Genomic DNA, 57,671 nt, shown 5'->3' on the forward strand with positions numbered 1-57,671 from the left:
CCACACCGAGAACTACGGCGAGTCCTACCAGTCTTTCGTCAACGGCCAGTACACCAGCGACGGCGGCACCCATCAGTCGGCCTTCCGCGAAGGCATCCTCAAGGCCGTCAAGGAGTTCTTCAACAAAGACCTGGAGGCCGCCGACGTACGGGGAGGCGTGGCCGGAGCGGTCCTGGTGCGCATCCACGAGCCGGTCTTCGAGTCCCAGACCAAGACCAAGCTGGGCAGCACCACGGTCACTCCCGAGGGCCCCACAGTGCGGGCGTGGCTGGTGGAATTCGTGCGCAGCACCCTGGTCAATCAACTCCACAAGCAGCCCGAGACGGCCAAAAAGCTATGGGCCAAGATTCAGCGCAACGAGAAAGAGCGCCGCGACCTGGCGGGCATCAAGAAGCTGGCCAAGGAGCGCCAGAAGAAAGCCAACGTCCACAACAAGAAACTGCGCGACTGCAAGCAGCACTTCAATGATCCCAAGAGCAAGCTGGGAGAACTCTCCCAGTTGTTCATCACCGAAGGCGACAGCGCCTCGGGCAGCATCAACAAGGCCCGCAACCCGGAATTCCAAGCCGTCTTCTCCCTTAAGGGCAAGCCCCTCAATTGCTTCGGGATGTCGAAGAAGGTGGTTTACCAAAACGAAGAACTGAACCTGCTGCAGCACGCCCTGGGCATCGAGGACGACCTGGAGGATCTGCGCTACAACTACGTCATCATCGCCACTGACGCCGACGTGGACGGCATGCATATCCGCCTCCTGCTGCTCACCTTCTTCCTGCAGTTCTTCCCCGAGTTGGTGCGCAAGGGGCATGTTTACGTGCTGCAGACGCCCCTTTTCAGGGTGCGCAACAAGAAAGAGACCATCTACTGTTACAGCGAGGAAGAGAAGTCGCAGGCCCTCGACAAGCTGCGGGGCAAGCCCGAGATCACCCGCTTCAAGGGATTGGGCGAGATTTCGCCCCAGGAATTCACTCTCTTCCTCCGTCAGGAACTGCGCCTCGACCGAGTCAAGCTGCCCCAGGACATGCCCTCCATCAAGGAGCATCTGCGCTATTACATGGGTAAGAACACGCCTCAGCGCAAGGAATTCATCATGGAAAACCTGGTGACCGAGCCGGTTGACCTGGTGGGAGCCGAGGGCTCCTGAGGCTGGCCCCGAGATCCCGTCCATGGCCAAGAAAAAACAGACCCAGCCCGTTCCCGAGTTGCCCCAGCCGCGGGAGGACTTGCGCGTCCCCGAGACCTACGAGGGCTACTTTCTGCAGTACGCCTCCTACGTCATCACCGACCGCGCCATTCCCGATCTGGCCGACGGACTCAAGCCGGTTCAGCGGCGCATTCTCCATTCCCTCTTCGAGAACGAAGACGGACGCTACAACAAGGTGGCCAATATCGTGGGTCACTGCATGAAGTATCACCCCCATGGCGACGCTTCCATCTACGCGGCCCTGGTGGGAATGGGGCAGCGCGGATTGCTCATCGACACTCAAGGCAACTGGGGCGATCCGGTGACCAACGATCCCGCCGCCGCCGCCCGCTACATCGAAGCCCGCCTGACCCCCTTCGCCAAGGAAGTGGTCTTCGCGCCCCATCTCACCGACTACCAGCGCTCTTATGACGGACGCAACAAGGAGCCCGTGTGCCTTCCCGTGCGCTTTCCGCTGCTTCTGGCCAGCGGGACCGAAGGCATCGCCGTAGGACTCTCGACCCGCATCCTGCCCCACAACTTCATCGAACTGCTGGAAGCCCAGAAGGCCTGCCTGCGCGGCCAGGATTTCCAGGTCTTTCCCGACTTCCCCACCGGCGGCCTGGCCGACGTGTCGGCCTACCAGGACGGAGCTCCCGGTTCCCGCGTACGGGTCAGAGCCCGCATGGAGGAAGGCCCCGGAAAAGCCATCGTCATCCGCGAGATCCCCTACGGAACCACCACCGAAGCTTTGATCGACTCCATCCTGGCGGCCAACGACAAGGGCAAGATCAAAGTCTCCAAGGTGGATGACAATACCGCCGCTGATGTCGAGATCGTGGTTACTTTCCAGCGCGGATATGACATGGACAAGGCCATCGACGCGCTCTACGCCTTCACCGAATGCGAAACCGCGCTGACCTCCTACTGCAACGTCATTTTCGAAGGCAAGCCGCGCACCATGACGGTTTCGGAGATGCTGACCGAGAACGCCGAGCGGACGCGGGCCTTGCTGCGCCGCGACCTGGACGTACAGCGGGAACGGCTGGAGGTGCGATGGCACCACAAGAGCCTGGTGCAGATCTTCGTCGAAAACCGCATCTACCTGCGCATCGAAAAGTGCAAGACCTGGGAGTCGGTGCTGGAAGAGATCGACAAGGGACTGGAACCCCACAGGGACAAGCTTCGGCGCCAAGTCACCCGCGATGACCTGGAGATGCTTACCGAGGTCAAGATCCGGCGTATCAGCGCCTGGGACGCCGAAAAGGCCCGCGAAGAGTTGCTGGCCATCGACGAGGAACTCGAGCAGGTCAAGAAGCACCTGCGCAACGTGACCCAATACACGATCGACTACTTCGATCACCTGCTGGAGAAATACGGTCAGGGACGGGAGCGCAAGACCGCGCTGGAGAGTTTCGAGACCGTTCAGGCGGTGGAAGTCGTAGAGCGGTTGGAAAAACTCTATGTCGACCGCAAGGGCGGATTCATCGGAACCGACATGAAAGGCCAGGAGGAGGTGGGGCCCTGCGCCAACCTCGACGACGTGATGGCGGTGCTCGAAGACGGCTCGCTGATCATCTCCAAGGTTGCGGCCAGGAAATACGTGGGCGAAAGCATCCTTCACGTACAGGTTTTCACGCCTGAAGACAAGGACAAGGTGTTCAACATGGTCTACTTCGACCCCAAGTCGGGCAACACCTACCTGAAGCGCTTCACCACTGGAGGCGTCACCCGCGACCGGGTCTACCCTCTGGGCAAGAGCAAGAAATCCCAGGTGCTCTTCTTCGCGCCTGCCGAAGAGAGCCGCTACCTCTTCATCAAGCTGAAGAAGAAGCCCCGCATCAAGACCGAACTCTACGAAGATTTCGAAGAATACCTGGTCAAGGGCCGAGGAGCCGCCGGCAACATCGTCACCAAGCACGCTCCCCTGCGCGCCGAGGCCATCACCGAGCGCATCTACTGCAACCGCACGGGCGCCGATCCCGAGGAGTTGGCCGAACTCACCGAAGAAGAGGACGCTTCTCAGGACGGCGACGAGGAATCCCCCGCCAAACCGCCCTCAAAGGACCAAAAGAAGCTCTTCGACGATGATGGTGACTAGGCCTGCTGGGGCTGATCGGCGATCACTTCACGCAGGGGCTTGAGTCCGTCCGAAGTGCGGATATGCAGGTCCCTCTGCGGAAAGGGAATCTCGATGTCGGCTTGGCGGAAAGCCTCGTCGATGGCGAAGTTGAGGTCGCTGGTAATGCGGAAATGACCGCTGGGCTGATCGGTCCAGGCGTGCAATTGAAAGTTGAGCGAGGAATCGCCGAATTCGGCGAATCGCACTTGCGGTTGAGGTTGCGCCAGCACCTCCTCGTTCTGCTCGGCCACCTCCAGCAGGATGTCCTTGACCTGGGACGTATCGCTGCCGTAAGCCACGCCGACCGGGACGCGCAGGCGCACCCGTTCGTCGCGGTGCGACCAGTTGATGACGGCGTCGTCGGTCAAGTCGGAATTGGGGACGATGACCGCGATGTTGTCGTTGGTGAGCACGCGGGTCACGCGGAAGTTGATGGAATCGACGCGGCCGCGCACGTCGTCCTCAGTGGTGATGTAGTCGTTGACTCTGACAGGGCGCTCCAGCAGCAGCACCAGGCCGGATACAAAGTCGGCCACCACGTCCTGCAGGCCGAATCCGATGCCGATGCCGAGAGTACCGGCGACCACCATCAGGGCGGTCAGTTCGATTCCCAGGGCCTGAAGTCCGACCATCAACCCCACCACCCAGACCACGTACTGGGACAAACGGGCCAGGGTATAGCGGGGTCCTTCGTCGATCTTGGAGAAGCGTCTTCGGATCAGTCCCTTGACGAAGCTGCCCAGGAAGACGGTCAAGACCAGAGTCAACAGGAAGACGGCCAGTCCGCCCACGGTGATCTGGTTGCCGCTGACTGTGAAGAGTTGGAAGTTGCCCACCGATTGAATCGACTGAATCCATTCTTGCATGAAGGAAGTTCCTTTCTATTTTCAACCCGGAAGCGGCCGCACAGAGCCATTCTACGCAACACCGGTGCCAGGTCTGGCAGGCTATTAGGCGCCATTTTTCCGCCGTCCCGGCGCCAGGGTGGGGTGGATTTCTCTAGGGAAGGTTTCCCTAGTTCCTCTCTGATCTGAAGGCGGCCTGGGGCAGGCCTGCCTTGCAAGAGTGGAACGTGCCTTGCTTTCTTGAAGAAAGCGACGGTTGCTCTCTGCCTCGGGGAATCCTGTTGCGGAGGCGCCCACGGAGGGACCATGGACCGAGTCAGCGAATACATCAGAGCGAAAAATGCCCGCCTGGATGAATGGGAGGAAGACATCGCCCGCATGAAGAAGGAGGCAGGCGAGGAGGGAGTCGAGCGGCGCGTTCGAGCTCAGATCGACTCCTTGGAACGGCGAGAACGAGCCGTTCGCGACATGGTCGAGTCCTTGAGAGAAGTCAGTGACGAAGAGGTCAAGGCTGTGAGATCCGGAGTCGAACAAGCCTGGAGCCAGCTTCGTGAATCCTTGCAGGAGGCCTCTCGCACCCTTTCCGATTAGCCTCTCCGCCATCTCGGGAGGCTGTTTATTCAAGACGCGCTCAGTCCGGTATAGTACGCTCGATGGCCAAACTTCGAGTCTTGATCGCCGAGCCTGAAAACTCGTTGGCGCACGAGTTGGAGAAAAAGATCGGAATGTGGGGCTACTCCGTGCGCGCAGTCGATTCGTCACAAGCCTTGGAGAAGGCCCTGCAAGCTTTTTCACCCGACATCGTGATGATTCGCCGCCAGTTTTCGGGCTGGCCACCTGGAAGATTGATCGAGGAGGCAGGCTCGGGGCTGCAGAAGCGCCGGTCGGTGGTGGTCCTGACCGAGGAGGACCATATCGATGACGCCGTGGAAACCGTCAAAGCCGGGGCCGCCGACTACGTCGTGCTTCCGGTCGATTGGGACCCCTTGCGCGATCAGTTGGAGCGGGTGGGCAAGGAAATCGAGTTGCGCCAATCGGTGGCTCGTCTCGCTTCCAAACTGGGACCGCAGACCCTCTTCGGACCTTTCGTGGGCGCCAGCAAGGCCATGCGCGAGGTCTACGACTTGGTCAAGGTCCTGGCCGCCAACGACACCTCGGTGCTCATCACGGGAGAGAGCGGGACGGGAAAAGAACTGGTGGCTCAGACCATTCACAAGATGAGCGCCCGCAGCGAAGGGCCATTGATCACCATCAATTGCGCAGCCTTCCCGCGGGATCTGATCGAGAGTCAGATTTTCGGTCACGTGAAAGGAGCCTTCACGGGAGCCAACGAATCCCGGGCCGGCTGTTTCGAGATGGCTGACGGAGGCATTCTCTTCCTCGACGAGATTGCTGAGATGCCGACATCCCTTCAGCCCAAGCTCCTGCGGGTGCTGGAGACAGGGCGCGTCCGCAGGCTGGGGGGCAAGAAGGAGAAGAGCTTCGACGTGCGGCTCCTGGCCGCCACCAACCGTCCCGTCAAGAAAGTGCTCAAAGAGGGTCGTCTGCGCGAAGACCTCTTTTTCCGCATCAATGTCTTCAACGTCCATCTCCCTCCGCTTCGCAGGCGCAAAGGCGATATCGCGCTGCTGGCTCAGTTCTTCGTCCAGGGCTTCAACCGCAAACACGGCTTCCAGGTCGAAGGACTCGACGGCGACACCTTGCGCCGCTTGAAGCATCATGACTGGCCCGGCAACGTCAGGGAGCTGAAAAACGTCGTCGAAAGAGCCGTGGTCATGACCCGCCGCGGATTCATCCAGCCGTCACAACTCCCGCCCGCCTTGCGCGGAGCGCTCTCCTCCGGTCGGGACGAGAGCGAAGATGCGGCGGTCATTCCGGTGGGAACTACGCTGGCCGACGCAGAAAAGGAGGTCCTGCGCAAGACCTTGGCCAAGACGGGCGGCAACAAGAGCGAGACCGCCCGCATCTTGCAGGTCGACGTCAAGACCGTCCGCAGCAAGATCAAGAAATACGGCCTCTAGCGGCTCGTCATGGTGGAATTCCTGGCTAGGGAATCTCGCCCCCGTTCGGGGTCCCGCTCGAAGCTCCGCCGCCATCTCCCCTCCCTGAGCCGCACCTCACGGGCCCCCCGCGGCTAATCGCCCTAACGGGAGCTGTTTGGCATCGTCTTTGCATTTCTCTTGGTTGAAGGAAAATAAACATCTTAAAGGGAGATCAACAGCTATGACGACTATGACCAAGACCCCAGAGAGAACCCAAACCGCCACCCAGGCCAACCTGCGACCCCTGATCGACGGCCTCAATGAAGCCCTCAACCGCGAGGTGACGACTTTCTTGCGCTACATGCTGCAGGCATCCGTTTTGAAGGGAGTGGAATGGGCGCCTTTGCGCAGCCTCTATGAAGAGGAGGTCAGCGACGAAAGGGGCCACGCCCAGTACTTGGCCAACAAAATCGTCATGCTGGGCAGCAAGCCTCGACTTGACGTCGACGTCGCCGAAGTCAAGACTGATCCTCGTGCCATGATCGAATTCGACATCGAGCAGGAGCAGGAGGACGTCAAGGGCTACAAAAGGCTGGCCAAGTTGGCCGAGGAGTTAGGCTTTATCGAACTTCAACTCAAAATGGAAGACCTGGCCGCCGACGAGTCGCGCCACGCCGAAGAACTGCAGCGGCTGCTGGGATGACCGCTTCCACCCCCATCTGACCTGGGAGGGCGTTTGGCAACATTCATACGAGCACAACAACCTGGCCGGCGGCGGCCGCCTCCCGTGCGGCCCCCGCGGCCTGAGCCTCCCGAGGAGCCGCCGGAACCTCCCGGCTCTCCTCCGCGTAAGCCCCCGATAAAGAATCCCCCGGGGCCGCCCTCGCCCGGACATCCTCCGGGCGGGGACCGCCCCCCCATCAAGGAGCCTCCCGTTCAAGGGTGAATGAGGGGCATAGGCAGATCCTAACCTTGGTCTGCGGGCGAAACGATTATGGACTTTTCCAAGTTCCTGGTAGCGCCCGATTTGGAGCATGTGATTCAGATCGGGCTTGCTTACATTCTGGCTCTTCCGATCGGCTGGGACCGCGAAGAATCGGCTCGCGGAGTCGGCCTGCGCACCTTTCCCCTGGTGGCAGTGGCCAGTTGCGCCTTTGTCATTATCGGACAGGTGGCCTTGCAGGGCGGCGACGCCCAAGACAAGATCTTGGCCGGTTTGATGACCGGCATCGGCTTCATCGGAGGCGGTGCCATTCTGCGCAACGACAACAGCGTCGCCGGCACTTCCACCGCCGCCAGCATTTGGATCACGGGTGCCATCGGGGCTGCGGTGGCCTGGCATCTCTATCCCATCGCCGTCTTGCTGACGGCTCTCGATTTCCTGACGCTGCGCTATTTCGGCGGATTGAAGCAGAATATCGGGGAAAATGCCGAAGAAGAGCATGAGAGCAAATAGGAACGGTTCTCTCGTCAGGAGCGTTCAAGGCGAATAGAAGCCGCCCCGCTTCGTAGTAGAATAGCGCTTTGGAAATAATGTCCCTCGTCGCTTAGGAGAATGACATGAAGGACTTCTTGAAGAGTTTCTTCGCTACTTTGGCCGCGCTGGCGATCGTTGCCGGCGGAGCATTTTTTCTCTTGATGATCCTCATTGCCGCCGCTTCGTCGGGCGATGCGCCCAGCGTGCCCTCCAAGGCGGTCCTGGTGCTGGACTTGACCAAACCCATCTCGGACAAGCCTTACGTGGAAGATCCGGAACAGGTTTTCCGCCAAGCGCTGACGGGCGGGTCGCCACTTGAGTCGGTATCTCTGAAGACCATTCTGGACGCCTTGGATTCGGCGGCCGACGACGACCGCATCAAGGCCGTACTGGTTCGGGGACCGGCAGCCAGTCCGGGCTGGCTCTCGGGATGGGCCGCCCTCAAGGAGGTGCGCGAGGGATTGGAGCGCTTCAAGGAATCCGGCAAGGAAGTCCTGGCCTACGGGCGCATCTACAGCGAAGCCGACTACTATGTAGCCTCGGTTGCCAATTCCATCCAGATTCACCCGCTGGGGGGGCTGGAAATGAACGGGCTGGCCTCCGAACGCATGTTCTATGCCCGCGCCATGCAGAAGTACGGCGTGGAAATGCAGATTCTGCGGGTGGGCAAGTACAAGGCGGCCGTCGAGCCCTACATGCTGGAAAAGATGAGCCCCGAGAACCGGCGTCAGACCGAATTGCTGCTGGCGGACCTCTTCAATCCCTTTCTGGAGGGCGTAGCCGTCTCGCGCGGAATCGAGGTAGAGCGCCTCAACTCGCTGGCCGACGGAAAAGCCCTCTTCAAGGCTCAGGAAGCCGTGGAGTGCGGCCTGGCCGATGAAGTGACCCATTTCGATGCCGTCCGAAAGCACCTGCAGGACCTGACCGACACGGCGGACGAAGACAGCTTCGCCCACATCAGCATCTCCGATTATGCCGAGGCCGCGGTGACCCGGAGGGGAAGCGGCAATGACTACATCGCCGTGGTCTATGCTGAAGGCGAGATCGTGGACGGCGCCAGCAAGACTCAAGTGGGCGGCGACTCCCTGGCCAAGCTGCTGCGGCAGGCACGCGAGGATGAAGACGTCAAAGCCGTCGTCCTGCGCGTCAACAGTCCGGGAGGCAGCGCCATGGCATCCGAGGTCATTCAGCGCGAGACCCTTCTCATCAAGGAGGCCGGCAAACCCTTCGTGGTCTCCATGGGTACGGTGGCGGCTTCAGGCGGCTACTGGATTTCTGCTTACGCCGACGAGATCGTGGCCCAGCCCAATACCATCACCGGTTCCATCGGCGTCTTCGGCATGATTCCCAACGTGCAGAGGCTTTTCAACGATTTCGGCATTACTTTCGACACCGCCAAGACCAACCAGCATGCCGACTTGGGCAGCATTTTCCGACCGCTCAGCGAAGCCGAACGCGAAATACTGCAAGGATTCACCGATCAGGTTTACGACAAGTTCCTCAACAAGGTCGCCGAAGGCCGTAACATGACGGTGGAACAGGTTCACGAGATCGCTCAGGGCCGGGTCTGGTCAGGCCGGGAGGCCCAAAAGCTGGGCCTGGTCGACAGTCTGGGATCGTTGCAGGACGCGCTCGCCTCGGCCGCCCAGCGGGCGGAGCTGGGAGACCAGTACCGCCTGCGCTTCTACCAGAGGAAGAAAGACTTCGCCGAAACCTTGATGGAACTGCTTAGCGACCGGGAAGAAGACATCGCCACCCGGGGGCCCCTGGAATCTCAACTGGGCCGCGTCTACTCGGCGATTGAGAGGCTGCGCCATTTCAACGACCCCAACAACGTTTACGCCCGCCTCGAATTCGATCTTTCCATCCGCTGAGGAAAGCCTCTCTCAAAAGCCTCCGGGACCCCAGGCGGGTCCTTGAAGAGGCCGCCCGGATTTGCCCTCAGTCTTCGGCCTCGGGGTGAAGGACGGCTTGGCTGCGGGCCTCCTGCCGGTGCTGCACCACCACCGAAAGGCTGGCGCCGATCAAAATCACCAGCCAGGCGATGAAGATCCAGATAACCAGCAGCGCGACCGCCGCCAGTCCTCCGTAGATCTTGTTGTAATAATCGGTGGCCGCAGCCACCCAGGAGGTGTAAACGGAAAAACACCATCGGGCTACTTGAAGAGTGGTTGCCGTAAAGACCGCGGCGGCCAGGGCGGGAACAGCTTTCACGGAGCGGTCGGGCACCATCTTGTAGAGCAGATAAAGGATGCCCACGGTCAGGGCGTAAAGAATCAAACTCAGGACCGTTCCCCACCATCCCAGCGGAACCAAGCCCTTGAGGAAGAGGCCGCGCGAGGCGGCCACTCCCGCCGCCGCCAGCAGTGCCGGTCCCAGCACCAGGAACATCACGTAGACGGTGATTCGCCGCAGGATCGGGCGTCGCACCTTGATTCGCCAGACCTTGTTGAGAGCCGATTCCACGCTGGAAAACAGCGCCATGCTGGCCAATATGAGGCCCACGATGCTGCCGACGCCAAGCGCTCTGACCTCGATTTCACGGATCGACTCGGTCACGCGCGGCACCGTGTCGGCGGCCAAGTACTGAGTCAAGAAAGGTCGCAGCGTGTCGAAGAGGCTCTCCAAGCCGCCTACATACTCGAAGACCACGAATCCGAAGGCGATCAGCGGCAGAATGGAGAGGATGGTGATGTAGGAAAGGGAAGAGGCCATCATGGAAAGCTGCATTTTGGTGCAATGCCGATAGGTGGAAACGGCAATCCGGCGCAACTGATGCAGTTGCTCTCCGACTTCCTCCCTTAAGGTAAGCGGGCTTTCCTCCTCCTCTGCTTGCTCGTCGGCTCCTCCGCCTGGTCCCTCCTGCCGACGCTCTTCGACGTCTTCAGCGGCGACTTCCTTTTCGGCGGCACGTTCCTCGGCCGGTTGCTCCGGTCCTTCGGCTGGCGATTGTTGAGGGCTCTCAGCCGAGAGGTTTGATGCCTTGGGTACTCCGTTCATGGCGACACCTGGCTTTTCAGGCTGATCCTAACACACTCGACCTGAGATCGAATCGCCAAGGTGGCTGTCAATGCCATGAAATTTTCCCCTTTCTCGTTTTCACTTGGTAGGATCGACTTAGTGAAGAGCAAGGGTATCGGAGCGCCCAAAGGAGGACTTTGGGTCGCTCTCTTAGGAATCTTATTTTTGGGGGTCGCGCAGAGACCTCTCGAGGGGGGCGAGGGGGAGCTGTCTCAAACCTGGCGGTGGACTCGCTTTGGAGTCGAAAGCGGACTGCCTTCCGAGTCGATGGCTTCCCTGGTCGAGGGCGACGACGGCGTGCTCTGGGCCTTGGCTGACAGAGGCTTGGTCTACTACGACGACTTTGTTTGGAAGGCGGTCGAGGGCCTCGGACCCAAGTCCGGCAATTTGCCCCGAAGCATCGCTCCCGCCGCCGGCAGCGGGGTGCTGCTGGTCCAGGACGGTCAGCTTTTCCGCGTCGACCGCAGCGGTGCCGAGTATCTGGAGATCCTTTACGGCGACGCCGCTCTTGACGTCCTCTCAGCCGCCGCCTTGCCGTCTAACCGCATCCTGATCGCCGGGAGGGAAGGCTTTTTTCTGCTCGAAGAAGGCAGCCTCTCGCCGGTCGGGGCCTTGCCCGGCGGCGAACCCGGCAGGCGCTTGGCGGTGCGCAGCCACAGCGGTCGGGTTTGGGCCCTCGCCCAAGAGGGGCTGTTCCAACTGCAGGGACACGAGTGGCGCAAGGTGATTTCACGTCCTGTTTGCGCCGTCACCGACGACTTGAGCGGCGACCGCACCTTGGCTATGGGTTGCAGCCAGGGGCAGATTTGGACGTGGACGCGGATGGACCGTTCGCCGCGCCGCCTGGAGACGGAAGACAGAATCCCGCTGGCGGTCGATGTCTCGCCCCGGGGCGAGATTTTCGTCTCCTACAACGACGGGGGGTTGGGGATTTTCGACGGCCAAGCGTGGAGCCGGATCGACCCCGCCCCGGATGACCTTGTCAATCCGCGCTTCATGACCTTCCAGCGCAGCGGCAACCTCTGGATCGGTTCGCCCCAGGGATTGTCTTTGTGCCGCCTCTCCTCTGATCGCTGGACCAACTGGATGGATGAGGCGCCCGAGTATGACGGCAACATCAATGCCCTGTTGGTCGATGGCCAGGGCAATACCTGGATCGGAGGTTCACGCGGCTTGGCGGTGCAGCGCTCGACGGGCCGGGCGGAGGCTTTTCAGGAAGCCTTGGGACGCAGGCTGGGGAGCGTTACGGCCTTGGCGGAAGATTCCCGGGGCGGGATCTGGGTCGGTTCAGGAAGCGCTTTCTCCGGCGCCTTCCGCTACAGCCAGGCTGGCTGGGACCACTTCGGGCCCCAGCAGGGACTGGCCGCACCTCGGGTGCATCGGATCGTCCCCGACCAGCGAGGCGCCCTGTGGTTTCTAGGCCTGGGCTCCACCATCGGCGATGACGACCCGGGCGCCTTTCGCTGGGACGGTTCCCGATTCACCCGCTGGGACAAAGAGGCCGGCTTGGTCGACAACCGGGTCTACGCCTTCGCCGAAGGACCCGACGGCGCCTTCTGGTTCGCCACCGGAGGGGGCATCAGCCGCTTCCTCGGCGGCGCCTGGAGGCATTGGACGGCTCGGGACGGCTTGCGCTCGTCCTCGGTGTTCACACTCACCGTGACGGCCCGCGGACGCGTCTGGTTCGGTCACCGGCAAGCGTTGGGGTTGGGCTATCTGGATCAACAGGGGCGCCCTCGCTATCTGGGCAGCGGGCAAGGCTTGGTCGACGATCGCGTGTGGGAGGTGGCCGAGGACGGTGACGGCGCCCTCTGGATCGCCACGGAAGGCGGACTCAGCCGCCTCAAGGAGGGCCAGTTTTCGAACTTTGCCAAGTCCCATGGCCTGCTCAACCCGCATATCTGGCCTCTGCTGCCTCTTCAGGATCGCCTCTTGATGGGAACCCGCAACGGAGTCGTGACGCTGAGCTTGACCGAGGCCTCCAGTCCGGCGCCGCGCGTCTTTCTGGCAGAGCCAGTCCTCAGTTCGGAGAAGTTTTTCTTCCGCTGGATGGCCTTTTCCTATCGGGGCGAGATGCCTGCCGCCTCGATCCAGACCCGCTATCGCCTGGATGGAGGGCAATGGTCGCAGTGGTCGCTGCTCCGCGAGGTGGAGTTCAGCGCCCTCAGCGCGGGCTCTCACAGTCTCGAAGTGCAGTCCAAGAGCCTCTTCGGCAACCTCAGCGACGCCGACATGGCCTCCCTCAGCTTCAACGTGGCTCCGCCTTTCTATCGCCATCCTCTGGTGTTGATGCTGGCCGCGGTGTGGATCTTCAGTCTGGCTGGACTGGCTCTCCATCATCACCGCATGGTGATGCGCCGGGAAGAGCATTTTCGCTCCCTGATCGAGAACGCTCAAGAATCGATCACCATCCTCGACCAGGAAGGACGCATCCAATACCAAAGCCCCGCCGTCAAACCGCTGTTGGGACTCTCGGCCGAGGGATTGACGGGGACCTCCTACTTCGACCTCCTCCATCCCGAGGACGTGAAGGAGGTGCGCAGTCGCCTGGCGCCCGTTTGGCAAACCCTTGCCCCACTTCACACCCTCAAAGCCCGTTTCCGCCACCATGACGGTTCCTGGCGCTGGCTGGAAGCCTCGGTCCACTCCATCGAAGTGGACGAAAAGCAGCCCCATCTGGTCATCAACGCCGTCGATGTAACGGCCCGAGATCAAGCGGAGAAGGCCCTCCGCAACGAAAAAGAGCGCTTCCGCCGCCTCTTCGACGGCGCCCTGACGGGGAACTTCGTGATCGATAGGCAGGGAAGGATCCTGGCCTGCAACCCTGCTTTTGCCCGCCTTTTCGGCTTCTCATCCGTCGAGGACTCCCAACGCCGCAACTTCTTCGACCTGATGGAGGACCGGCGGGGCAAGAGCCGGTTCATACGTCCTTTGAAGGAGGAGGGAGAGGTGCGCGAACGCATCCTGCGCATGGTGCACCAGGACGGACACATTCTGGATGTGCTCACCAGCGCCTTTGCCGTCCGCGACGCCGAGGGCGGCATCGTGGAAATCCAGGGCCACATGTTGGACGACAGCGAGCGCCGCGAAATCGAGCTGCAATTGCTGCAAGCCCAAAAGATGGAGAGCATCGGGGCACTGGCCGGAGGCATCGCCCACGACTTCAACAACCTCATCTCGGTCATCAACGGCTACAGCGACATGGTGCTGACCAAGCTCGATGCCGACACGCCCTTTCGCGAGTTCGTCGAGCAGATCAAGAAAGCCGGCGACCGGGCCTCGCTTCTCACCAATCAGATTCTGGCCTTCAGCCGCCGCCAGGTGCTGCAGAGCCAATTGATCGATCTCAACGTCACGCTGGAAGACATCGGCAGCCTGATCCGCCGCCTCATCGGGGAAAACATCGAGCTGTCGACCCGCTTCTCGGACCAAGCCGGCTGCATCAAGATCGATGCCGGGCAGTTGGAGCAAATCGTCATGAACCTGGTGGTCAACGCCCGCGACGCCATGCCCGGCGGCGGACGCCTGACCCTGCAAAGCTCGCGGACCCCACTCGAGCGGGCTCGGGCCGAAGCCCTGGGAATCGAGCCGGGAGAGTATGCCCAACTGACCGTCTCAGACACCGGAATCGGAATGGACGAGGCGACCCAGCAACGGATTTTCGAGCCCTTCTTCACCACCAAGGAATTGGAAAAGGGAACCGGGCTGGGCCTTTCCACCGTTTACGCCATCGTGCGCCAGAACGGAGGCGCCATCTACCTGGAGAGCGTCCTGGGCAAGGGCACGACCTTTACGGTCCTCTTGCCCCGCGTCCGTTCTTCAGAGCATCCCTCGCCTCAGAAAGAGCGCGCCCAAGAGCCTCCTGGAACCGACCATATCCGCAAGGTCACCGATCTGCATCCGGCTCAGAACGGCACCGTCAGCCGCAACGGGCGATCGCCCACGGTCTTGCTGGTCGAAGACGACACCGCGGTGCGCGACCTGTCGGGACAGATCCTGCTGGCGGGCGGCTACCGCGTCCTCACCGCCAAGGACGGCCATCACGCCATCAAGGTCTCCCAGGACTTTCAGGAGCCCATCGACCTTCTGGTCACCGACGTCATCATGCCCGGCATGAACGGGTACGAGTTGGGAAGGCGGCTGTCCCGCCACCGGGTGGGCGTCAAGGTCCTTTATCTGAGCGGCTACACCGATGACGTGCTGGACCAACTTGATCCGCACAAGCCGGGAATCAACTTCATGCAGAAGCCCTTTACTCCGGACGCGCTGCTGCAGAAGGTCTCCAAGCTGCTGAGCGCCTGAGCAGTGATAGACTTGAGGCGTGTTTTTCCGCCTCTGGCCGCTTTGGATGCTCATGAATGGCGCGCCCCAAGACCAGTCCGCTTCAGCCGTGTTCCAGGGGGAACGGGCCCTGCAGTACGTGGCCGTCCAGATGGAATTCGGCCCCCGTCCCACCGGCAGCGAGGCGCTGCGGCAGAGCGGCGACTACATCTTGCAGGAATTGGAGCGGCTGGGCTGGAGGACCTCCCAACACGCCTTCCAACTGGAAAACGCTGACCCCCCTGTTCCCGTCCGCAATCTGGTGGCTGAACTGGGGGAGGGCCCAGACCCCGCCATTCTGCTGGCGGCCCACTATGATACGCGCCTGCTGGCCGACGAAGACCCCGACCCCCATCTGCGAAACCAACCGGTTCCGGGAGCCAATGACGGGGGCAGCGGCGTCGGGGTGCTGCTGGAACTGGCCCGCGTCCTGGGACAGCATCACCGCCTCTACCGGCCCCTCCGCCTGGTCTTCTTCGACGCCGAAGACAACGGACGGCTGCAACCCTTCTCGGGACACGGCGACCCCAGATACAACGGGTGGATCCTGGGATCTCAACGATATGCCGCCGACGCCGATTTGAGCCAGATCGAACTGATGATCCTGGTCGACCTGGTGGGCGATCTGAACCAGAGCCTTCCGCGGGAACGCTTTTCTCAGGACGGCGCCCCCCAGCTTGCCCGGGAAGTGTGGGACCTGGCCCTGGAGATGGGCTACGGCCGCCAGTTCGTCCGCTTCATCCGCACGGGCATCATCGACGACCATCTTCCCTTTCTTGATCGCGGCATCCCCGCCGTCGACATCATCGATCTCGACTATCCCCACTGGCACACCACGGGCGACACGCTTGACAAGGTCAGCGCCGAGAGCCTGCAACGGGTGGGCCGCCTGCTGCAGGAGTTCCTCATCCGCCGCGGAGCCGTCGACCGCGCCCCCCTGATCAGGGACCGTCCGCTGCGCGCCAGCCCCCCACGCCGCAAGCCGCGAAACTAGGCCACTAGGTGGCCAACAAATTCACACACGGGTCAAGTTTCAGCGACCGCGGTGAAGGCCCAATTGCTCTCGGCGGTATGGGTCGCTCGCTACCACTAGCAAGGGCACTTCGCTGCCCTCGCTCTACCCTGATTGCACCCCTTCGGCTTCTTTCGAACTTCGATCTCGCTCCTCGAACCCGGCAAGGCCCTGGCTCAGAATCTTTGACCTAAGGGCTCACAGCGCTTTGCTGATGAGGTCCCAAAGGGCCTCGGCATGTTGAGGCCGCTGGTGGATTTGGCCGAAGGAGACGCGGATGATGTAGCGGCCGTCCAAGCGGGTGTGGGTGAGAAGCGCCTGGCCGGTGGCGTTGACCGCTTCCAGCAGACCCTGGGTGGACTCGTCGTCTTCGAGATGGAAGCAGACGGTCTGCAGACGCGGCTCACGCAGCAGTTGAGTGCGCGGATGGGTCCGGACCTGCCGGGCGAACCACTGCGTCATTTCCAGGTGTCGACGGAGAAGGGCGCGCAATCCCTCCACCCCGTAGCAGCGAATGACCATCCACAGCTTGAGGGAGCGGAAGCGGCGTCCCAACTGCAAGCTCCAGTCGCGGAAGTTCTCGGCGGCCCGGTCGTAGCCGGTCTTGAGGTACTCGGGCTGAATGGCCAGGGCTTGTTTCAGGCTGTGGGGATCCCTGCAGAAGAAGGCCGTGCAGTCGAAGTTGGTGAAGAGCCACTTGTGGGGATTGAAGACGTAGGAATCGGACTCTTCCACGCCCTCCATCAGCCATCTCATTTCGGGCAGGATGGCGGCTGAGCCGGCCAGGGCGGCGTCCACATGCAGCCACACCTGGTGGCGGCGGCAGATCTCGGCGATGGCGGGGACGGGGTCGACGGCCGTAGAGGAGGTGGTACCCACGGTGGCGATGACGCAGACGGGAATGCGCCCGGTTTGGCGGTCTCGCCGCAAGGCCTCCTCCAGGGCCTGGGGCTGCATTGCATATTCCTCGTCCACCGGCAGAGCCCGCAGGTTCCGGTCGCCGATGCCGGCGATGCGCACCGCCTTGATGGCCGAGGAATGAGTCTGCTCAGTGGCGTAGACGGTCATGGACGGTTGTCCCGAGCCTCCGCTTTGGTTGAGAGGAGCCAGCTTTTCGCGGGCCGCCAGCAAAGCGCACAGGGTGGCCGTGGAGGCCGTATCCTGAATGCATCCCGGCCAGTCCAGGCCGATCATCTGGCCCAGCCACTCCATCATGCGGATTTCCAATTCGGTGGAGGCCGGGCAAGTGGCCCAACTCATGCCGTTGACGCCCAATCCGGCCGAGAGCAAATCGCCCAGAATTCCGGGTCCGCTGTGGCTGCAAGGGAAGTATCCGAAAAATCGGGGATCGTTCCAGTGAGTGGAATGGGGCAGGACCAGACGTTTAAAGTCTTTTACCACCTGTTCCGCCTCCTGGCCCTGCCGGGGAGGGTGCTGGGGCAGCAAGCCCAGAAGTTCTCCCGGCGCGGTCTCAGGAGAAACGGGGCCCGGGTAACCATTTTCCATGTAGTCGGCGATCCAGTCGATGATCTGGTAGCCGGCTTGGCGAAACTCGTCAGATTTCATAATTGGCGTCCCTTGGTGTTTTGATCAACCGGGATGAGAGAGGTATGATAACTCGACCACACGACGAGAGGCATCGAATCCCCCGCCGCCGCTGGAGGGCGAACCGCTACTCCCCCAAACCGCCCCGATGGCGGCTTCGAATATCCAATGGAGGAAAATGATGAGCTTGAGAATTAACGACATAGCGCCGGATTTCACGGCCGAGACGACCGAAGGAACCGTCCACTTTCACCAATGGATCGGAGACGGCTGGGCCATTCTCTTTTCCCACCCCAAAGATTTTACCCCCGTCTGTACCACGGAACTCGGTGCCGTGGCCGCTCTCAAAGGGGAGTTCGAAAAGCGCAACTGCAAAGTGATGGGTATCAGCGTCGATGGCGTCGGCGACCATGTCGCCTGGTCTAAGGACATCGAAGCCTCCCAAGGCCACGCCCTCAACTATCCGCTGGTGGGAGATCCCACTCTGGAGATCGTCAAGCTCTACGATATGCTGCCGGCTGACAGCGGAGACAGGGCCAAGGGCCGCACCGCCGTGGACAACGCCACCGCCCGCTCGGTCTTCGTGATCGGGCCCGACAAGAGGATCAAGGCCACCCTGACTTATCCGATGAGCACGGGACGCAATTTCGCCGAGATCTTGCGGCTGCTGGACTCCTGCCAGTTGACGGCCAAGGAGCAGGTGGCCACGCCGGCCAATTGGCAGCAGGGGCAGGATGTGATCATCGCCCCGGCCGTTTCCGACGAGCAGGCCAAAGCCAAGTACCCCGATGGCTGGAAGCAGCCCTTGCCCTACATCCGCATCGTTCCCCAGCCGTAGCTGCCGTCGCAACTTCCCACCAACCAATGGCCAACTCCCAAGGCTGCGAAAGCACGGCGCCAGTGCGGCCGTCTGGGAGTTGGGCCGCTCACATCGTCAAGTTCTCGAAAATGCCCGCCGCTCCCATTCCACCGCCTATGCACATGGTACAGAGGCCGTAACGGACCTTGCGTCGCTTCATCTCGTGGAGCAGAGTGGCGGTCAGCTTGGCGCCGGTGCAACCCAGCGGGTGGCCCAGCGCGATGGCGCCGCCGTTGACGTTAACGATGTCGGGATCGAGTCCGGCCTCGCGGATGACGGCCAGAGCCTGGGAGGCGAAGGCTTCGTTGAGTTCCACCAGGCCGATGTCGGAGAGCTTGAGTCCAGCCCGCTTGAGGGCCTTGGGGATGGCTTCCACAGGACCGATGCCCATGATCTCGGGCGCCACTCCGGCCACCGCAAAGCTGACCAGACGGGCCAAGGGCTTCAAGTCGAGTTCTTTCACCACCTCGCCTGAAAGCAGCGCCGAGGCCGCCGCTCCGTCCGACATCTGGGAGGCGTTGCCGGCCGTGACCGTTCCGCCTTGCTGAAAAGCAGGACGCAGGCGGGCCAGGGCCTCGGGACTGCTGTCGGCACGCGGGCCCTCGTCCACCTTGAACTCGATTTCCTGCTTGTGGCTGGCGCCGTTGCAATAGGCCACTTCCTCGATCTGCAGGGGAACGATCTCTTCCTGGAAACGGCCCTTTTCGATGGCGTCGATGGCCTTTTGATGGGAGGCCAGCGAAAAGGCGTCCTGGTCTTCGCGCCTCACCTTGTACTTGCGGGCCACGTTCTCGGCCGTGATCCCCATGCTGATGTAGACATCGGGGTCGGCCTCGGCCAGTCCGGGATCGGGCGAAAAGAAGTAGCCTGTCATGGGCACCATGCTCATCGATTCCGCGCCCCCGGCAATCACGACGTCGTTGCCGCCGGCCACGATCGACTGGTGGGCCATGGCGATGGTCTGCAGTCCCGAAGAACAGAAGCGGTTGACGGTGGCGGCAGGGACGGCGTCGGGCAGCCCGGCCTTTTGGGCGATGATGCGTCCCATGTTCATGCCCTGCTCTCCTTCAGGCATGGCGCAGCCCACCAGCACGTCGTCGACGCGGCCGGGCTCCAGTCCGGTGACCCGATCCAGCGCTGCCCGCAGGGCGGCGGCTCCCATCAGTTCGGGACGCGTGTTGCGCAGCTTTCCCCGCTTGGCCTTGCCTACTGCCGTGCGGACGCTGCTGACCAAGAATGCTTCTCTCATATTGTTCAACTCCGGTTCAATATCGGGCTAGTTCCTCAACGGTTTGCCGGTCTTGAGCAGGTGTTCGATACGCTGCTGGGTTTTCTTCTGGCCCAGAAGCGAGAGGAAGATTTCGCGCTCCAGTTCGAGCAGGTAGTCCTCATGCACGTGGGAAGGCCCGCTCAGCTCGCCTCCGCAGAGAATGTGAGACAGGCGCTCGGCCAGGTAAACGTCGTACTCGCTGGCGTATCCGGCCTGCTGCATGCTGCGGGCGGCGATTTCCAGAAAGGCTTTGCCTTGACGTCCCAGCACGTAGATGGCGGTGCGCACGGGCGGCGGAGCGTAGCCTTGGCGGGAAAGCCTCAGCACTTCCTGCTTGGCCACGTAGATGCGCCGCGCCGCGTTCATGACGACCCTGCTGGAAGGGAGCAGGTAGCCCAACTCGACAGCCTCCTGCGCGCTGGTGGCCACCTTGGCCGTGCCGATGGCCTCGAAGGCTTTTTGCAGAAAAGGCTGTACCTGGTTGGGAAACTCGTTGGCCGCGGACTCGGCCGCGCGGGCCGCCATGTGAGTGGATCCGCTGCCGGCCGGGATCAGCCCCACGCCCAATTCCACCAGGCCGATGTAGGATTCGGTGGGCGCCACCACCTGGGCGCTACCCATGGCGATCTCGCAAGCGCCCCCCAGCACCCGCTGGTGCAGGGCCGTGACAACCGGCTTGGAGGCGTAGCGGATGCGCTGGACAGTGGCTTGAAACCCGTTGACAGCTTGCACGATGAGGTCGAATCGGCCGTCCTGGGCGGCCAGCGCCGCTTCGCCCAGATTGGCCCCCACGGAGAAGTTGTTGCCCTCGTTTCCGATGACCATGCCGTGGTAGTCGCCGTTCTCGACGATCTCGATGGCCTGCTGGATCCCCTGCATGACCTGGGTGCCCAGGGTGTTGGCCTTGGAACGGAATTCGTAAAGCAGCACTCCCTGGCCCAGATCGAGCAGGGCGGCTTCATCGTTCTTCCAGACCTCGCGCTCTTCTTCGGCCTTGATAAAGTTGAGCTGGATCTCGTCCTCGGGGGGAGTGTCGGGCTGATAGCCGCGGCCCGGAAGGTAAACGGTGCGCCGCCGGCCGCGGCCCTGGTAGAAGGACTCGGCTCCAGCCTTTTCCATCTCGCCGATCCAAGCGGGCAGTTGCAGCCCCCGTTGCCGCATGTCTTGCAGGACTTGCTCGAAGCCCAGCGCGTCCCAAAACTGGAAGGGTCCTTTCTCCCAGGCGAAGCCCCACCGCACGGCCCGGTCCACGTCGGCCGGGTTGTCGGAAATCTCCGGCACCCGGCGGGCCGCGTAGGCCATCACGTCGAGGATGGAATCGCGGAAGAATTCCCCCGCCCGTCCCTGATCCCGATAAAGTGCGCGCAAGCGTTCATCGAGGTTGGAGATCTTCTTCAGCCCATCCAGATCGCCCAGGTCCATCTCGGCGGGTGGCGTATATTCCAGGGTCTGGAAATCGACGGAGAGGATATCTTCGCCGACCTTCTGGTAAAAACCCTTCTTGGTCTTGGCTCCCAGGGCTCCGGAGTCGACCAGCTTGCGCACTTTGTCGGGAATCTTGAAGGCCTCGCGGCTCTCATCTTCGGGAACCGCCTCATAGAGGTTCTCGCTGACATAGACCATGGTGTCCAGGCCCACCACGTCGGCGGTGCGGAAAGTAGCGCTCTTGGGCCGTCCCGTCAGCGGACCCGTGAGGGTGTCGATCTCCTCGATGGTGTAGCCTTCGTCAGTGGTTCCGCGGATCGAGCGGTTCATGGCGTAAACGCCGATGCGGTTGCCGATGAAATTGGGCCTGTCTTTGGCGATCACCACGCCTTTGCCCAGGTGGACGCGGGCGAACCATTTCATGCGTTCGACCAAGCCGGGATCGGTTTTGGGCGTGGGGATCAGTTCGAAAAGCCGCAGGTAGCGGGGTGGATTGAAGAAATGCGTCCCCATGAAGCGCTTCTTGAAATCGTCCGAGCGGTCCTGGGCGATCTGGTGGATGGGCAGTCCCGAGGTATTGGTGGTGATGACGGCATCGGGCGCCGCATGCCGCTCGACGCGCTGCATGACCTGGCGCTTGATGTCCATCTTCTCGATGACCGCCTCCAGCACCCAGTCGGCTTGGCCGATTCGTTCGAAGTCGTCCTCGAAATTGCCCACTTCGATCCGCCGCGCCGTCTTGTCGGTGACGAAAGGAGCCGGCCTCATCTTCTGGGCCTTCTTGAAGGCGGCCTCCACGACTGAATTGTTGGGGCCGTCCTGGGGGGCTACGTCCAGCAGCAAGACCTGCAGTCCGGCGTTGGCCAGATGGGCTGCGATCTGGGAACCCATCACGCCGGCGCCCAGCACGGCCGCGCGGCGGAAGGGCCTATGACTTTCAACTCGAATCAGTTCTTTGCGTTCGTCTAGTTTCTGACTTTCCATCAAGTCACACTGTACCATTAACCGGAAATCGAACCCACTGGCCTCTCTCCGCTCAGGAAACGACACCGGAAGACCGCGGCAAACCCAGTTCGATGCCCGACAGAAAAGGCAGATCCTTGGGCGAGCAGAGCAGCCGGGCCTTGAGCCGGATGGTGCGGTAGGCGGCAAAGCCTCCAACAAGGACATTCCGTATTTCCGGAGTCTGAGCGGGGCAGCTTCTGTCTATAATGTCGGCGCGCAGAGTCTTCGGGCATCTAGAGTTCAATCTATGGATTTCACCTACGACTGGTCGCTGCCGACGCTGCTGGCCCTGGCTTACGTGGCGGTTCACGCCTGCTTCCTCCTGGCGGCCCGTCACCCTCCCCCTCAGCGCGGCCGGTGGTTGGCTGCCGACCTGTTGCTGGCGGCGGGTCTGAGCGGGCTGCTCTGGTACGGTTACGGAACATCACCCGGCGGACGCCCCCTGCATCCCTTCCTGCGCCTATGGGGCCCGGTGATCTTCTACTGGTGGGCCTACACCTGGGCGGGACGGGTCCTCTTCGTCTTCCATGCTTCTCACAGGAGTTGGGACGGCGCCCTGATCAGGTGGGAAGGGCGCCTTTTAGGGCAGCCCAGCCTGTGGATGGCCCGCTATGGCGGACGTCCGGGCGTGGAGATCATGCAGATCTCCTACGCCTCTTACTACCTCTACACTCCGGTCATTGGCGCGGCCCTCCACCTGCGCGGACGCTTCGAGGCCTTCGAGGCGATGAGTTTCGCGGTGCTTTTGGGGTACCTGGTTTCTTATTCCTGCTACTCCCTCATGCCTGTCTGGGGGCCGCGCTGGGGACTGGTCAAAGAGGGACTGCTGGAGGAGCGGAACCAGCTCATGCGCGGCTATGCGGTGACGGCGGCCCTCAACCGCCTGATGTACGGGGGCTTGGCCCACAAGGGCGGCGCCATGCCCAGCGGACACGCTTCAACGGCCGTCATCTTCGCCGTCTGGTGCGGACGTCTCTGGGGCTGGGAAGGGCTGGCGGCGGGATGGCTCATCGCTCTCGCCATGATGCTGGCCTCGATCTACGGCCGCTATCACTATGTTGCCGACGTGGCCGCCGGCGCCCTGCTGGGTTGGCTCTCCCTGCTCTGCGCCGACGCCCTCTTTCCTCATGCCGCGCTGGTTGCTGCATCCTAACTGAATTCGGATTAACCTCGGTATCCAGGGTTGCGCCCTTGCGTCGCTGCGCCTGCAGCGGGCTGCACCCGGGGCTGGCCAACGGCTTCCCTTCGCGGGATTCTCTGGAACCTCGCGTCCCGCCCCTCGCACTTGGCAAGACTCTGGCTCAAAACTCCTGATGTCCTGCACTAAGGGGACGGCAGGCCGCCGTAGACTTGCTCCATCAGATCCTTGAAAGGCTTTTCCCGGCGATAGGCGGCGAAGGCCGGCTCATGAGCCATGAAGAGGGAGCCGAAGTTTCCATGAGCGGAGTGTCGAAGCCCTGCGAATCAATGGGCCAGTCAGGAAGCGCTGTCTCGCCCTGGCGGATGACCCGCCCCACCCGGGGCAGCCGCTCCTCCTTCTCCTTCTATCCGCCTCTTGGTCTTCCAACGGCGTTCGCTGAGGCGGTCGCGAAGGAATGCGTTTCACTTGCCCGGATGCTAGCTCGCAGTACTCGGTCAGGTCGCCTGTCGAGACTTAACAAAGATAGGCGTGGTACGCTATTATTGGAGAATATAACTCAAATGAAATCAATAAGATAGAAAGACAGCCCCATGGCGTTGAACGTTTCGCGAAAGCTCATAGAGTCCCACCTCGTCGAGGGGGAGATGCGGCCCGGCGAGGAAATCGCCATCGAGATCGACCAGACTCTGACCCAGGACGCCACCGGCACCCTGGTGATGCTCGAGCTGGAGGCCATGGGGCTGGACCGGGTCAAGACAGAATTGTCGGCCCAGTACGTCGACCACAACCTCATTCAGGAAGATTTCAAGAACCCCGACGACCACCTCTTCCTGAGAAGCGCCTGCCAGCGGTTCGGGGTTTGGTACGGGCGTCCGGGCACGGGGGTCAGCCACCCCGTCCACATGGAGCGCTTCGGCAAGCCCGGCAAGAGCCTGATCGGCTCCGACTCCCATACTCCGGCGGCCGGTTCGCTGGGCATGCTGGCCATCGGCGCCGGCGGACTGGAAGTGGCCATGGCCATGGCGGGTCGCCCCTGCCACCTCAACATGCCCCAGATCTGGGGCGTCCGCCTGACGGGGCGACTGCCCGATTGGGTGAGCGCCAAGGACGTGATCCTGGAGATGCTGCGCCGCCACGACGTCGATGGCGCAGCAGGCTGCATCATCGAATACTACGGGCCGGGACTGGAGGCCCTCAGCGCCATGGACCGTCACGTGATCGCCAACATGGGCACCGAGTTGGGAGCCACCACCACTGTCTTCCCGGCCGACGGGCAGGTTCGGAGCTTCCTGCGCTCGCAGGGAAGAGAGGACGACTATCGCGAACTCGTCGCCGACCCGGAGGCCTCCTACGACCGCCACGAGGAGATCGACCTGTCCCAACTGGAGCCGCTGACCGCCAAGCCCTCCAGCCCCGGCAACGTGGTTCCCGTCAGCCAAGTGGCAGGACGCCCGGTTTACCAATGCTATATTGGTTCCTCGGCCAATCCTGGCTACCGCGACTTCGCCGTGGCCGCCGAAATCGTCAAGGGGCGACGCACCTCCGAGGAGGTCTCCTTCGACATCAACCCCACCTCTCGGCAGATTCTGGAGAACCTGGTACGTGACAGCCACATCCTCAGCCTGATCCAGGCCGGCGCACGCCTCCATCAAGCTGGCTGCAACGGATGCATCGGCATGGGACAGGCGCCCGCCACGGGCCAGATCAGCCTGCGCACCGTCCCCCGCAACTTCCCGGCCCGCTCGGGGACGGTGGAAGACGCCGTCTACCTGGTCAGCCCGGAAACCGCTGCCGCATCAGCGCTGACCGGCAAGATCACCGACCCCCGCACCCTCGACATGGACTATCCCCGGATAATCGAACCCGACCACCCCATCCTCCACACGGACGCTCTGGAAGCGCCCCTTCCCGAGTCCGAGGCGGCGGCGGTGGAGCTGCGCAAGGGACCCAATATCGCCTCCATTCCCGATCTCCAACCCGTCCCCGAAGAAATCCGCCTGCCGGTACTGCTCAAGGTTGCAGACGATGTCTCGACCGACGAGATCATGCCCGCGGGAAGCGAGGTGCTGCCTTTCCGCAGCAACATTCCCAAGATCAGCGAGTTCGTTTACCGTGATTTGGCCCCGGACTACGCTCGGAAGGCTCGGCAGAGGCGTGACGACTCCGGACATGCTGTGGTCGGAGGCGACAACTACGGTCAAGGCTCAAGCCGCGAGCACGCCGCTTTGGCTCCGCGCTACCTGGGATTGCGGCTGGTGCTGGCCAAGTCGTTCGCCCGCATTCACTGGCAGAACCTGGTCAACTTCGGCATCCTGCCCTTGAGTCTTGCATCGGAGGAGGCCTATGACTCCATCGGGCAGGGTGACCAACTGCGCCTCAGCCGCCTCCACTCCCAACTGCGAGAATCGCGCCGGGTGGAAGTCGAGAACCTTACCCAAGGCGACCGCATGCAAACCCGTCACGCTCTTTCACCCCGCCAGGTCGAGGTCCTGCTCGCAGGCGGATTGATTCCCTGGATGCGAGCCCACAAGTGAATCAGCCCGCTGTGCCCTGGGGCCACCAGGTGGCCAACAAGTTCACGCACGAATCAAGTTTGGCGCCCTCCTTACAGTGTTCCAAGTCGAGGACTGTGCCTCGGCTGGCCCGGTGAGCAGTCAGGATTGCCGCCATCAGCGAACCTTGTCCGCCGCCCAAGTCGATGACGTTCTCTTTGCCCGAGAAGTCGTAGGCCTGAGCGATGGCCGAGGCCACGTGGCGGGTCATTTCGCTTCAGCCGGTTCATGGTGGCGCCTTTCATGCACCACATCAACTCGACAAGGCCGTGCGAGCGGTCGGGTATCCACTCGCTGTAGGACCAGTCTGTCCCGCTGAAGTGCGTCAAGCGCATGAGGTCCTCGGTGGGACCGATTCTACTTCAACCGGAAGATCCCGTCGAACGGCCCAGGTCGGAGCCGCCTGACGGCGTCGGCAAGACCTTCTCTATGTGGACAACTCGCTGCGCCGCAGGCCTGGAAGGCGTAAACTAATAGGCCCTGTGAACCCCTATCTGAACCGGGCCATGATCCGCCAGTCCGAGGACTTCTTCGGACGCAAGGCCGAGATTTCGCGAATCCTCTCCCGTCTGGGAGCCGATCCGCCCCAGAGCGTCTCGGTGGTGGGGGAACGGCGCATCGGCAAATCGTCTCTGCTCTTTCATCTCACCGACTCCAAGGTGCTGGCAGAATCGCTGTCCCCTTCCGGCATCCTCCCCATCGTGGTCTTCCTGGACTGCCAGCAATTGCAGGGCGTCTCGGTGGATGAGTTCTTCCAGTTGGTGGTCCGCCGCATTCAGCGCAGCCATCCCCGGCTGGGCCGGGAGGAAGGCGAAAGCTACGCCGGTTTTCGCGACCTCTTGGAGGAAATCTCCGAAAGCGGCCTGCGCCTGGCGCTGCTGCTGGACGAGTTCGACGCCGTTACCTCCAACCCGACCTTCGGACCCGACTTCTATGCCTTTCTGCGATCGATGGCCAACAACTATCCGGTGGCCTATGTGACCACTTCAAAGACCGAATTGCAGCGACTCTGCTTTTCCGAAGAGATCTCCGACTCGCCCTTCTTCAATATTTTCTCCAACCTCTATCTTCGTCCCTTCCGCACCTCTGAGGCGCAGGAACTGATCGAACGTCCCTCTCGGCGTCAGGGAAGGCCCTTGCGCGAGCACGGGCAACGCATCATCGGCATGGCGGGACTCTTTCCCCTCTACCTACAGATCGCCTGTTCGGCCTGTTGGGAGAGCCTGGCTGAGGACCAGCACCTGGATTGGCCTCAGGTCGAGATGCGCTTTCTAGAAGAAGCCGCGCCCCATTTCGATTACTTCTGGGAGCAGTGCGGGGAGGACGCGCAGCGGGTGCTGGCAGCGCTCCTTCAAGGACGGCAGCCTCAGCCCGAGGACCGCTATCTGTGCCAGGGATTGCAGCGCCAGGGCTACTTGCTGGCCGACGACGATGCGTCATACCGGCTCTTCTCGCCCTTCTTCGAAGCTCACCTCAAGCAAAAGGCCTCCAGCGCCACCCGAGAAACGCGCCGCAAACAGGAACCGCATCAGCAGACCACGCTGCTGCGTCCCGGCAGCCGCGTCAACCAGTACCGGATACTCTCCAAGGCGGGGGAAGGGGGAATGGGCGTGATCTATTGCGCCGAGGACTCCGCCCTTGATCGCCGGGTAGCTCTCAAGTTCATCCTGCCCCAGGCCAACTCGCAGGAGTCCTCGCGCCGCCGCTTTCTGCAAGAGGCCCGCGCCGCGGCGGCCCTCAGCCATCCCCGCATCACCTCGGTCTATGAACTCTTCGAATATGAGGACCAGATCGTGCTGGTGATGGAATGGATTGAAGGGCGCTCCCTCAAGGAATGGGTGAAAGAGCAGGGTCCGGTGGACTGGAAGCGGATGACCGGCTGGATGATCGAGGTTTGCGAAGGGTTGGAAGAAGCCCACGCCCGGGGTATCGTCCACCGCGACATCAAGTCGTCCAACATCATGATCGGCCAGGAGGAGCGAGCCAAGATCACCGACTTCGGCTTGGCCAAGCACCGGCGCCCCAGCGCCGACAGCACCGACCTCACCCAGCAAGGCGCCCTGCTGGGAACCATCGATTACATTTCGCCGGAACAAGCCCACGGCGACGAGGTGGACGGCCGAAGCGACCTCTTCTCGCTGGGAGTCGTTTATTTCGAGGGCCTGACGGGATGCCTGCCCTTCCACCGCCGCAGCCCGGGCGCCACCTTGCGGGCCATCTTCGAAGAAGCGCCGCCCTATCTCGGACTCTATCAAGTGGCTCAGGCCGAACGCATCGACCGGGTGTTGCGCCGCATGCTGGAAAAGGAACCCGAGCGGCGTTATCCGTCGGCTGCAGAGGTTAAGAAAGACCTGCGCAAACTGCTGCGCAAGCGCGGCATACTCGACTGGCTCTCCTGAACGGATCTTCCGCGCCCAAGCCGCGGGCCCCATCAATCTCACAGATGAAACAGACGGATTTGCAGTTGATGAAACGACAATGCCGCGCTATAATTACGAGACTAATTCCGCAAGACTTTAGGCCTATCCCATTCGATGAGGAGTCTTTAGATGAGCAAGCAGAAGAGAGACTGGTATTTCATCACCCTGCACGTGTTCCTGGTGCTTCTGGCCGCTTTGGTGGGTTGGCTGAGCTTTCAGAACTGGCAGATGCAGGCCCGCCTCACTCCCACGCCTCGGCCTCAACTTGAGCCGGGCGAAGAAGTGCCGGCAGTAGTGGCCAAGGCCACCGACGGAAGTGAAACCACGGTCGATTTCCAAGGCCAGCAGGACACCCTGCTCTTCATCTTCAACACCACTTGCCCCGTGTGCAAGAACAACCAGGGCAATTGGAAAGACGTCTATCAGCGGGCCTCTGACCGCTACAACATCGTGGGCATCAGCCTCGACACCGAGGAGGCCACGGCAGCCTACATCGAGGAATTCCAACTGCCCTATCAGGTGGTCTTCCCCGACCCTCAGGAGTTTGCCAAGAACTTCAAGGTCAGCGCCATCCCCACCACCATCCACGTCGGAAAGGACGGCAAGGTCAAGAGCACCACCCTGGGCATGCTGCCCGACGGCTACCTGAAAGAGCTCTCCCTCAAGTAGAGGGCGTCGCTTCCTACGTTTCCTGACTGGCTGGAGGCTCCTCTTCGTCCGCCTCGTTCCGCTGGCTCTTGAGCTCCTCCAGCGATATCTGGATGGAATGGTTGGAGTGCAGCAACTCGTCGAGGACCTCTTCGCGCGTGCGGGATTCCTCTGTGTGGTGCTCTTCCGACTGCTCGATAAAGGGCCAGAGTTTGCGGCGGACCTCCTGCGGCAGCACGCTTTCAAGGTATTCCAGCGCCGTGCCCCGCAGCTTGCTGTCGCGGGTGTGGAGCCCGCGGAACGCCAGTTTGAGCGGTTCCCGCGGCAAGGTCAGGGAGAGCAGGGTGAAGACGTGCTCCATGCTTCGGGTGGTGCGGTCGCGCAAGACTTCGTCCACGATCAGGCACTCGTCCTGCTCGCCGGTCCCGTCCAGCAGGCGCTGACTTTCCCAGATGCGCCTGTCCACGTCCACTTCTTTGAGGACGGCTTTGAAGACGCTTTGCTCCTCCAGCGTAATGTGGTCATTGCGCGATTTGACGAAGGCCAGGGCCCGTCCCGTCTGAAAGCGGACCTCGAAGCGGGGGTCGTCAAGAGCCTTCATCAGTCCCTGGGCCACCCTGCGGGAGGGGGCAAAGGCCAAAACGCGGGGCAAGCGGCGGCGAATGGCGAAGTCCTTCTCCCGGTCCAGCAGGGCGTCCAGAAGCTGCCCCTGCACCTTGGGTGCAATGTTGCGCAGCGCCCGGATGGCCTTGGGAGCCACTTGATCCCAAGCCAGCAGCGGAACCACGTGGGAAGTCAGGTGGGGATCGAGCATGTCCTCCTCTTCCAGGACCTGGCCGATCTGGCGGGCGTCCTTGGACCGAAGGCGGCTGATCTTGGCCAGCAGAGGATCGGTGCAGTCCGCCTCATCGCCGTCCGCTGCGCTCTTCTCGACCGGACTCTCCTCCTCGCCTGGCTGCTCTTGGACTTCCCGGCCGTCCTCCTCAGAGGCAAGCGTCTGGGTATCGTCGAGATGCTCCTTCAGATCGAAGGACGTCATGGTCTGCATCATGATGGTGCGGGTGGTGCGGTCCTGGGCCACGGAGAGGTCGAGTTCCATGGCGCGGTTGGCCATGCTGCGCTCCAGGGCGCTGACGTAGCCTTGCCCCAGCCGATGAGAAATGAACAGCGCCGCCAGGGAGAAGGCGACCGCCATGATCATCATGACCGGCTCGGCGCGGCTGCCCAGGTAGAGGAGCAAGAAGACCAGTCCGCCGCCCACGGCGTCCCCCAGGCGCTCGAATCCGACGTCGATCAAGCCTTTGGTGGCCCGCTTGTCACGCTCGGCGATGGGCGTGAAGAAGAGCTCGTAGCTGGAGCGGAAGAGAGAACTGCGGACAACCGATTCGCCGGCCCGTGCCAGGGCCGAGGCCATCAATCCCGGGACCGCCAGCACTGTTCCCGCGCCCAGCAGAGTCATTCCCGGCAGCATGGCCGCGGTTCGGGAGATGCCCAGGCCGTGCAGCGAGCGCTTGCTGAGCAGGGTCTGGACCAGGAAGGTCAGCAGTGCGACGCCGGTGTAGAAAAGGGCGAAGAAGCGCAGCAGGGGCTCGCCGCGCTGGAAGCTCTGCTCGGCCCAGGACTTGAAGACGTAGTCGAGCAGGGCCGCCGTGACCGTTCCCACCAGGATGAGCAAGGCCAGGTTGCGCAGGTAGGGAGCGCGCCGCAGCAACCTGAGGCCGGTGGCCGGACTCTGGGCGGCGCCGTCGGCTTGCCCCTCGGGAAGTTGCAGCCGTTGCACCGAGGCCGCGCAGAAAAAGTGCAGCCCGGCCAGGATGGGCAGCATGGAAGCCACGCTGAGATAGACGGCGGCCCGTTCCGCCATCAGTCCGCCGATGAGTCCGCCCAGAGTGGCGCCGCCCGCCACCCGCGCGATGTGCTTGCGGGCCGCGCGCGGATCGAGGCGCTCGTTGAACATCGACCAGAATCCCGACACCAGCACCGATCCGAAGGCGGCGATGTGCAGGTAGAAGAGCACGGCGGCCAGCCGCGGAGAGACCTGAAGAACGCCCCACAGTCCGATCTGCAGCACGGCGCTGGCGGCAAAGGCCGCGGGAATAAGGCGGCCCGGCGTGAGGCGGGTCATGAAGGTGGTGGCGGCCAGCACCACGGCGATGGAGAAGAGCGCCGAGCCCACCAGCATGAGGGGAAGGGAAGTGACGTCATAATGGCTGAGAAAAAGGGCGTCCCGGGCCGCCTTGCCGGCCAATTGATGGGCGATCATGGCTCCTGCCGTCACAGCGGCGGCCAAGACCACCTTTTGGGTTTCCGTAGGCCCGCTCATCTTCCCTCCATGAGTGCCACATCATAAAGGTCCAGGCGACCTTTGGTCGAACTCCCAACGCCCAATCCGACCTTCGGTCGAGCTCCCAAGGGCCAATTCCCGACTCGCAAGCCCGTTACTTGGGAGTTGGGAGTAGTTGGGAGTTGGTCGTTGTTCGTTGAAAATTGCCAAGCCTTCAGCGGCGCAGGCGGCGGATGTTTGAGGGAGAGGCCTTGATGACCAGCCAGTTTCCATGGCGCTCGACTTCGCCGTTGACCCGCACGGGGACGCCGATGCGGTCGAGGATGGCCTGGTTGACCGGCTGGCCCTGAGAATCGAGCAACAGCAAAAGCAGTTGGCGGTCGCCGCTTCCGATGCGCAGCAAAGGCGGGATGCCTCCCCGGATGCAGTTGATGGCGCAGGACTTGTGGACTTTGCCCCGGCCGGGATTCATCACCCCCAGGTAACACTTGCTGTCGACGATCTCGCCCACCAGCGCCCACTCCCCCAAGGGCTGGGGATGGGGAAGGGGCAAGGCGGCATCCAAAGCGGCGGGGCGGACCGATCCCGGCACCGCCTCCAGCATCCAGGTCAACCCCCGCTGAATGAGGGTGGCCCGCAACTCCACGGCCTGGCCGTCGCGTCCGCTGACGGTTTCTTCGGCTCCGAACTTGCCGGGATGGACCAGGGGCACGTTGGTTTCTTTGCCGTCCTCGCCGGCCACCACTATCGAGGGGACGGGAGCCTCGGCCAAGCGGCCCTTCCAGGTCTGCAGGTTGCCGAAATCAAAAAAGGAGGCGGCGAAAGGGGACTGCATCATGGCCAGTCCCGCACCCAGCAGCACCGCGATCAGCAGCAGAAGCGCCACCCGAGTGCGCAGGAAAGAGGCGATTCCGGGCGGAGCCTTTTCCTGGAATCCGATGTAGAACTCCTTGTCAGCCATTGCCGGCCTCCTCAGCGGCTTGCTCCAGGCGGATGGGCTCGACCGGGGTTCCCGGCGGGTTGGGGGTGTGGTGGACGAGGATGCGTCCATTGACCAGGCGAAGGTCGAAGGTGGGGATCTTTTCCTTGAAGGGAGGCGGCGAGTCTCCGCTCGCGGGACGATACTGGTAGCCGTGCCAGGGACAGGTGATGCAGCCGTCCACGATCTTGCCCTCGCCCAGCGGTCCGGCCTGGTGGCGGCACACGTTGGAGACGGCCGAGATCTTGCCGTCGTAGCGGAAAATGGCCACCCGTTCGCCCTGCACGGTGATGATCTTGGCCCGCTTCTCTTGGATGTCGTCGGGAGATCCGGCGTCCACCCAGCCCTGGGGGTTGGCGGACATCTCACGGTCCAGCGGACGCTGACGCTGGGCCGCCATCAGGTGCAGCCCCACGATCCAGACCACGCCCGCCGTCAGCAGCAGCCCCAGCCAGGGACTGGTTTCGTCCTGCAGCACGCCCAGCGCCACGTGCAGCACCAGCAGACCGTAAGCCAGGTAGACCAGCATGTGCAGAGCCTTCCAGACAGGCGGCGTCAGGGCGTTGAGCCAGAAGTCGTGGCTGGTGGCCGCCATCAGGAAGAGGACGACCAGGGCCGCGAAACCCAGGGTCTGAAAGGGAAAGTCGTGCAGCGATCCGTAGGCGGTGTTGGAAGCGAAGAGCGAAACCAGCGGGTTCATTTCGCCGAAGGCGTGGAACTGGATCATCGACAACGATGCGTGCCCCAGCGCCAAGACGAACGTCATCACGCCCAAATGGCGGCGGTTGTAGAGCAGCGGCAAGAAACGCGGGTCGAGCCGGCTCAGCGGGCCGATGGAGAGGATGACGTGAAGCATCAGGAAGGCGGCCGTCCCCAGCGCCCGGATGAGCGCGGTCTCGGGCGTGATGTTGGGAAAGTAGGCCAAGCTGGTACCCAGGAAGGCTGCCAGGTAGAGGGCGATTCCCAGCGCCATCCACAGGTCGTAGCGCTTTTTCTGGCCCGTCCACTGGACGGCTTGGTAGGCCACGGCCATGCCTATTGCTCCTCCCCGCCCATGGGTGCCGCAGGGGACTTCGGTACCGCCTCCTCCAGCTCCGAGGGGACGCCCGAAGGCGGCACCTGAGGACGCGTCAGCAAAGCCAGCGCCAGCATGATCAAGAGCAGCGGACCCAGCAGAAGGAAAATGACCCGATGGCGGCGGCGCTGTTCCCGTATCATGGCGCGCCTCCTCCGGCGGCCCGCCGATGGGCGTCCTCCGGCTCGGGGGGACGGTCGCTCCCCCGGCGCAGGCGGCTGAGCAGCAGAGGCCACAGGGCTGCCGACCCCGGAATGATCAAGAGACGGAATCCCCAACTGCCTTCTCGAGCCGCCGGATCGATGCGTCCCACCCAGCGAAAAGCGAAGAGCAGCGCAAACACCACTCCGGCCAACGAGTAGAGTCCGAGGACTGCCAACAGAATCGTAATCGCCGTTTCCAGCATTTCGCGAAAGTTTACCTCAGAATAGATCTCAAGGCCATTAACCCGTTTAGCCGCATTTCTAGCGGGTTATCTACTGCGAAGCCGAATCTTCCGCGCTGACTGCGACTGCTCGAAGTACCAGTAGGGCAGGCCTGCGCGGGCCCCGTTCGCGACGCCCACATAGAAGCACGACGCCTGCGGCTTCTCGCGACGACAACCCGCCAGAAATGCGGGCTGGGCGCCATGGGGCGTAGTCTACCCGCCCCGCCCTAGGTGCGAGCGCCGTACCATGTTTTGTGACGGCGCGAGTTGCGGATCAAGCGTCCCTTTCGGCCAGTACGCGCTCTTTGAGCCGCAGGATCTCGCCCAGCGACCAAGCCTGGAACGGGCACCCTCTGGGGGCGAAAGGTGCATCGCCGTCGGCTATTTCCGAAACGTGTCCCAGGCCAGCCTGATCCAGGTGATCAAGCAGAGGCTGAAGGAATCGCTCCCTGGCTTCCAGCCGCGATTTGCTGGAATCGCCATGGACGCGCAGCCAGGCTTCGACAAAGGGGCCCATCAGCCAAGGCCAGACGGTGCCTTGATGGTAGGCGCTGTCGCGAGACCAGACACTGCCGCCGTAGTGGGCCCGGTAATCCTGGTGGCCTGGGTCGAGGGAACGCAGTCCCATTGGCGTTAGCAGGCTGCGTTCCACCGCTTCCACGACTTCGGCGGCCCGCGGGCCCTGAAAGAGCGGGAAAGGCAAGCCGCCCACAGCCAGGATCTGATTGGGTCGCAAGGTGTTGTCGTTGTCTCCGGAGCGGTGATTGACGTCCACCACGTCGTAGAGGTAGCCGTCCCGCGACGACCAGAAGCGTTCCCTGAAGCTCTCAATCGCCTGTCTGGCACGCGCTTCGCAGCGGGGGTTCCAAGGGGCCGCGATCTGCAGGGCGTTGATCCAGAGCGCCTGTACTTCCACGGGTTTGCCTATCCGCGGGGTCACCACCCAATCGCCCACCTTAGCGTCCATCCAGGTCAGTTGAACGCCCGGCTCTCCACAGGCCAAGAGGCCGTCGTCATCGCGCCCAATGCCATGGCGGGTGCCCCGGGCCATGCCCTCGATGATGGAACTGACGGCCTCCTGCAACCGTGTTTCCTCTTCAGACGTCAGGCGGCAATGGCGCAGGCACTCGTGGACCGCCACGGCATACCAGAGAGGCGCATCGACTGAGTTGTATTCCGGCTCCTGATCGGCATCTGGGAAGAAGTTGGGCAGCAGTCCGTCTTTGACCTGCCCCGACCACTCTAAAAGAATGTCTTTGGCAACCTCGTAACGGCCTGTGCTGAGTGCGAGTCCGCGCAGGGCGATAAAGCTGTCACGCCCCCAATCGGTGAACCAGGGATAGCCGGCTATGACGGTGCGTCCCTCGCCACGACGCACGATGTAGTTGTCAGCCGATTGATGGAGTTTGCTTGGGAAGACGGCTCGCCTGCGCCGCTCGCTCCTCTGCAAGTCGGCCACCAGCCTCTCGCAGGGCTCGGTGGAATCGGCCAATCCACCCGGGACGTCCGCCGTGAGCAGGAGCTGTGCTTGTTTCCCCTGTTTTAACGGCCAACTCAAAACTCCAGGCGCTGCCAGGTCTTCAATGTCGTCCAACCCGCGCTCCGTTTCCTCGGCGTAGCGGAACCGACGGTACCAAACCGGGTCGTGATGATAGCGACCATTGTGAAGGAGAGCAATGGAGGGGACCCCAGGGTAAGGCTTCCAGGTGAGGCGCCCCTCGCTTTCCTCCGGCTGCATTCGGAAGTGGGGGTTTTCATGATGAGTGGAATGGTAGTCGCGTCCGCTCAGGAACGGTCTCAGGCAGAGCCGCGCCTCGTAAGGGTAAAGCATGCGCCAAATCAGCGCCAAGGCAGCCTTTCCGTGAGGTGCAAAGAGCTCGAACTGAAGGCGACCGTCGCCGTCGAGGCGGTAGATCCAGCAGGGCCAGGGACGAAAGTGAAAGTCGGCGATTCGTCCACGCACGTCGGGGGCCACAACGTCGGGCGCATAGCGCTGGCTGGTCAATTCGCTCCTTCCGTCGGGCGTTTCCAGCCAAGCCTCGAAGCCGTTGACCAGAACCATTCGTTCAGTGGGCGGACGGCGCGCCACCTGCAGCAAGGCGTGGTAGCGGCGTCTGCGCTCGGTTCCCACGGTGCCGGAGGCAAAGCCGCCCAGACCATCAGCTTCCAGCCATTCGTTGTTCCATCGGTTCATCATATCTCCCTCTACAGTCCATTCCGCACCGCGGCCGGACCATTCAATTGCTGTCGCTTACCACCAGTCGAAGCCCATGGCCGTCCGGATCCTTGAGCAGGACCGCCGATCGCCGGTCCCGCCAGCAGGACCGTCAAAATGAAGAAGCTGAAGCGCGCGAGCAGATGCATGCCGATCCTCCAGTCAACCCAGCCGCTCCAACAGGTGTTCGCCTACCCGCAGTGCGTTGGCCATAATGGTCAGGGATGGATTGACGGCCCCCGAGGAGGGGAAAAAACTGCCGTCGACCACGTAGAGATTGTCCACTTCGTGTGTCCTGCAGTCGGTGTTGAGGACCGAAGTCTTGGGGTCGTTGCCGAAGCGGATCGTTCCGCACTGATGAGCCACCGCCTGAAGGGGGATCTTCTTGCGCATATACAGCGAGCAGGGCAGGATGCGGTCGCCGCAGTCGACCGCCTTGACGGTTTCGGTCCAACGGTTCAGCAGACGGTCAAAGGACTCGTCGTTATTGCTCCGGTAGTGGAGGACGATCTTGCCGTGGTTCAGCCTTACGCGATTGTCGGGGTCCGGGAGGTCCTCGCCAGTCAGCCACCAGTCGACGCTGTGGTGGGCGATCTCGTCCAGGGCGATTCCCGGGGCCAGCGAGGGCGCGTCCAGCGCCATCATGTCTTTGTTTACCTTGCCCAGCAATTGGACATGCCCCATGGGAAAGGCATAGTTCTTCTCGCCCCAGTAGAAATCGTTGATGGCCAGGGTCTTCTGAAACACCGTGTCGTTGCGCCGCCGGCTTAATCCCACCATGGCGGCGTTGTTGTGCTTCATGAATCCGCGTCCCACCCAGTCCGACCCGTTCGCCAGTCCCGCCGGATGGCGGTCGTTGGCCGAGGCCAACAGCAGCGCCGCCGAATTGATGGCTCCGCAGGAAACCACCACCAGTCCGGCCTTGAAGCGCTCAAGTCTGCCTTCAATCGTTGCTTCCACCTGGCTGACCGACCGTCCCTTGGGGTCGGTCAAGAGGCGTTTTACCTTGGCGCCGGTGAGCAAAGTGACGTTGGAATGAGAAAGCGCGGGGCGGACGCAGGTCAGGTCGGAGTCGGCTTTTGCGTCCACCAGGCAAGGGAATCCGTCGCAAGTGTCGCAGCGGATGCAGGCGCTCTTGCGCGGATTCTCTTCGTTCAGGCGGATCCCCAGCGGCACGTGAAAGGGGCTGAATCCATTGGAGCGCAGCTTGTCGTGCAGCTCTTGGATGCGCGGTTCGTGGCTGACCGGCGGCAAGGGGAAGTCGGAACTCATGTCGGGCTCGGTTGGATCATCGCCGCGCCGTCCGTGGACGTGGTAGAGCTTCTCGGCCTGGCAGTAATAAGGCTCGAAGTCCAGATAGCTGAGCGGCCAAGCCGGAGACAGGCCGTCCCGGTGAGTGACCTCCCCGAAGTCTTCCCGGCGCAGGCGCAGCAGAGCCGCGCCATAAACTTTTGTGTTGCCGCCTACCCAGTAGCCGGTCCCGGGACGCAGTCCGCGTCCTTCGGCGTCGAACCAGATTTCGCCGGTGTGATAGCGCTCTTTGTGGAAGACCTCGCGGGTGTCCCAGTTGGCCTTTTCGCGGGGCAGGAACTGGCCCCGCTCCAGCACCAGGATACTCTTGCCGCTGGGCGCCAGCTTGTGCAACAAGGTTCCGCCTCCGGCCCCCGTACCGATGATGATGATGTCGTAGTGCTTGCTGGACATGGCCAATGGGTCTCCTTCACATGGATGATGGCGTGGAAGCGGATTTGCCGGTTTTGGGAAAATCGCACTTGAAAATGCAGCGGAAACGGTTGATGTGGTGGAGCCTGGCGCACAGAACCGGATGGCTGTCGGCCATGGTCCACTGGTAGAAGACGGCGGCGCCCAGCATTCCCAGCGGAGGAGCCAGCAGGTAGATCCAGAAGTGCGTCCAGATTCCGGAAGGAAGGGCTGAGGCCAGGCTGCGGGCGGGGTTGATGCTCATTCCCGATAGAGGGGCTTCCAGAAAGATGAAGCTGCCTACGAGCAGGCCGGCAACCAGGCCGGTGTAGCGATTGAGCCGAGGGCGGTTGCTGACCATCAGAATGAAAAAGAAAAGCGTGGCCGACATGAGGACCTCGGCAAGGAAGGCCTCCATGGCCCTCGCGCCGGCGGGTACCGTGGCCACGAAATTGACATGCGGATCCGCGATCCACCCTCCCAGAAGAACCTGAGCCAAAAGTACACCCGCCACTCCTCCCAGCGACTGGAAGAGTACGTAGGCTACGGCATCGGCGGTCCCGACCTTTCCCAGCCTCCAAAAGGCGATGGTCACGGCGGGATTGATGTGGGCGCCTGACCGCTTGCCCAAAGGCGAATAGATAATGGCTATCGCGGTCAGGCCCATGGCCGCTCCCATCAGCGCCCGGCGCACTTCGCCGTTCTCCAGCGACTGGCGCAGGACCGACTCGGGAAACTCCAACCAAGCCGCAAAAACCGAGGCGGAAAGCATGAACAGCCCCAGCCCGGCCGCTTCCATCAGGTAGAGCGGCCAGTGAGATTTCCACTGTTTCAGCATGAAGCGGGTCGTCCTTAGCCGCCGGTGGCGAATCCGGGATAGAGGGTCATGCCTCCGTCGATAATTAAACTGGAACCGGTTACATAGTCCGATTGGTCGGAGGCCAGCCACACTGCCGCCCGGCCGATGTCGTCGACTTCGCCCGTGCGTCGGTATGGAATCAGCGTCAGCAGGGCCGCTTCAGCCTCGGGGGTTTCCCAGGCGCTGCGGTTGATGGCCGTCCGAATGGCGCCGGGCGAAATGGAATTGACGCGGATGCGATGTCCGGCCACCTCCTGGGCGATGCTCTTCATCATCAGCATTACGCCGCCTTTGGAGGCCGCGTAATTGACGTGTCCCGCCCAGGGGATGATCTCGTGCACTGAACTAATGCAGATGATCTTGCCGGCCGCGCAGGAGATTTCAGGACGCACTCCGCGCCTCTTGAACTCCCGCACGGCTTCGCGGGCGCACAGAAACTGCCCGGTCAGGTTGACTCCGATGACCCGGTTCCATTGCTCCAGCGTCATCTCGTGGAAGGCTGCGTCCCGCTGCAGTCCCGCATTGTTAACCAGGATGTCGATGGTGCCGAAGCGCTCCATCATCTCGGCGAACATCTCCTCTACCTGGTCTTCCCGCGAGACGTCGGCATGGTGGCTATAGGCTTCGCTGCCGCAGCGTCGGATTTCCTCGACCACCTCCTGCGCGGCCTCCTCGCCCTCGTGATAGTTGACCGCTACGTCGGCACCGGCGTGGCCGAGGGAAATGGCTATGCCGCGTCCAATGCCTGAATTGGCCCCCGTGACGAGCGCCTTCTGTCCCTTGAGGTGCTTGATGATGGGACAGTGGGGCATCACGACTTCGGGCAGACTGTCATCTTGATGTTTTGCCATGACTTCGATCAGCTTCCTTCCGCTGTCTTTCAATCTGAGGTTTCTGGATCCAGGGTTTCCCGATGACCTGATTCTTATTCGGGCGTTCTACCTTTTTTCCGATTCCCGCTTTCGAGGTTGCAGCAGCTTGGCCACCAGACCCGTCCAGCCGGTTTGATGGGAGGCGCCCACGCCCCGTCCGTTGTCTCCATGAAAGTATTCGTGAAAGAGGGGGAGGTCACGGAAATGGGGGTCCCGATGCAGTTTCTCGTGATAGGCCAAGACGGGACGGCGTCCCTCCTCGTCGCGGAGAAAGAGCCGGCCCAGCCGTTTCGAGAGTTCGATGGACACCTGTTCGAGGGAAACGAGGTTTCCCGAACCCGTCGGACACTCCACCTGGAAGCGATCGCCGTAATAATGGTGGAATTTCTGCAGCGACTCGATGATCAGGTAGTTGATGGGAAACCAGATTGGCCCCCGCCAGTTGGAATTGCCCCCGAAGAGCCCCGTGGTGGATTCGGCGGGTTGGTAACCGACTGACAGCGGATGCCCGCAGCAATCGAAGACGTAGGGGCGCTCGGCGTGGGCGCGCGAGAGCGAGCGAATGCCATAGGGCGAGAGGAATTCTTGGGGATCCAGCATGCGTTTGAGCAGGGCTTTCATCCGATGCCCTCTCAAGAGGGAAAGCAAACGTCTCCGGCCAAGTCCCGGCTCATCCCATCGGGAAACCAACTGGGCCATATCGGGACGGTTCTCCAAAAACCACTCCAGGCGCCTCCTGAAATCGGGCAGTTTGTCGAGCATGTCGGGTTCCAGCGTCTCCACCGCCAAGAGCGGGATCAACCCCACCAGCGAGCGCACGCGCAGGGTGACGCGCGAGTTGTCGGGCAGATTGAGAATGTCGTAGTAGAACTCGTCCTGCTCGTCCCACAGACCGCCCTGGCTTCCCGCGAAGTTGGTCATAGCCTTGGCGATGTAGAGGAAGTGCTCGAAGAATTTGGTGGCGATGTCTTCGTAGACCGGGTTGTGCAGCGCCAGTTCCAGGGCGATCCGCATCAGGTTGAGGCAGTACATTGCCATCCAACTGGTGCCGTCGGACTGGGAAAGATGACCGCCCGTGGGCAGTTCGGCGCTGCGGTCGAAGACCCCGATGTTGTCCAGCCCCAGGAAACCGCCTTGAAAGATATTGTTGCCGTCGGCGTCTTTGCGGTTGACCCACCAGGTGAAGTTGAGCAGCAGCTTGTGGAAGACCCTTTCCAGGAAGGCCAGATCCCCCTCGTTTCCCCGTCTCTTGCGGTCGATCTGGAAGACCCTCCAGGCAGCCCAGGCGTGCACGGGCGGATTGACGTCGGAGAAGGCCCATTCATAAGCGGGCATCTGGCCGTTGGGATGCAGATACCACTCCCGGGTCAGCAGGACCAACTGGTCCTTGGCGAACTCGGCGTCGACCAGTGCCAGAGGGATGCAGTGGAAGGCTAGGTCCCAGGCCGCGTACCAGGGATACTCCCAGGTATCGGGCATGGAAAGGATTTCTTGATTGTTGAGATGCCTCCATTCGTAGTTGCGTCCCCATTTGCGCTGCTGGGGTGGGGGGGGCTGCTCAGGGTCGCCTTGCAGCCAGAGATCGACGTCGTAATGGAAGAACTGCTTGCTCCACAGCATTCCGGCAAAGGCCCGGCGCTGAACCGACCGCTCGTCCTCGTCATCGAGGCCTATTTGGAGTTGGGAGTAAAAGTCGTCGGCTTCCTTCTTGCGACGCTTCAGAATAGCGTCAAAGTTTTTCCAGGTATCCCCTTGGGCCTTTTCGGCGCGCCTCAAGCGCACCTTGACCTGGCACGACCCGCCTGAGTCGAGGGAGAAGTGAAAGAGGGCGGCAGCCTTGCTTCCCTCAGCCTCAGCCAAGACATCCAGACGTCCATCCACCACAAAACTGTGGAAGGCATCCTTAGGATGGGCAGGCGAAGCGATGGACCCGTAAAGGCGGCGGGTATTCGTCTCGTTCTCACACAGCAAGAGCCTCTCCGCGTCGGCGGCCGCCCAGATCCACTGGCCCAGTTGTGGATGATCGAGGCGGAGCCTTTCCGTGCTCTCCAGCCGTAGGCGGGGCTTCTGCCCGCCATCCCATGACCAAGTGTTGCGAAACCACACCTGAGGCAGGACCCACAGTTCGGCCGCCTCAGGTCCCCGGTTGAGCACCGTAACCTTCATCAGGATGTCGTCTTCGGAGGCTTTGGCGTATTCGACGACGACGTCGAAGTAGCGGTCGTCGTCAAAGACGCCCGTATCGAGAATCTCGAACTCGGGTTCGTCCTTGCCGCGTTGGCGATTGACTTCGACCAGTTGGGCGTATGGGAAAGCCGCCTGAGGGTACTTATAGAGCATCTTCTGGTAGGCGTGGGAGGGACTGGCATCAAGGTAGTAGTAGAGTTCCTTGACGTCTTCGCCGTGGTTCCCCTCGCTGTTTGTAAGGCCGAAGAGTCGCTCTTTGAGGATGGGGTCGCGGCCGTTCCAGAGGGCCGGCGAAAGGCAGATGCGCTGCTCGGCGTCGCTAAATCCGGCTAGGCCGTCCTCACCCCATCGGTAGGCTCGGCTTCGGGCGTGGTCGTGGGGAAAGTAATCCCAGGCCGTGCCGTTTGGACTGTAGTCTTCGCGTACCGTGCCCCATTGCCGTTCGCTTAGGTAGGGCCCCCAAAACAACCATTTTTCTCGTTGCTCGGTGCTCAGCCGCCGTATCTCGGTCTGACCTGCCGTCTTCTTTTTCTTGGCCACTTTCTTTCCTTTTGCAACTTTCGGCCGTCCCGGCGCGGGCGCCCTCGTCGACAGGCCTCGACCCGCGCCGGACGGGGCTCTCAGGACAGTTATTTGCCGCCGCGGGAGGATGGTTACAGAGGAATTGGAATTTATTTTCGAAGGGCTCTACGGCTTGACCAAGCCATCAGAAGAGGAGCTGCCAGCAGGGCCGCGAGGATGGCGCTGGTGTGCCCCGCCAGGGTGTGGAACGGAGACGATATGGGGCAGTGCAGGCGCCAAACCATCTCGGCGGTCAGAGCCGCTGCCGCGCCCGCCAGCAGTCCCGCAATGTAAGGGCGGGTGGGGAAACCGTCACGCTGCATCTTGAAGAGCAACAGCAACATGGGGACGCTCAGGAGGCAAAGCCGGGTAAAGCAATGCATGGCCGCCCCGACCTCGTTTCCTGCGGGGGCGAAGGTAGGGCTGGCGGCGTGGCTGACCGAAGCCAGGCAAATCTGGGTCAGGGGAGCGGCCACAGCCAAGGCCAGCGCCAGATGTGATTGCAACCCTGCTGCTGGAACAGCCTCTCTCAGGGACCAGTAGGCTACGGTTCCGGCAACCGCCAGTCCGAAAAGGGAAAGGCCCCAGGTACCCAGTTCACCCAGCTTCGGCATGTCGGGGCGGATACCGCTCAGCACCGCGATCATGGTCGAGGCCAGTACCATCCACGCCACCGAAGGCAGCAGGCGGACGCCGGTCGCGGGCAGCGGTCGGACCTCTTCGAGATCATCCTTCACATGCCGGTAGACTCTGCGAAAGGTTTCCTCGTGAAACTGGGCGTTGTCGCTCATGAGCTGTAAGCGCTCCCCCGCACGATGCGCCTTAGATCCTGAAGAGCGCGGTAGGATCGGAGCTTGGCAGCTCCAGCCGAGATGTCGAGCAAAGCCCCGATCTCGGTAAAGGTAAATCCCAAGTAATAGTGTAGCAGCAGGCACTCCTTGCGTTGAGGCGAAACCGACCGCAATGCTTTCTCCAACGTCAAAGAACTCTCAAGGTCCCGGTTTCCCACTTCTTCTTCAAGCCTGGCCCAATCGCCCTGATCCAGGTTGGTCACGGGCTTTCGGCGCTGCGCTCTGAGATGCATGAGAAAAAGATGTCGCGAGATGGCGAAAGCCCAAGGAGCTACCGGACGGGGAGGCTGATAGGTGTGGCGGCTGCGGTGAATCTGCAGGAACGACTCCTGAAGCAGATCCTCGGCCAATGGTTCCCGCAAACCCTTGTATATGAGGAAACGGAACAATCTCGGAGACAATTCGCGGTACAGGTCCTCGAAGGCTCGCAGTTCGCCTTGCTGGTAGCGAATCATGAGGGAGACGAGCTTATCCTCTTCAGCATCCGTTTTTCTTTCGGACTTGTGACCCATCGCTCCGAAACCTCTCATTCGGCCGTCATGCAATATGGCCAAACGTGTTGGCATTGTGATTGCCCGCCGCTGTGATGTCAAGAAGGCCTGGTGGCGTGGTATGGGGGTCTTTTGCGGACTGGCCAAGTCAGGAAAGTACGCGTCCCCACCTTTCCCGACCGCAGTTGAGCACCTCCTGAAGATTTGGCTGTAACCACTTGTCCTTAGTCGGCAAATGGGAATCCGGAGTGCCGCCAAGGAGGAGAAACGAATGACCCTGGGCGTGACCATTATTCATCGCTCCCAACTGCCGGTGATCGGCAGCAAGCCATAAATCGCTTTCCTTTGCGAGACTCCTCCGGATGGAGGGTCGGTCTGATGGCCTTCCCTTCACAGCGCAATTTTTTGGACAGACGCCGCACTGCGCCCTAATATTGAATCTGATAATCGCACCCTCGGTAACACGAAAAGGAAGCAATGAATCGACTGTCAATCGCAAGATGGGACGACTTGGGGGACCGCAAGCCGGCCTATGCGCTGGTGTCCAATGTCGACCTGGTGGTGATCCGCTACGACGAAGAGGTGTCGGTGCTCTACGGGCGCTGCCTGCACCGGGGAGCCCTGCTGGCCGACGGGCACATCCAGGGCGAGGATCTGATTTGCGGCGTCCACCAGTGGGACTACCGCTACACGACCGGCGTCAGCGCCTACAACAACGAAGAGGTGCTGCACAAGTTCTCCTCCTGGATCGAGGACGGCCAGGTTTGGGTGGACGCCGAGGAGATCGCGGCCTGGGAAAAAGACAATCCCCAGGCCTACAACCGGGATGAATACCTGGGCGCCTACGCCGACATTCACGGCACCGAGGACGAGCCTCACAACAAGTTCATCCAGGACTTGGCCAAGCACGGACTCTCCAAGACCGGCCATCACGGGCCGGCCCATGCCATGGGCGTTCCCCGCAGCCAGCTTCCCGGATGGGACGACATCCAGTTCGTCACGGCCCAGTTGGCGCGCCTGCCGCTGCTCGACGACGAGGAAGTCGCGAGCGGCCTGGTCATCGGTCCTGGGGCTGACAAGCCCCTTGAGCTGGATATCCCGCTCTTCGTCTCCGACATGAGCTTCGGGGCTCTTTCCGAGGAGGCCAAGGTGTCTCTGGCCATGGGAGCCGAGATGGCCGGCACCGGCATCTGCTCGGGCGAAGGCGGAATGCTGTCCGATGAGCAAGAGGCCAACAGCCGCTACTTCTACGAACTGGCTTCGGCGCGCTTCGGCTTCTCCTGGGACAAGGTGGAACGGGTTCAGTCCTTTCATTTCAAGGGCGGCCAGGGCGCCAAGACCGGCACCGGCGGCCACCTTCCCGGGGAGAAGGTAAAAGGCAAAATCGCCCAGGTGCGTTCTCTGCAGGAGGGCCAGCCCGCCGTGTCGCCGGCCCGCTTCCCGGACTGGGACGACCTGCACTACTACAAGGATTTCGCCGCCCAGGTGCGTGAGCGGACGGGCGGCATTCCGGTGGGCTTCAAGCTGTCGGCTCAGCATATCGAGGACGACCTCGACGCCGCCCTGGAGATCGGCGTCGACTACGTCATCTTGGACGGGCGGGGAGGCGGCACCGGTGCCGCTCCGCTCATCTTCCGCGACAACATCTCGGTGCCCACCATTCCGGCCCTGGCGCGGGCCCGCCGGCACCTCGACCGGCGCGGATGCTCCCACGTCACCCTTATCGCCACCGGCGGACTGCGCACTCCGGCCGACTTCGCCAAGGCCATGGCTCTGGGGGCCGACGGAGTGGCCGTGGCCAACGCCGCCATCCAGGCCATCGGATGCCTGGGCATGCGCGCCTGCCACACCAACAACTGCCCCGTGGGCATCGCCACCCAGAAGGAAAACCTCAGAGCCCGCCTCATCGTCCAGGAATCGGCCCGCCGCCTGGCCCGTTTCTTGGAGGCCTCCACCGAGCTCATGAAAGTCCTGGCCCGGGCTTGCGGACACCGCCGCCTGGCCGACTTCTGCCCTCACGACCTGGTCACCTTCAAGCGCGAGATGTCCGACCTCACCGGCATCCGCTACGCAGGGGTGAGAGACTGATGGGATCGTTCTCAAGGAGAGAAAGATGACCGCCAAGATGACGTGGCATAAGGTGTTGGAGAAGGACGAACTGCCCGAGGGACGCGTGAAGCCGGTGACCTGCCGGCATCTCACCGTCTGCATGACCCGCTTTGAAGGCCAATACGCCGCCCTCGACAACAAATGTCCCCACCAGGGCGGGCCGCTGGGCGAAGGCAGCATCGAAAACGGATTGCTGCGCTGCCCCTGGCACGGATGGGACTTCCACCCCACCACCGGCAAACCTCCCGGAGGCTACGACGACGGCGTCGCCACCTTCCAGGTCGACGAGCGCGAGGACGGCATCTATGTAGGATTCCCCCAGGACCAGCCCCACCAGCGCACCGTCTCGGACCTGATGGCCGAAACCATGGTCAACTGGGGACTCAAGGCCGTCTTCGGCATGGTAGGCCACTCCAACCTGGGACTGGCCGACGCCATCCGCATCCAGGAAGAAAAGGGCGCGCTGACCTACTACGGAATCCGTCACGAGGGCGCCGCCGCCTTCGCCTGCTCGGCCTACGGCAAGCTCACCGGCCGCCCGGCCGCCTGCCTCTCCATCGCCGGCCCCGGCGCCACCAACCTGCTCACCGGACTGTGGGACGCCAACGTCGACCGCGCCCCCGCCATCGCCCTCACCGGACAGGTGGATACTCAGGTGCTGGGCCCGGGAGCCTTCCAGGAAGTCGACCTGCAGGCCGCTTACGGAAAGGTCGCCCAATGGGCCCAGCCGGTGCTGCATTCCAGCAAGCACGCCGAACTGGTCAATCTGGCCTTCAAGAGCGCCATCCTCAACCGCGGCGTCTCCCATCTGATCTTCCCCGACGAGGTGCAGAACCTCGAAGTCTCAGAAGAGGCCCAGCCAGGCGGCCCCCAGGGACGCGTCCCCTCGCGCGCCATCGCCCCTCCCCAGGACGCGCTGCAAGAGGCCGCCAAGCGCCTGCGCCAGGCCCAGCGTCCCGTCATCATCGTGGGACACGGGGCCCGTTTCCGCATGGACGGCATCGTGCAACTGGCCGAGCAACTCAACTGTCCCGTCATCACCACCTTCAAAGGCAAGGGACTGATCGCCGACAGCCACCCGCTGGGATGCGGCGTGCTGGGACGCAGCGGGACGCCCATCGCAAGCTGGTTCATGAACGAGTCCGACCTGCTGCTGGTCTTCGGGGCCAGCTTCTCAAACCACACCGGGATCACGCCCAAGAAGCCCATCATTCAGGTCGACTACGATCCCATGGCGTTGGGCAAGTTTCACGCCGTGGACGTGCCCGTCTGGGGCGAGATCGGCGTCACCTGCAAACTGCTGCGCGAACAGATCGCTCAAGGCTGCGCCGCCACCGGTCAGCGCGGCGAGATCGCCGAGCGCTGGGAGATCTGGCGCGCCGAAAAGAAGAGCCGCCTGCGGGACGACCGGGGCCGGGGACTCAACTCGGCCTCCATCTTCGCCGCCCTCACCGATCTGCTTCCCCAGGACGCCATCATCGCCGTCGATGTGGGCAACAACACCTACTCCTTCGGACGCTACTTCGAGTGCGCCCAACAGGCCGTCCTCATGTCGGGCTACCTGGGCTCGATCGGCTTCGCCCTGCCGGCCGCCCTGGGCGCTTGGGCCGCCACCCAGGAAGACGATCCCCGATTGGCCGGACGCAAAGTCGTCTCCATCTCGGGCGACGGAGGTCTGGGCCAGTACCTGGCCGAGCTGACCACCGCCGTAAAGTACGGCATGAACATCACCCACGTGCTGCTCAACAACTCGGAGCTGGGCAAGATCTCCAAGGAGCAGCGCTCGGGCAACTGGGACGTCTGGCAGACCTCTCTGCACAACCCCGGCTTCGCCGACTTCGCCCAAAGCTGCGGCGCCCTGGGCCTGCGCGTCGACGACAAGTCCCAACTGGAAGACGCCGTCCAAAAGGCCCTCACCCACAACGCCCCCTCCCTGGTAGAAATCATCTCCGACCCCGAGCTGGTGTGAGGAGGCGCTGCACAAGCCAGTTTTCAAATGACTAAAATTTTTTGCGGTTAATTCTTTTAATTGACCAATCTAAAACTCTTATGCTAGGGTCATCTCCGATAGACTTCTGGGTAGAGAACCTGTGAAGGAGGAAAACCTATGAGAGAGCGAATTGCGGTGATTGCGATTCTTTTACTGCTCGCACTGGCGCTGATGGTTCCGATGTTTTTGGCATCTGCAGCGATCCCTATGCCCGTGCAGGCTGATGACGTACCGCTAGGCGCGGATGAGAAAAAGGTCTTTAAGTGCGACGAGATTGGATGCCGCTTTACCTGCCAGCCTCCGGCCTATGATTGCTACGTCGTAACGCCTGAGTGATCGTCGTCCCATTCGAGAGATAAAGTGCTCAAGCGAAGCTTAGCTCTTTTGGGAACGGGACTCCTGCTTCTGCTCTTGACCTGTCGCTCAGCCTCACCTAACGAAAGCGAGGTCGGCGCACTGCCTCCGGTCACAGCGGATGACCTGGAGCCTGTTTACCTGACGACAGCGCCGCCGGAAAGTCAACTGGCCGTTCCCCATATTTCGACGAGAAATCGCATTGCTCTCCAGTTGCCCTCGGGCAGGCCGCCCCTGAGAAGAGTCTCCGCCTTCACCTCTTCACCTGACTCGCTTTACCTCCTCGAATGGAGAACGAACACCATTTGGCAATTTGACGATGACGGGACGTTCATCCGGCGCTTTGGCCACGCTCAGAGTGGTGAGCGTGTCATTGAAGCCGGTTACAGCCTTCACTACAGCGAAAAGAAGCGTAGGATCTTCGTAGCCGACAATTCGGGGACGCTCGTTTATCACGAGGACGGAGAATTCGACAGGGTCATAGAGAAGCCTCAGTATTCATATTCAGTTGCGGAGACGCCTGAAGGTCAGCTTCTCGTGTGCAGTTCGACTCTTCAGGGACCCCACTGGGTCCGTCTTGGCGAAGCGGGTAGCATCGAGACCTTTTACAGCCGCCGCCGGCCTTTGCTGCCACCCGGGCAGGAACATTTGTCGGCTTTCGTCCCCCACTCCTACGCCGATGCCGACAGCCAGGGAAATATCTATATTGGTGCAAAGGTGCCCTATCAAATTCGCAAGTATGCGTCGGATCTCTCTTATCTCGGCGATTTTCGCCTCATACCCGATCCGACAGTGGTGGACCCTCCGGAGCGACTCAGCCCAGAAGAATGGGAGGCGCGAATGAGGGGCCAAACCCCCACTCACTCGGCAGTCCATATGCTCTCAGTGATACAGAACCGCTATGTGGTGACGCAGATCCTCAATCCAGATTTGGAAAGGAGGCTGCATATCTACACACTTGATGGTGAGCAGGCCTTTCAGCCGATATCCTGGCCCTATTACTTTTTGGGCGCCAACTACGAAGGGTTCATGACTTTCCTCGACAACACCGGTGACGAACTGGCCCTGGTGATCGGCAGGCTTGAGGGGGACGGAAATGAGTAGACGCGAGGCCCTGTTCTGGGGCTTGGGGGCGCTCGGCTGCGTTGCATTGGCACTCTTTTCGGTCTACGCCTTGAATGGCGACCGTCGGATGGGGCCCCCAAGTGCAGCCGCCTCAGTGCTTTCGCAGGTCGTCGTTCAGGATCCCCACGGCGATCTGCGTCCTCTTGCTCAACTGGCGGATGCTCCCCTTAATGTCATCCTGCTCTTTTCGCCCAGGTACCACTGTGTTTCCTGTCTGGGCACGGTGCGCCAATGGGAGGCCAACCTGGCATCCTGGCCGCCTGAAAAGGTGTCCGCCGCCCTGGTGGTTGACGGAACACAGAGCGATCTCGCCGGCTTCTTAGCTTTGAAGGAGGATATCGAGTTTAGTGGGCTCGTGTTATTCGACCCAGAAGGACGCCTCAGGCAGATTCTGGATCTGCCCCAAGATCCCATGGTGATCGGCATATCGGGCGATGGAGAAGTGAAATTTGCTCTCTCGCTTTCGGACGCCCTCTGGAGCAGGATCAGTTTCGAAGAGGACTTTGTCGGAGCCTTGATCTGGGAGTCCCTTCCCGAGTCCAGCCAATGATTCGGGCGAATCGCCTGTGATTGTTTTCGAAATCGCCGGTCAGCGCTTAGCGATCTTGATGCCGGAGGCGACTAAGACGGCAACCACCGCCAATAAGAGCCCTACAATGGAGGCGGTCTTCCACATTTCCACCGGGGCCTGCATCCGAATTCGCAGAACCTTGTCCTCGCTCTCGACGGCTTTGTTGTCCGCGAAAGCCAGGGTTTCGATTCTGATGTTGTAGTCTCCCACCGAGCCGGGCGACGGCGGAAGGAAACGAAGCCGCACCTGCTGCTGCCGGCCCACCTCCAACTGCGGGAGCAGTTCTGGACTACTCTCTACGATCCAATCGGGCGGTGTCTCGACGTTTAGCCGAATGTTTTCCAGCCTGCGCGTTCCCGAATTGCGCACCTGAACTGACAAATCCAGAGCCTCTCCGACTTGAATCTCACGATAGAGATTCGAGGCCCGCACCTCCAGCTTCCCGACTCCCTTGGGAGTGATCTCAAGTTGGATGGCGCCCACCCCCATTGACCAGACTTCACCCGGCTGGTAACGCCGCTCACCGTCAAGGGCGGCGGCTTGGTCTTGGGTTTGAAGAACGACCCAGAAGGGGATGGACTGGTCCACCGGCACCTTCTCAGGATCTACTATCTCCGGTAGGGAGATGCGAAGCGCCAGGGCTTTGGTGGTTTCACCTTGGGCGAACCGTATCTGGCGGAGGCGGGTCGTTGATTCGGCGGAGGAAAGGAACTGGCGGTCGAATTGCGAGGGCAGGTTGACCACGCTTATTCGAAAGGTGCTGCCGACATCGGTGAAGCGCTCCAGGTTGAGATCGTAAACGGCCTGCGTACCCAGGTTGGCCTCCTGAGAGAACTGTCGGGAGCGGATGTCCACGACATTCGCTGACGCGTCCTTTTCGAGCACCACTTTGTACTCTTCCACTTTGCCCGAGTACTTCAGGGAAACGAGAACCTCGTCGACGTCCTTCAACAAAGAGAAATCAAAGACGTGGTCTTCTCCAACAGCCAACTCGGGCAGGAAGTGCTCGTAAGGCTTGGAGACGATCGAGCCCTCCTGGTCCTCCAGAGAGGCGAAGAGGTTCTTGAGTTGCCTCAGTTCGAGCTGATCGGGAATCGGGACTTCCTCCTCGACGATTCCCAACTGACGGTAATCCAGATTGGCCCCGGAAGTGTTTCTCACGGTCAATGCGACCCGCGAGCCGCCTCCTTTGGTTCTCGATTTGACGGCTGAGACCACCGTCAGGTCGGGCAACTCGGAAAAAAGTCCCAGGAAAACTCGCTGGTAGGCAATCTGGGCTTGGCGAACAGAAGCCTCGGCGCGCGTCAACTGGGACTCCGAGATGATTCCCTCATCGTAGAGCTGCCTCTGGCGGTCGAACTCGGTCTTGGCCTGGATCAGCGCAAACTGAGCGGAGCGCAGGTCGAGGAGCTTCTGCTGCTCTTGAAAAGCTTCCTGGGGTTGCACTCCGAGACTCAAGCAAATCGAGAGATTGCATACCGAGAAAAACCATATGACCGCCCCCGTGAGCCTGCTGGAATGTCTCATGAGATTGCGGCTCTCCCCTGGCCCATATAATCGAGATAGATTTCTTGCAGATCGACGGTCTCCAGTTCACTCCCGTCAAGTTCACTGAGCAAGCGGCCATCCTTCATTATGCCCACCCGGCTAGCCACCGCCTTGACCCTGAAGATGTCATGTGTGCTCATCAAGATCGCTTTTCCTTCCTCCCTAAGCCTCCTGAGGATTTCCAGGAACTCCATTGCCGCCTTGGGGTCTAGGCCGCTCGTCGGTTCGTCCAGGAGAATAACGGGGGCTTGTTTCACTAATGCCACAGCGATGCCCAGTTTTTGCCGCATTCCCTTGCTGAAAGAATGTACGTTGCGTCGAAGTGCCTCATCCTGGATCCCGACTTTGCGCAGAATGCTGCGGCACTGCTGGCGGTCAAGCGGCTGGCGGGCGAGTTGGGCGAAGTAGCGCAGATTCTGAACGGCGTCAAATCCACCGTAGAGCATAACGTTCTCGGGTACGTAGGCAACATGCTTCTTGGCTTCCAGGGGGTCGGCGTGGACATCGATGCCGGCCAGCAAGGCTTTGCCCGAGGTAGGCCTGAGGAAGCCCAAGAAGAGGTTAATGCAGGTGGTCTTCCCAGCGCCGTTCGCGCCTAGCAGGCAGTAAATCTCATGATCCTGAACGCTTAGAGTGAGTCGGTCCAAGGCCAATGGTGCTTCGGGCGCGTAGCGTTTGCTCAGGCTTTCGGCTCTTAGCTGTGGCTTGCTCAAGTCTCCTGATCCTTCCTACGTCAGTTGCAGGCGTGCCAGCACGACAAAACAGGCGAAGTAGCCCAGCAGCGAGAGCAGAAGCAGGCCAAAGAGGAAAGGTAGGCAGGATGCGATACGGGCTCCCGAAGAGGGGCGGGACTCCTGGAAAACCTCCCCTTGCACTTGCCCCCCGGTTAGATTCATATTCTTGCTCCGTTCCCAGAGTCGCTGCATGTAGCTCCGAATCTGTCGCAAGAACCTGTCGTGGCGCTCCAGCCCCCCGTCGGAAATAGCCTCGACAGACCGCCGGTAGAGATTGAGCGGAGAGGCGATGCCGATCAGTCGGGCCAACCCTACTTGCTTGAGAACGGTTTGCAGATGTTCCCGCTTAATCGTCCTGCGTTCCTGGCGGAATTGATCCAGAGAGCGCTCCATAGTGCCCGCGTCAGGCGAGTTGCTGAAGTTCATGCTCCGCTGATGAGCCTCTCGTACTTTGTCCTCCACAGTCGTCCTTTGCTTAGGGGTGTAGGCCAGCGTGGCGGCGCTGCGCGAGAGCCCCGGCAAAATCAAGACCAGGGTGAACCAGAGAAGCATGCCAAGGATTAGGGAAACCGAATTCGACCGGGAAAGAGCGGAGAGGGCGGCCGCCGACACCAACAGCGCAGTTAGCAGCAAGGCACAACTAAGCAGGGCGGTTAAGTACAAAAGCAACTCATCCAAGCCGACTGGCACCGCGGCGGCGATCAGTATCAGAACACCGATGCATGTTCCGAGCAGCACGGGCAGGCACAATGCCGACAGCGTGCCCAGCAGCTTGGCAGCCAGCCAGCTGGCTCGGCTGAGAGGGTTGACCAACACCAGTTTAAGAGTTCCCTGGACCAGCTCTCCGGAAACCAAGTCGTATCCATGCAATATGGCGGCCAGGGAAAGACAATAGGTAACGACGAAGATCCAGTCGATATGCCTGGGGTAGGGCGAGAGCAGATTCTTCTCCACGATGAACTGTTCCCGAGTCTCGTCTTCCACCAGATTGAAGTGCACTTTGGCCGGGATTAGCCTCTCTTCCCCGAAGTTGATGACCTCCACGCTGTCGACACCCTTGACGACCTCCATGGCTATAACACGGATTTCGGTAGGTAAGCGCATCTCGCTGAAGCTCTGGCGGAGATCGCTCATCATGCGGTCATGCTCAGACCCTTGCCGGTGGTAATGGCCTGTGAAGTGAAGCGAGGAAAGTGTGAAGAGCGACAAGGCCAAGCTGCTAAGAATCCAGTATCGCGCCAGCCTCATGTTGCGGCTGATCTCGTGAAGCATCATTGTTTTGAAGATCATCGACACTACCTCGGATCATACCTTGAACCCAAAACAAAGGTGGCGAAAAAGAGCAGAAGCATCAGAAAAGCCAGGTAGCCGATGCCCAGGGTCAAAGCTACGCGGTCTGGCCCCAGGCCTGTACGAGCCCGGTCGAAAAGTTCCAGATTCGGAATCAGCGAAGGTTCGATTCTCTCTTCTTCTCCCAGGCGCAGAAAGAACTTGTCTGACAAGAAATAAGGGGACTCGGTGAGACGAGTATAAAAGCGATAGGCAGTCTCTTGCAGCCAGGCGTGGAATCCACTGACTGCGCCGGCGCCTGAACCGATTCCTTCAGCGGTGACGGTCGAGAGCAGGGCACTCGGCGAGAGCAATGCCGCGGCCCGCGTGAAGCGAATTTGCTCAATCATGCGCTGCCTTCGGTCCTGATAAAGGCTGCGCAGTTCGTTCACAATGCGATTTTGGCGTTTCAACATGTCGGGAAGGCCCGATTTCATTCTGCCTTGAAGAGCAGCGTCAGCCCGATCAAGCCAGAATTCGCCTTCGCGGGTTAGATGGAATTGCCAATTGTCGTGACGGAAGAGAAAGTACCGGCGCCCGGGCTTTTCAACGTCTTGGCGCCTGAAAACAAAAGTGGCTCCAGTGGCTTGCTTGATGAGGGCACTGTATTCGAGCAACAGGTCGGCGTGCAGCAGACGTTCATTCTGGGCGAGCACGCCGTTTGGCGGGGACGGCGCGGCCCAACCGGCTGCTTCCAGGCCGAGACTTGGTACAAGAACCATGCTCGCCATCCAGAAGGTCAGCAAGACAAACAGAGTATTGGCGGGTTTGTGCGTCACGAGCGAAGCCAACATCGCGATCTGCAGGTGAATGAGGCCATAAGCAGCAACAGCGGCGAAGAAAAACCAGAATCCGACCCAGTCCGAGGTCTGCATGGCACTTCGGATAGCGGGCGACGAGAGGAGGACTCCCAGACTGACGAGGAGCATGGTTGCCAGTGGCGCGGCGAGGGCGATCGACAAACCAGCCAGCTTCCCGGCAATAAGTTTCCACATTGGCAATGAGTTCGACATGACGATCTTCAAGGTCCCGCTCTCTTTCTCTCGCGAGAAGCATCCATAGGCGAATAGGAAAGGAACCAGACTGAAGAAGATGGCGCATAGGGTGGCCATATCGAAGGGCGGGAAAAAGTAGCCGAGCCACGATCCGTCTTCTCTTCGAGGCTGCATCCGGGGCGGGTCCAAGCGCGAGAAGGAGACCTGAAGACTGACTTGGTCCGTTATTCCTCGATTGAGGAAAGAAAGCGGCGGAGGCGGAACCGAAACCACCAAGGGAAAGCGGGCCAAGCCGGGAAGTCGGCTCACTTGGTCGGTCAGCGCAAGGCGATCATGTAGAAAACGCCCCCGTTCTTCCTCTTGAATCTCAATTAAAACCAGAGCCGCAGGGAGAGCCGTAATCAATATGGCTAACACGGAGCCAAGCAAGAAAAAGTTCCTATACAGGACTTTGATTTCGTGAATCGCGATGTGGAAAATGAGCTTCATTCCAGACTCTCGACGGCCATCCTGGACCCCTGTTCCACGGGTCTGGCAATTTAAGGACAGGCTAGCAAATTTGTCAAGAGCATGGCGGCTGAGAAGTACCTGACCATTGCCTCTCGTCAGTCCCAGCCGCCAAAGACTATGGAGCAGCAGGTCGTCCCCCGCCGGGTGGGAGGCGCATCCTTGCGGCCCTCCTTCGCCAAGGCTATGGAGGGCTGGCAGTGAACACCTCGAAACACTTAATCGAGACGCCACTTGAGTTTTCGGTCTGAAGGCGGGATATACTCTTGGGCGGACGTCCATGAGAGTCAGACTTAGGCATCGAAAATTGGCGCAGGTGCTGGAAAAGAGCCGCATCAGCCAGAACGCCTGGGCGCTTCGCATGGGGATCAGCCGGGGGCACTTGTCCAACCTGGTCAAGGGCCGCCACCGCTATCCCGAAGGCGACACCCGGCGCAAGCTGCTGCGCGCCACGGGGCTCGAATTCCAGGAGCTGTTCGCCGTCGAGAACGTCAACCGGCGCGGCTTCGGACTGGCCGCTCCCAGACAACGAGGAAACATCATGGACTCCTGGATGCAAGATCTCCGCTTCGCCCTGCGCAGCCTGCTGCGCAGCCCGGGATTCAGCGTCGTGGCCCTGCTCACGCTGGCCCTGGGACTGGGCGCCAACACCGCCATCTTCAGCGCCGTCGAGGCCGTCTTGCTGCAACCGCTGCCCTTCAGCCAGGCCGAACGGGTGGTGACGCTGTGGCAGGACCAGTCCAAACAGGGCGAGCCCAAGGAGTTCGTCTCCCCCGCCAACTTCGTGGACTGGCGGCGCATGGCCACCTCCTTCCAGCATTTGGCTGCCATCGAGCCCTACGGCGTCGATTACCTGGACGGCGAGTTTCCCCAGTCCTTTTCGGCGGCCCAGGTCAGCGAAGGGTTTTTCCAGGTGCTCTCTACACGGCCCCTGGCGGGACGGCTCTTCCAGTCCGACGACTATCGGGAAGGGGCGCCCCAGGTCGTCATCCTGGCCGAAGCCGTCTGGAAGGGGGCTTTCGCCGCTGACCCCTCGATCGTAGGCTCCGCGCTGCGCTTTGATGGAGAGTCTTACCAGGTGGTGGGAGTTTTGCCCGCCGACTTTCAGCCGCGGGTGCTGGGACGTGAGTGGGGGGTGTGGATGGTGCGTCCGGAAAAAGAAGCCGACTTGCGCATGCGCAGATCCACCTACCTGGGGGCCGTCGGACGCCTGCGCCAGGACGTCAGCCTTTCCCAGGCCCAATCCGAAATGGACGCCATCGCAGCCCGGCTGGCCGAGCAGTATCCCCGCTCCAACACCGACGTGGGAATTCGCCTGGAGCCGATCAGCGATCACCTGCTGGGGCCCAGCCGTCCCCTGCTGTGGCTGCTGCTGGCCGCGGTGGGATGCGTGCTGCTCATCGCCTGTTCCAACATCGCCGGACTGATGCTGGTGCGTCACCATTCCCGCCGCCGCACGCTGGCTCTGCGCGGCGTGCTGGGGGCCGGACGCAGCCGCATTCTGCACCAGCTTTCGCTGGAAAGCCTGCTGCTGGCGATCAGCGGGGGATTGCTGGGCTGCCTCATGGCCCGCTGGATGCTGGGGGCCTTGATCGCCGTCACCCCCTCGGACGTCCCCCGCCTCGATCAAGCCGCTATCCGTCCCTCGGTGCTGCTCTTCGGCCTGGGACTGACGCTTCTGGCGGCTTTGCTCTTCGGCGCCTGGCCGGCCCTGCGCGCCTCCCGGGTGGACTTCCGCGAAGCCCTGCAGGAAGCCGGCGGAACCGCCACCGAGTCCGCCGCACGCCTGCGCGGACGCGCTCTACTGGTCACCGCCCAGGTGGCCCTGGCCTGCGTCCTTCTGGTGAGCGCCGGACTGCTGCTGCGCAGCTTCAGCGCACTGATCCAGCTCGATCCAGGATTCGGAATCGAGCGCATTACGGCCCTGCAGATCTTTCCCACCGACCGCTACGACACGACGGCCAAGCGCGTCGCCTACTACCGCCAGAGCATCGAGGCCTTTCAGGCCTTGCCCCAGGTGGAAGCGGCGGGCCTGGTTTCCTCCCTGCCTCTCAGTCAGGGACGCCTGGTTCCTCATTTCATCGATCCCGGCGTGGCCAAGGCCGGGAGTCCGCCCGAGGAACTCGGCGACGCCCCCACGGCCCTCATGACGGCGGCCTCACCGGGCTACTTCGAGACCATGGGCATCCGGCTGCTCAAAGGACGCCTCTTCTCCTACCGGGACAGCGAGGGAGACATCCCGGCGCTCATTAACGAAACGATGACCCGCCGCCACTTCGGGGACGGAGAAGCGCTGGGCCAGCGCCTCGACGTGGGTTACGGCCAGGGATTTACCATGCAAGTCGTGGGTATCGTGGCCGATGCGCGGCAGACGTCGCTGGACGCGCCGGCCCGCGCCGAGTTCTACCTGCCCATCCACCGCTTCCCCTCCTACGCCGTGACCTACGTGGTGCGGGGACGGGAGAGCGAGACGGGTCTCAGCGAAGCCGCGCTGCTACCCAGCGTCCAGCGCGCCATCTGGGCTATCAACCCGGCTCAGACCATCTACGCCAGCGCGGACATGAGCGAGCTTTACGCTGCCTCGACGGCCGTGCGCCGCTTCGCCCTCCAACTGGTGGCTGGATTCTCGGCGGCGGCGCTAGGACTGGCCTTGCTGGGGCTTTACGCGGTGCTCAGCTTCAGCGTCCGCCGCGGACGCCGCGAGATCGGCATCCGCCGCGCCTTGGGAGCGACCTCCTCCTCCATCCTGGCCGGCGTCCTGCGCCGCTCGCTCTCCATGACCCTGGGGGGGCTTGTGATGGGCTTGGCCGCCGCCCTGCTCTTGACCCGCTACCTGCAAACGCTGCTCTACCAGGTGACGCCCACCGACCCCGCCACCTTCGTCTTCATCGCCTTGCTTATCCTTCTCTGCTCCCTGGCGGCGGCCCTAATCCCCGCCCTGCGCGCCACCCGAGCCGACCCATTACGCGCTCTGAGAGCGGACTAATTAAGGGCCTGCCCTCCATAGCTTTAGCGAAGAAAGGCCAGGCTGATCAGAAAGGGAATGAACATGCAGCAGCTATGCATCTCTGCGCGTGCGACCC

Annotated in this window: 43 protein-coding genes (1 of these 43 only partly in view); 21 read left to right on the forward strand and 22 right to left on the reverse strand. The window is 61.8% G+C overall.

What is annotated here, in order from left to right; translation table 11 throughout:
- Positions 1-1,141 carry the 3' portion of a DNA topoisomerase IV subunit B gene (locus VLU25_00830; GenBank protein HSR66459.1) on the forward strand. The gene continues 734 nt to the left of window position 1, outside the view, so 1,141 of the gene's 1,875 nt are visible here — the last part of the coding sequence; the start codon falls outside the window, past its left edge; the stop codon is at positions 1,139-1,141.
- Between the two features lie 22 nt (positions 1,142-1,163).
- A complete protein-coding gene (locus VLU25_00835) occupies positions 1,164-3,281 on the forward strand; it encodes a DNA gyrase/topoisomerase IV subunit A (GenBank protein HSR66460.1) in 2,118 nt (705 codons plus the stop codon).
- Here VLU25_00835 and VLU25_00840 read toward each other — a convergent pair.
- Positions 3,278-4,168: a mechanosensitive ion channel domain-containing protein gene (locus VLU25_00840; protein HSR66461.1), complete on the reverse strand. Its 891-nt coding sequence runs from the start codon at positions 4,166-4,168 to the stop codon at positions 3,278-3,280. The genes VLU25_00835 and VLU25_00840 overlap by 4 nt on opposite strands.
- A gap of 285 nt (positions 4,169-4,453) precedes the next feature.
- Between VLU25_00840 and VLU25_00845 the strand changes: the two genes are divergently transcribed.
- From VLU25_00845 to sppA, 5 genes are all read left to right on the forward strand, one after another.
- The gene (locus VLU25_00845; GenBank protein HSR66462.1) at positions 4,454-4,738 is read left to right on the forward strand and encodes a hypothetical protein; all 285 of its coding nucleotides are present in this window, start codon (positions 4,454-4,456) and stop codon (positions 4,736-4,738) included.
- A gap of 62 nt (positions 4,739-4,800) precedes the next feature.
- Positions 4,801-6,168 (forward strand): sigma-54 dependent transcriptional regulator, encoded by a 1,368-nt coding sequence (locus VLU25_00850; GenBank protein ID HSR66463.1) that lies wholly within the window; start codon positions 4,801-4,803, stop codon positions 6,166-6,168.
- Between the two features lie 211 nt (positions 6,169-6,379).
- Complete coding sequence (locus VLU25_00855; protein ID HSR66464.1) at positions 6,380-6,832, forward strand: ferritin-like domain-containing protein; 453 nt, start codon at positions 6,380-6,382, stop codon at positions 6,830-6,832.
- A gap of 291 nt (positions 6,833-7,123) precedes the next feature.
- On the forward strand, positions 7,124-7,585 hold the full coding sequence (locus tag VLU25_00860; GenBank protein HSR66465.1) for an MgtC/SapB family protein: 462 nt from the start codon (positions 7,124-7,126) through the stop codon (positions 7,583-7,585).
- A 104-nt stretch (positions 7,586-7,689) separates the two neighbouring features.
- Positions 7,690-9,480: a signal peptide peptidase SppA gene (sppA, locus tag VLU25_00865; protein ID HSR66466.1), complete on the forward strand. Its 1,791-nt coding sequence runs from the start codon at positions 7,690-7,692 to the stop codon at positions 9,478-9,480.
- Positions 9,481-9,547: 67 nt separating this feature from the next.
- Here the strand turns inward: sppA and VLU25_00870 are convergent, their stop codons facing one another.
- The gene (locus VLU25_00870) at positions 9,548-10,606 is read right to left on the reverse strand and encodes a YihY/virulence factor BrkB family protein (GenBank protein ID HSR66467.1); all 1,059 of its coding nucleotides are present in this window, start codon (positions 10,604-10,606) and stop codon (positions 9,548-9,550) included.
- Between the two features lie 288 nt (positions 10,607-10,894).
- Here VLU25_00870 and VLU25_00875 point away from each other — a divergent pair, with 288 nt between their 5' ends.
- Both VLU25_00875 and VLU25_00880 read left to right on the forward strand, forming a co-directional pair.
- On the forward strand, positions 10,895-14,929 hold the full coding sequence (locus VLU25_00875) for a PAS domain S-box protein (GenBank protein HSR66468.1): 4,035 nt from the start codon (positions 10,895-10,897) through the stop codon (positions 14,927-14,929).
- Between the two features lie 52 nt (positions 14,930-14,981).
- A complete protein-coding gene (locus VLU25_00880; GenBank protein ID HSR66469.1) occupies positions 14,982-15,941 on the forward strand; it encodes a M28 family peptidase in 960 nt (319 codons plus the stop codon).
- Positions 15,942-16,157: 216 nt separating this feature from the next.
- On the opposite strand, the gene VLU25_00885 is transcribed toward VLU25_00880, so the two are convergent.
- Positions 16,158-17,525 carry an aminotransferase class V-fold PLP-dependent enzyme gene (locus VLU25_00885; GenBank protein ID HSR66470.1) on the reverse strand — a complete coding sequence of 456 codons (1,368 nt, stop codon included), beginning with the start codon at positions 17,523-17,525 and terminating at the stop codon, positions 16,158-16,160.
- Positions 17,526-17,685: 160 nt separating this feature from the next.
- Between VLU25_00885 and VLU25_00890 the strand changes: the two genes are divergently transcribed.
- Positions 17,686-18,342, forward strand: coding sequence for a peroxiredoxin (locus VLU25_00890; GenBank protein HSR66471.1), 657 nt, complete (start codon positions 17,686-17,688; stop codon positions 18,340-18,342).
- Between the two features lie 88 nt (positions 18,343-18,430).
- Here VLU25_00890 and VLU25_00895 read toward each other — a convergent pair whose 3' ends face one another.
- Entirely contained in the window at positions 18,431-19,612 is a 1,182-nt protein-coding gene (locus VLU25_00895; GenBank protein ID HSR66472.1) for an acetyl-CoA C-acyltransferase, read from the reverse strand.
- A 27-nt stretch (positions 19,613-19,639) separates the two neighbouring features.
- Positions 19,640-22,042: a 3-hydroxyacyl-CoA dehydrogenase/enoyl-CoA hydratase family protein gene (locus VLU25_00900; protein ID HSR66473.1), complete on the reverse strand. Its 2,403-nt coding sequence runs from the start codon at positions 22,040-22,042 to the stop codon at positions 19,640-19,642.
- A 268-nt stretch (positions 22,043-22,310) separates the two neighbouring features.
- Here VLU25_00900 and VLU25_00905 point away from each other — a divergent pair, with 268 nt between their 5' ends.
- Positions 22,311-23,216 carry a phosphatase PAP2 family protein gene (locus VLU25_00905; protein ID HSR66474.1) on the forward strand — a complete coding sequence of 302 codons (906 nt, stop codon included), beginning with the start codon at positions 22,311-22,313 and terminating at the stop codon, positions 23,214-23,216.
- Positions 23,217-23,794: 578 nt separating this feature from the next.
- Positions 23,795-25,738, forward strand: coding sequence for an aconitate hydratase (locus VLU25_00910; protein HSR66475.1), 1,944 nt, complete (start codon positions 23,795-23,797; stop codon positions 25,736-25,738).
- Position 25,739: 1 nt separating this feature from the next.
- Here VLU25_00910 and VLU25_00915 read toward each other — a convergent pair whose 3' ends face one another.
- Positions 25,740-25,967: a methyltransferase gene (locus VLU25_00915; protein HSR66476.1), complete on the reverse strand. Its 228-nt coding sequence runs from the start codon at positions 25,965-25,967 to the stop codon at positions 25,740-25,742.
- A gap of 271 nt (positions 25,968-26,238) precedes the next feature.
- Here VLU25_00915 and VLU25_00920 point away from each other — a divergent pair, with 271 nt between their 5' ends.
- On the forward strand, positions 26,239-28,155 hold the full coding sequence (locus tag VLU25_00920; protein HSR66477.1) for a protein kinase: 1,917 nt from the start codon (positions 26,239-26,241) through the stop codon (positions 28,153-28,155).
- Between the two features lie 150 nt (positions 28,156-28,305).
- Complete coding sequence (locus VLU25_00925; GenBank protein ID HSR66478.1) at positions 28,306-28,845, forward strand: TlpA disulfide reductase family protein; 540 nt, start codon at positions 28,306-28,308, stop codon at positions 28,843-28,845.
- Positions 28,846-28,858: 13 nt separating this feature from the next.
- On the opposite strand, the gene VLU25_00930 is transcribed toward VLU25_00925, so the two are convergent.
- The 12 genes from VLU25_00930 to VLU25_00985 all read right to left on the reverse strand — a co-directional run bounded on the left by VLU25_00930 (position 28,859) and on the right by VLU25_00985 (position 43,290).
- Positions 28,859-31,147, reverse strand: coding sequence for a hypothetical protein (locus VLU25_00930; protein HSR66479.1), 2,289 nt, complete (start codon positions 31,145-31,147; stop codon positions 28,859-28,861).
- A gap of 175 nt (positions 31,148-31,322) precedes the next feature.
- The gene (locus tag VLU25_00935) at positions 31,323-32,069 is read right to left on the reverse strand and encodes a hypothetical protein (GenBank protein ID HSR66480.1); all 747 of its coding nucleotides are present in this window, start codon (positions 32,067-32,069) and stop codon (positions 31,323-31,325) included.
- Positions 32,062-33,120 carry a Rieske 2Fe-2S domain-containing protein gene (locus VLU25_00940; protein ID HSR66481.1) on the reverse strand — a complete coding sequence of 353 codons (1,059 nt, stop codon included), beginning with the start codon at positions 33,118-33,120 and terminating at the stop codon, positions 32,062-32,064. Before VLU25_00940 ends, VLU25_00935 begins: the two co-directional genes overlap by 8 nt.
- A gap of 2 nt (positions 33,121-33,122) precedes the next feature.
- Positions 33,123-33,305: a hypothetical protein gene (locus VLU25_00945; protein HSR66482.1), complete on the reverse strand. Its 183-nt coding sequence runs from the start codon at positions 33,303-33,305 to the stop codon at positions 33,123-33,125.
- Positions 33,302-33,568 (reverse strand): hypothetical protein, encoded by a 267-nt coding sequence (locus VLU25_00950; GenBank protein ID HSR66483.1) that lies wholly within the window; start codon positions 33,566-33,568, stop codon positions 33,302-33,304. The genes VLU25_00945 and VLU25_00950 overlap by 4 nt, the downstream gene beginning before the upstream one ends.
- A 295-nt stretch (positions 33,569-33,863) precedes the next feature.
- Positions 33,864-35,786, reverse strand: coding sequence for an amylo-alpha-1,6-glucosidase (locus VLU25_00955; protein ID HSR66484.1), 1,923 nt, complete (start codon positions 35,784-35,786; stop codon positions 33,864-33,866).
- Between the two features lie 180 nt (positions 35,787-35,966).
- Positions 35,967-37,508, reverse strand: a complete 1,542-nt coding sequence (locus VLU25_00960) for a GMC family oxidoreductase (protein HSR66485.1) — start codon at positions 37,506-37,508, stop codon at positions 35,967-35,969.
- 16 nt (positions 37,509-37,524) lie between these two features.
- Complete coding sequence (locus VLU25_00965) at positions 37,525-38,343, reverse strand: aquaporin (protein ID HSR66486.1); 819 nt, start codon at positions 38,341-38,343, stop codon at positions 37,525-37,527.
- 14 nt (positions 38,344-38,357) lie between these two features.
- Positions 38,358-39,176 carry an SDR family oxidoreductase gene (locus tag VLU25_00970; protein ID HSR66487.1) on the reverse strand — a complete coding sequence of 273 codons (819 nt, stop codon included), beginning with the start codon at positions 39,174-39,176 and terminating at the stop codon, positions 38,358-38,360.
- Between the two features lie 126 nt (positions 39,177-39,302).
- Positions 39,303-41,963 carry a glucosidase gene (locus tag VLU25_00975; GenBank protein HSR66488.1) on the reverse strand — a complete coding sequence of 887 codons (2,661 nt, stop codon included), beginning with the start codon at positions 41,961-41,963 and terminating at the stop codon, positions 39,303-39,305.
- A 131-nt stretch (positions 41,964-42,094) separates the two neighbouring features.
- Positions 42,095-42,775 carry an NrsF family protein gene (locus VLU25_00980; GenBank protein ID HSR66489.1) on the reverse strand — a complete coding sequence of 227 codons (681 nt, stop codon included), beginning with the start codon at positions 42,773-42,775 and terminating at the stop codon, positions 42,095-42,097.
- Positions 42,772-43,290: an RNA polymerase sigma factor gene (locus VLU25_00985; GenBank protein ID HSR66490.1), complete on the reverse strand. Its 519-nt coding sequence runs from the start codon at positions 43,288-43,290 to the stop codon at positions 42,772-42,774. The genes VLU25_00980 and VLU25_00985 overlap by 4 nt, the downstream gene beginning before the upstream one ends.
- 513 nt (positions 43,291-43,803) lie before the next feature.
- On the opposite strand from VLU25_00985, the gene VLU25_00990 reads away from it, so the two are divergent.
- The 5 genes from VLU25_00990 to VLU25_01010 all read left to right on the forward strand — a co-directional run bounded on the left by VLU25_00990 (position 43,804) and on the right by VLU25_01010 (position 49,454).
- Positions 43,804-45,414: a glutamate synthase-related protein gene (locus tag VLU25_00990; GenBank protein HSR66491.1), complete on the forward strand. Its 1,611-nt coding sequence runs from the start codon at positions 43,804-43,806 to the stop codon at positions 45,412-45,414.
- A 25-nt stretch (positions 45,415-45,439) separates the two neighbouring features.
- Complete coding sequence (locus VLU25_00995; GenBank protein ID HSR66492.1) at positions 45,440-47,404, forward strand: thiamine pyrophosphate-dependent enzyme; 1,965 nt, start codon at positions 45,440-45,442, stop codon at positions 47,402-47,404.
- Between the two features lie 138 nt (positions 47,405-47,542).
- Entirely contained in the window at positions 47,543-47,761 is a 219-nt protein-coding gene (locus tag VLU25_01000; protein HSR66493.1) for a hypothetical protein, read from the forward strand.
- Between the two features lie 24 nt (positions 47,762-47,785).
- Entirely contained in the window at positions 47,786-48,883 is a 1,098-nt protein-coding gene (locus tag VLU25_01005) for a hypothetical protein (GenBank protein HSR66494.1), read from the forward strand.
- Positions 48,876-49,454, forward strand: coding sequence for a hypothetical protein (locus VLU25_01010; protein ID HSR66495.1), 579 nt, complete (start codon positions 48,876-48,878; stop codon positions 49,452-49,454). Before VLU25_01005 ends, VLU25_01010 begins: the two co-directional genes overlap by 8 nt.
- Positions 49,455-49,493: 39 nt before the next feature.
- On the opposite strand, the gene VLU25_01015 is transcribed toward VLU25_01010, so the two are convergent.
- The 4 genes from VLU25_01015 to VLU25_01030 form a co-directional block, all read right to left on the reverse strand.
- Positions 49,494-50,921 carry an NEW3 domain-containing protein gene (locus VLU25_01015; protein HSR66496.1) on the reverse strand — a complete coding sequence of 476 codons (1,428 nt, stop codon included), beginning with the start codon at positions 50,919-50,921 and terminating at the stop codon, positions 49,494-49,496.
- Positions 50,922-50,998: 77 nt separating this feature from the next.
- Positions 50,999-51,736, reverse strand: a complete 738-nt coding sequence (locus tag VLU25_01020) for an ABC transporter ATP-binding protein (GenBank protein HSR66497.1) — start codon at positions 51,734-51,736, stop codon at positions 50,999-51,001.
- A 15-nt stretch (positions 51,737-51,751) separates the two neighbouring features.
- A complete protein-coding gene (locus tag VLU25_01025; GenBank protein ID HSR66498.1) occupies positions 51,752-53,047 on the reverse strand; it encodes an ABC transporter permease in 1,296 nt (431 codons plus the stop codon).
- A 5-nt stretch (positions 53,048-53,052) separates the two neighbouring features.
- Positions 53,053-54,570 carry an ABC transporter permease subunit gene (locus tag VLU25_01030; GenBank protein HSR66499.1) on the reverse strand — a complete coding sequence of 506 codons (1,518 nt, stop codon included), beginning with the start codon at positions 54,568-54,570 and terminating at the stop codon, positions 53,053-53,055.
- Between the two features lie 81 nt (positions 54,571-54,651).
- Here VLU25_01030 and VLU25_01035 point away from each other — a divergent pair, with 81 nt between their 5' ends.
- Positions 54,652-54,792, forward strand: coding sequence for a hypothetical protein (locus tag VLU25_01035; GenBank protein HSR66500.1), 141 nt, complete (start codon positions 54,652-54,654; stop codon positions 54,790-54,792).
- A gap of 76 nt (positions 54,793-54,868) precedes the next feature.
- Positions 54,869-57,574 (forward strand): ADOP family duplicated permease, encoded by a 2,706-nt coding sequence (locus tag VLU25_01040; protein ID HSR66501.1) that lies wholly within the window; start codon positions 54,869-54,871, stop codon positions 57,572-57,574.
- Positions 57,575-57,671 lie beyond the last annotated feature (97 nt).

This window comes from Acidobacteriota bacterium, assembly GCA_035471785.1.
In the GTDB taxonomy this organism is placed as follows: Bacteria; Acidobacteriota; UBA6911; order RPQK01; family DATIPO01; genus JANQFM01.

What these genes read in the sequence shown, in the direction of transcription:
- VLU25_00835 (HSR66460.1), top strand. Translation starts at nt 1,164, where the DNA reads ATGGCCAAGAAAAAACAGACCCAGCCCGTTCCCGAGTTGCCCCAGCCG.
- VLU25_00840 (HSR66461.1), bottom strand. Translation starts at nt 4,168, where the DNA reads ATGCAAGAATGGATTCAGTCGATTCAATCGGTGGGCAACTTCCAACTC.
- VLU25_00845 (HSR66462.1), top strand. Translation starts at nt 4,454, where the DNA reads ATGGACCGAGTCAGCGAATACATCAGAGCGAAAAATGCCCGCCTGGAT.
- VLU25_00850 (HSR66463.1), top strand. Translation starts at nt 4,801, where the DNA reads ATGGCCAAACTTCGAGTCTTGATCGCCGAGCCTGAAAACTCGTTGGCG.
- VLU25_00855 (HSR66464.1), top strand. Translation starts at nt 6,380, where the DNA reads ATGACCAAGACCCCAGAGAGAACCCAAACCGCCACCCAGGCCAACCTG.
- VLU25_00860 (HSR66465.1), top strand. Translation starts at nt 7,124, where the DNA reads ATGGACTTTTCCAAGTTCCTGGTAGCGCCCGATTTGGAGCATGTGATT.
- sppA (HSR66466.1), top strand. Translation starts at nt 7,690, where the DNA reads ATGAAGGACTTCTTGAAGAGTTTCTTCGCTACTTTGGCCGCGCTGGCG.
- VLU25_00870 (HSR66467.1), bottom strand. Translation starts at nt 10,606, where the DNA reads ATGAACGGAGTACCCAAGGCATCAAACCTCTCGGCTGAGAGCCCTCAA.
- VLU25_00875 (HSR66468.1), top strand. Translation starts at nt 10,895, where the DNA reads ATGGCTTCCCTGGTCGAGGGCGACGACGGCGTGCTCTGGGCCTTGGCT.
- VLU25_00880 (HSR66469.1), top strand. Translation starts at nt 14,982, where the DNA reads ATGAATGGCGCGCCCCAAGACCAGTCCGCTTCAGCCGTGTTCCAGGGG.
- VLU25_00885 (HSR66470.1), bottom strand. Translation starts at nt 17,525, where the DNA reads ATGAAATCTGACGAGTTTCGCCAAGCCGGCTACCAGATCATCGACTGG.
- VLU25_00890 (HSR66471.1), top strand. Translation starts at nt 17,686, where the DNA reads ATGAGCTTGAGAATTAACGACATAGCGCCGGATTTCACGGCCGAGACG.
- VLU25_00895 (HSR66472.1), bottom strand. Translation starts at nt 19,612, where the DNA reads ATGAGAGAAGCATTCTTGGTCAGCAGCGTCCGCACGGCAGTAGGCAAG.
- VLU25_00900 (HSR66473.1), bottom strand. Translation starts at nt 22,042, where the DNA reads ATGGAAAGTCAGAAACTAGACGAACGCAAAGAACTGATTCGAGTTGAA.
- VLU25_00905 (HSR66474.1), top strand. Translation starts at nt 22,311, where the DNA reads ATGGATTTCACCTACGACTGGTCGCTGCCGACGCTGCTGGCCCTGGCT.
- VLU25_00910 (HSR66475.1), top strand. Translation starts at nt 23,795, where the DNA reads ATGGCGTTGAACGTTTCGCGAAAGCTCATAGAGTCCCACCTCGTCGAG.
- VLU25_00915 (HSR66476.1), bottom strand. Translation starts at nt 25,967, where the DNA reads ATGACCCGCCACGTGGCCTCGGCCATCGCTCAGGCCTACGACTTCTCG.
- VLU25_00925 (HSR66478.1), top strand. Translation starts at nt 28,306, where the DNA reads ATGAGCAAGCAGAAGAGAGACTGGTATTTCATCACCCTGCACGTGTTC.
- VLU25_00930 (HSR66479.1), bottom strand. Translation starts at nt 31,147, where the DNA reads ATGAGCGGGCCTACGGAAACCCAAAAGGTGGTCTTGGCCGCCGCTGTG.
- VLU25_00935 (HSR66480.1), bottom strand. Translation starts at nt 32,069, where the DNA reads ATGGCTGACAAGGAGTTCTACATCGGATTCCAGGAAAAGGCTCCGCCC.
- VLU25_00940 (HSR66481.1), bottom strand. Translation starts at nt 33,120, where the DNA reads ATGGCCGTGGCCTACCAAGCCGTCCAGTGGACGGGCCAGAAAAAGCGC.
- VLU25_00945 (HSR66482.1), bottom strand. Translation starts at nt 33,305, where the DNA reads ATGATACGGGAACAGCGCCGCCGCCATCGGGTCATTTTCCTTCTGCTG.
- VLU25_00950 (HSR66483.1), bottom strand. Translation starts at nt 33,568, where the DNA reads ATGCTGGAAACGGCGATTACGATTCTGTTGGCAGTCCTCGGACTCTAC.
- VLU25_00955 (HSR66484.1), bottom strand. Translation starts at nt 35,786, where the DNA reads ATGATGAACCGATGGAACAACGAATGGCTGGAAGCTGATGGTCTGGGC.
- VLU25_00960 (HSR66485.1), bottom strand. Translation starts at nt 37,508, where the DNA reads ATGTCCAGCAAGCACTACGACATCATCATCATCGGTACGGGGGCCGGA.
- VLU25_00965 (HSR66486.1), bottom strand. Translation starts at nt 38,343, where the DNA reads ATGCTGAAACAGTGGAAATCTCACTGGCCGCTCTACCTGATGGAAGCG.
- VLU25_00970 (HSR66487.1), bottom strand. Translation starts at nt 39,176, where the DNA reads ATGCCCCACTGTCCCATCATCAAGCACCTCAAGGGACAGAAGGCGCTC.
- VLU25_00980 (HSR66489.1), bottom strand. Translation starts at nt 42,775, where the DNA reads ATGAGCGACAACGCCCAGTTTCACGAGGAAACCTTTCGCAGAGTCTAC.
- VLU25_00985 (HSR66490.1), bottom strand. Translation starts at nt 43,290, where the DNA reads ATGATTCGCTACCAGCAAGGCGAACTGCGAGCCTTCGAGGACCTGTAC.
- VLU25_00990 (HSR66491.1), top strand. Translation starts at nt 43,804, where the DNA reads ATGAATCGACTGTCAATCGCAAGATGGGACGACTTGGGGGACCGCAAG.
- VLU25_00995 (HSR66492.1), top strand. Translation starts at nt 45,440, where the DNA reads ATGACCGCCAAGATGACGTGGCATAAGGTGTTGGAGAAGGACGAACTG.
- VLU25_01000 (HSR66493.1), top strand. Translation starts at nt 47,543, where the DNA reads ATGAGAGAGCGAATTGCGGTGATTGCGATTCTTTTACTGCTCGCACTG.
- VLU25_01010 (HSR66495.1), top strand. Translation starts at nt 48,876, where the DNA reads ATGAGTAGACGCGAGGCCCTGTTCTGGGGCTTGGGGGCGCTCGGCTGC.
- VLU25_01025 (HSR66498.1), bottom strand. Translation starts at nt 53,047, where the DNA reads ATGATCTTCAAAACAATGATGCTTCACGAGATCAGCCGCAACATGAGG.
- VLU25_01030 (HSR66499.1), bottom strand. Translation starts at nt 54,570, where the DNA reads ATGAAGCTCATTTTCCACATCGCGATTCACGAAATCAAAGTCCTGTAT.
- VLU25_01035 (HSR66500.1), top strand. Translation starts at nt 54,652, where the DNA reads ATGGCGGCTGAGAAGTACCTGACCATTGCCTCTCGTCAGTCCCAGCCG.
- VLU25_01040 (HSR66501.1), top strand. Translation starts at nt 54,869, where the DNA reads ATGAGAGTCAGACTTAGGCATCGAAAATTGGCGCAGGTGCTGGAAAAG.